The sequence below is a fragment of the Nostoc sp. genome (assembly GCF_036917275.1).
GTDB lineage: Bacteria > Cyanobacteriota > Cyanobacteriia > Cyanobacteriales > Nostocaceae > Nostoc.
The window spans coordinates 1-48,487 of record NZ_JBALDF010000071.1 but is presented as its reverse complement, the minus strand read 5'-3'; the positions used below and the strand labels follow the sequence as shown (position 1 = coordinate 48,487).

48 protein-coding genes and 1 pseudogene are annotated in these 48,487 nt (G+C 41.1%); 20 read left to right on the top strand and 29 right to left on the bottom strand.

The features are described 5' to 3' along the window. The 3 genes from V7K35_RS28455 to V7K35_RS28445 form a co-directional block, all read right to left on the bottom strand. Positions 1-484, bottom strand: a 484-nt coding sequence (locus tag V7K35_RS28455) for a HEAT repeat domain-containing protein (protein WP_335083692.1), incomplete at its 3' end; no start/stop codon positions are given. Positions 485-664: 180 nt separating this feature from the next. After that, positions 665-868 (bottom strand): hypothetical protein, encoded by a 204-nt coding sequence (locus tag V7K35_RS28450; protein ID WP_335083690.1) that lies wholly within the window; start codon positions 866-868, stop codon positions 665-667. 201 nt (positions 869-1,069) lie between these two features. After that, positions 1,070-1,546 (bottom strand): hypothetical protein, encoded by a 477-nt coding sequence (locus V7K35_RS28445; RefSeq protein ID WP_335083688.1) that lies wholly within the window; start codon positions 1,544-1,546, stop codon positions 1,070-1,072. 598 nt (positions 1,547-2,144) lie between these two features. On the opposite strand from V7K35_RS28445, the gene chlP reads away from it, so the two are divergent. After that, positions 2,145-3,365, top strand: a complete 1,221-nt coding sequence (chlP, locus tag V7K35_RS28440; RefSeq protein WP_335083686.1) for a geranylgeranyl reductase — start codon at positions 2,145-2,147, stop codon at positions 3,363-3,365. A 203-nt stretch (positions 3,366-3,568) separates the two neighbouring features. Here the strand turns inward: chlP and V7K35_RS28435 are convergent, their stop codons facing one another. Then, positions 3,569-5,581 (bottom strand): S9 family peptidase, encoded by a 2,013-nt coding sequence (locus V7K35_RS28435; protein WP_335083684.1) that lies wholly within the window; start codon positions 5,579-5,581, stop codon positions 3,569-3,571. A gap of 193 nt (positions 5,582-5,774) precedes the next feature. Here V7K35_RS28435 and V7K35_RS28430 point away from each other — a divergent pair, with 193 nt between their 5' ends. Together V7K35_RS28430 and V7K35_RS28425 are read left to right on the top strand one after the other, a co-directional pair. After that, positions 5,775-7,139: a DUF3370 domain-containing protein gene (locus tag V7K35_RS28430; RefSeq protein WP_335083682.1), complete on the top strand. Its 1,365-nt coding sequence runs from the start codon at positions 5,775-5,777 to the stop codon at positions 7,137-7,139. A 370-nt stretch (positions 7,140-7,509) separates the two neighbouring features. Beyond that, positions 7,510-8,862, top strand: a complete 1,353-nt coding sequence (locus tag V7K35_RS28425; RefSeq protein ID WP_335083679.1) for a pentapeptide repeat-containing protein — start codon at positions 7,510-7,512, stop codon at positions 8,860-8,862. Positions 8,863-8,872: 10 nt separating this feature from the next. Here V7K35_RS28425 and V7K35_RS28420 read toward each other — a convergent pair whose 3' ends face one another. The 4 genes from V7K35_RS28420 to V7K35_RS28405 all read right to left on the bottom strand — a co-directional run bounded on the left by V7K35_RS28420 (position 8,873) and on the right by V7K35_RS28405 (position 13,654). Further along, complete coding sequence (locus V7K35_RS28420; protein ID WP_335083677.1) at positions 8,873-9,487, bottom strand: Uma2 family endonuclease; 615 nt, start codon at positions 9,485-9,487, stop codon at positions 8,873-8,875. Between the two features lie 144 nt (positions 9,488-9,631). Continuing rightward, positions 9,632-10,417, bottom strand: a complete 786-nt coding sequence (gene map, locus V7K35_RS28415) for a type I methionyl aminopeptidase (RefSeq protein ID WP_335083675.1) — start codon at positions 10,415-10,417, stop codon at positions 9,632-9,634. Positions 10,418-10,538: 121 nt separating this feature from the next. After that, positions 10,539-12,113, bottom strand: coding sequence for a group II intron reverse transcriptase/maturase (locus tag V7K35_RS28410; RefSeq protein WP_335083673.1), 1,575 nt, complete (start codon positions 12,111-12,113; stop codon positions 10,539-10,541). Between the two features lie 542 nt (positions 12,114-12,655). After that, entirely contained in the window at positions 12,656-13,654 is a 999-nt protein-coding gene (locus V7K35_RS28405; protein ID WP_335083671.1) for a Gfo/Idh/MocA family protein, read from the bottom strand. A 558-nt stretch (positions 13,655-14,212) separates the two neighbouring features. Here V7K35_RS28405 and V7K35_RS28400 point away from each other — a divergent pair. After that, positions 14,213-14,512: a ferredoxin gene (locus V7K35_RS28400; RefSeq protein WP_273763405.1), complete on the top strand. Its 300-nt coding sequence runs from the start codon at positions 14,213-14,215 to the stop codon at positions 14,510-14,512. Between the two features lie 224 nt (positions 14,513-14,736). On the opposite strand, the gene V7K35_RS28395 is transcribed toward V7K35_RS28400, so the two are convergent. Then, positions 14,737-16,491 (bottom strand): SpoIID/LytB domain-containing protein, encoded by a 1,755-nt coding sequence (locus V7K35_RS28395; RefSeq protein WP_442939775.1) that lies wholly within the window; start codon positions 16,489-16,491, stop codon positions 14,737-14,739. A 115-nt stretch (positions 16,492-16,606) separates the two neighbouring features. On the opposite strand from V7K35_RS28395, the gene V7K35_RS28390 reads away from it, so the two are divergent. The 3 genes from V7K35_RS28390 (at position 16,607) to grpE (ending at position 18,264) form a co-directional block, all read left to right on the top strand. Continuing rightward, the gene (locus V7K35_RS28390) at positions 16,607-16,870 is read left to right on the top strand and encodes a sulfiredoxin (protein WP_334795150.1); all 264 of its coding nucleotides are present in this window, start codon (positions 16,607-16,609) and stop codon (positions 16,868-16,870) included. A gap of 103 nt (positions 16,871-16,973) precedes the next feature. Then, positions 16,974-17,465 (top strand): Dps family protein, encoded by a 492-nt coding sequence (locus tag V7K35_RS28385; protein ID WP_298916505.1) that lies wholly within the window; start codon positions 16,974-16,976, stop codon positions 17,463-17,465. 133 nt (positions 17,466-17,598) lie between these two features. Continuing rightward, positions 17,599-18,264 carry a nucleotide exchange factor GrpE gene (gene grpE / locus V7K35_RS28380; protein WP_335083669.1) on the top strand — a complete coding sequence of 222 codons (666 nt, stop codon included), beginning with the start codon at positions 17,599-17,601 and terminating at the stop codon, positions 18,262-18,264. Between the two features lie 13 nt (positions 18,265-18,277). On the opposite strand, the gene V7K35_RS28375 is transcribed toward grpE, so the two are convergent. Further along, positions 18,278-18,445, bottom strand: coding sequence for a hypothetical protein (locus V7K35_RS28375; RefSeq protein ID WP_335083668.1), 168 nt, complete (start codon positions 18,443-18,445; stop codon positions 18,278-18,280). A 127-nt stretch (positions 18,446-18,572) separates the two neighbouring features. On the opposite strand from V7K35_RS28375, the gene V7K35_RS28370 reads away from it, so the two are divergent. After that, positions 18,573-18,827 carry a hypothetical protein gene (locus tag V7K35_RS28370; protein ID WP_335083666.1) on the top strand — a complete coding sequence of 85 codons (255 nt, stop codon included), beginning with the start codon at positions 18,573-18,575 and terminating at the stop codon, positions 18,825-18,827. A 424-nt stretch (positions 18,828-19,251) separates the two neighbouring features. Further along, entirely contained in the window at positions 19,252-19,578 is a 327-nt protein-coding gene (locus V7K35_RS28365; RefSeq protein ID WP_335083664.1) for an STAS domain-containing protein, read from the top strand. Here the strand turns inward: V7K35_RS28365 and V7K35_RS28360 are convergent, their stop codons facing one another. Both V7K35_RS28360 and V7K35_RS28355 read right to left on the bottom strand, forming a co-directional pair. Next, positions 19,579-20,715, bottom strand: a complete 1,137-nt coding sequence (locus tag V7K35_RS28360) for a PP2C family protein-serine/threonine phosphatase (RefSeq protein WP_335083662.1) — start codon at positions 20,713-20,715, stop codon at positions 19,579-19,581. A 153-nt stretch (positions 20,716-20,868) separates the two neighbouring features. After that, a complete protein-coding gene (locus V7K35_RS28355) occupies positions 20,869-21,636 on the bottom strand; it encodes a DUF1350 family protein (RefSeq protein WP_335083660.1) in 768 nt (255 codons plus the stop codon). 32 nt (positions 21,637-21,668) lie between these two features. On the opposite strand from V7K35_RS28355, the gene V7K35_RS28350 reads away from it, so the two are divergent. Beyond that, complete coding sequence (locus tag V7K35_RS28350; protein ID WP_335083658.1) at positions 21,669-21,809, top strand: hypothetical protein; 141 nt, start codon at positions 21,669-21,671, stop codon at positions 21,807-21,809. A 9-nt stretch (positions 21,810-21,818) separates the two neighbouring features. On the opposite strand, the gene V7K35_RS28345 is transcribed toward V7K35_RS28350, so the two are convergent. The 7 genes from V7K35_RS28345 to V7K35_RS28315 form a co-directional block, all read right to left on the bottom strand. Then, on the bottom strand, positions 21,819-22,538 hold the full coding sequence (locus V7K35_RS28345; protein ID WP_335083656.1) for a hypothetical protein: 720 nt from the start codon (positions 22,536-22,538) through the stop codon (positions 21,819-21,821). 338 nt (positions 22,539-22,876) lie between these two features. Then, on the bottom strand, positions 22,877-23,437 hold the full coding sequence (locus V7K35_RS28340) for a LemA family protein (protein ID WP_335083654.1): 561 nt from the start codon (positions 23,435-23,437) through the stop codon (positions 22,877-22,879). A gap of 251 nt (positions 23,438-23,688) precedes the next feature. Continuing rightward, positions 23,689-23,940, bottom strand: coding sequence for a hypothetical protein (locus V7K35_RS28335; protein ID WP_335083652.1), 252 nt, complete (start codon positions 23,938-23,940; stop codon positions 23,689-23,691). 5 nt (positions 23,941-23,945) lie between these two features. Then, complete coding sequence (locus tag V7K35_RS28330; protein ID WP_335083650.1) at positions 23,946-24,173, bottom strand: DNA-binding protein; 228 nt, start codon at positions 24,171-24,173, stop codon at positions 23,946-23,948. Positions 24,174-24,193: 20 nt separating this feature from the next. Then, positions 24,194-24,595, bottom strand: a complete 402-nt coding sequence (locus V7K35_RS28325; RefSeq protein WP_335083648.1) for a type II toxin-antitoxin system VapC family toxin — start codon at positions 24,593-24,595, stop codon at positions 24,194-24,196. After that, positions 24,592-24,951, bottom strand: coding sequence for a ribbon-helix-helix protein, CopG family (locus tag V7K35_RS28320; protein ID WP_335083646.1), 360 nt, complete (start codon positions 24,949-24,951; stop codon positions 24,592-24,594). The genes V7K35_RS28325 and V7K35_RS28320 overlap by 4 nt, the downstream gene beginning before the upstream one ends. 96 nt (positions 24,952-25,047) lie before the next feature. Continuing rightward, entirely contained in the window at positions 25,048-25,266 is a 219-nt protein-coding gene (locus tag V7K35_RS28315) for a type II toxin-antitoxin system HicB family antitoxin (RefSeq protein WP_335083644.1), read from the bottom strand. Between the two features lie 109 nt (positions 25,267-25,375). Here V7K35_RS28315 and V7K35_RS28310 point away from each other — a divergent pair, with 109 nt between their 5' ends. After that, a complete protein-coding gene (locus tag V7K35_RS28310; RefSeq protein WP_335083642.1) occupies positions 25,376-25,648 on the top strand; it encodes a DUF4926 domain-containing protein in 273 nt (90 codons plus the stop codon). A 5-nt stretch (positions 25,649-25,653) separates the two neighbouring features. Here the strand turns inward: V7K35_RS28310 and V7K35_RS28305 are convergent, their stop codons facing one another. The 3 genes from V7K35_RS28305 to V7K35_RS28295 are packed head-to-tail and all read right to left on the bottom strand — an operon-like array spanning position 25,654 to position 26,314. Beyond that, positions 25,654-25,812: a hypothetical protein gene (locus V7K35_RS28305; protein WP_335083640.1), complete on the bottom strand. Its 159-nt coding sequence runs from the start codon at positions 25,810-25,812 to the stop codon at positions 25,654-25,656. Between the two features lie 57 nt (positions 25,813-25,869). Further along, positions 25,870-26,067: a type II toxin-antitoxin system VapC family toxin gene (locus V7K35_RS28300; RefSeq protein WP_335083638.1), complete on the bottom strand. Its 198-nt coding sequence runs from the start codon at positions 26,065-26,067 to the stop codon at positions 25,870-25,872. Further along, a complete protein-coding gene (locus V7K35_RS28295; RefSeq protein ID WP_335083636.1) occupies positions 26,054-26,314 on the bottom strand; it encodes a DUF2281 domain-containing protein in 261 nt (86 codons plus the stop codon). The genes V7K35_RS28300 and V7K35_RS28295 overlap by 14 nt, the downstream gene beginning before the upstream one ends. A gap of 182 nt (positions 26,315-26,496) precedes the next feature. Here V7K35_RS28295 and V7K35_RS28290 point away from each other — a divergent pair, with 182 nt between their 5' ends. After that, a complete protein-coding gene (locus V7K35_RS28290; RefSeq protein ID WP_335083694.1) occupies positions 26,497-26,718 on the top strand; it encodes a DUF2281 domain-containing protein in 222 nt (73 codons plus the stop codon). A gap of 118 nt (positions 26,719-26,836) precedes the next feature. On the opposite strand, the gene V7K35_RS28285 is transcribed toward V7K35_RS28290, so the two are convergent. Together V7K35_RS28285 and V7K35_RS28280 are read right to left on the bottom strand one after the other, a co-directional pair. After that, entirely contained in the window at positions 26,837-28,165 is a 1,329-nt protein-coding gene (locus V7K35_RS28285) for a GIY-YIG nuclease family protein (protein ID WP_335083635.1), read from the bottom strand. Positions 28,166-28,776: 611 nt separating this feature from the next. Further along, entirely contained in the window at positions 28,777-30,990 is a 2,214-nt protein-coding gene (locus tag V7K35_RS28280; RefSeq protein WP_335083633.1) for a phosphoketolase, read from the bottom strand. A gap of 187 nt (positions 30,991-31,177) precedes the next feature. On the opposite strand from V7K35_RS28280, the gene V7K35_RS28275 reads away from it, so the two are divergent. From V7K35_RS28275 to V7K35_RS28245, 7 genes are all read left to right on the top strand, one after another. Beyond that, a complete protein-coding gene (locus V7K35_RS28275) occupies positions 31,178-32,560 on the top strand; it encodes a cytochrome P450 (RefSeq protein WP_335083631.1) in 1,383 nt (460 codons plus the stop codon). A 578-nt stretch (positions 32,561-33,138) separates the two neighbouring features. Further along, the gene (locus V7K35_RS28270; RefSeq protein ID WP_335083629.1) at positions 33,139-34,515 is read left to right on the top strand and encodes a cytochrome P450; all 1,377 of its coding nucleotides are present in this window, start codon (positions 33,139-33,141) and stop codon (positions 34,513-34,515) included. Between the two features lie 100 nt (positions 34,516-34,615). After that, positions 34,616-35,374 carry an LmeA family phospholipid-binding protein gene (locus V7K35_RS28265; RefSeq protein ID WP_335083627.1) on the top strand — a complete coding sequence of 253 codons (759 nt, stop codon included), beginning with the start codon at positions 34,616-34,618 and terminating at the stop codon, positions 35,372-35,374. 105 nt (positions 35,375-35,479) lie between these two features. Then, positions 35,480-37,174 (top strand): beta-carotene ketolase CrtO, encoded by a 1,695-nt coding sequence (crtO, locus tag V7K35_RS28260; RefSeq protein ID WP_335083626.1) that lies wholly within the window; start codon positions 35,480-35,482, stop codon positions 37,172-37,174. 201 nt (positions 37,175-37,375) lie between these two features. Next, entirely contained in the window at positions 37,376-38,230 is an 855-nt protein-coding gene (locus V7K35_RS28255; RefSeq protein WP_335083624.1) for a sulfurtransferase, read from the top strand. A gap of 278 nt (positions 38,231-38,508) precedes the next feature. Further along, positions 38,509-39,252: a tetratricopeptide repeat protein gene (locus V7K35_RS28250; RefSeq protein ID WP_335083622.1), complete on the top strand. Its 744-nt coding sequence runs from the start codon at positions 38,509-38,511 to the stop codon at positions 39,250-39,252. 72 nt (positions 39,253-39,324) lie between these two features. After that, positions 39,325-40,293, top strand: coding sequence for an SDR family oxidoreductase (locus V7K35_RS28245; protein ID WP_335083620.1), 969 nt, complete (start codon positions 39,325-39,327; stop codon positions 40,291-40,293). A 139-nt stretch (positions 40,294-40,432) separates the two neighbouring features. On the opposite strand, the gene gcvP is transcribed toward V7K35_RS28245, so the two are convergent. From gcvP to gcvT, 3 genes are all read right to left on the bottom strand, one after another. Beyond that, positions 40,433-43,378: an aminomethyl-transferring glycine dehydrogenase gene (gcvP, locus tag V7K35_RS28240; RefSeq protein WP_335083618.1), complete on the bottom strand. Its 2,946-nt coding sequence runs from the start codon at positions 43,376-43,378 to the stop codon at positions 40,433-40,435. A gap of 182 nt (positions 43,379-43,560) precedes the next feature. Next, positions 43,561-43,950 (bottom strand): glycine cleavage system protein GcvH, encoded by a 390-nt coding sequence (gene gcvH / locus V7K35_RS28235; RefSeq protein ID WP_334795179.1) that lies wholly within the window; start codon positions 43,948-43,950, stop codon positions 43,561-43,563. A gap of 122 nt (positions 43,951-44,072) precedes the next feature. Next, on the bottom strand, positions 44,073-45,209 hold the full coding sequence (gene gcvT, locus V7K35_RS28230; RefSeq protein ID WP_335083617.1) for a glycine cleavage system aminomethyltransferase GcvT: 1,137 nt from the start codon (positions 45,207-45,209) through the stop codon (positions 44,073-44,075). A gap of 180 nt (positions 45,210-45,389) precedes the next feature. Between gcvT and V7K35_RS28225 the strand changes: the two genes are divergently transcribed. Continuing rightward, a complete protein-coding gene (locus V7K35_RS28225) occupies positions 45,390-45,884 on the top strand; it encodes a pentapeptide repeat-containing protein (RefSeq protein WP_335083615.1) in 495 nt (164 codons plus the stop codon). 427 nt (positions 45,885-46,311) lie between these two features. Here the strand turns inward: V7K35_RS28225 and V7K35_RS28220 are convergent, their stop codons facing one another. After that, on the bottom strand, positions 46,312-48,204 hold the full coding sequence (locus V7K35_RS28220; RefSeq protein ID WP_335083613.1) for a tetratricopeptide repeat protein: 1,893 nt from the start codon (positions 48,202-48,204) through the stop codon (positions 46,312-46,314). A 92-nt stretch (positions 48,205-48,296) separates the two neighbouring features. Next, a pseudogene (locus tag V7K35_RS28215) lies at positions 48,297-48,487 on the bottom strand (hypothetical protein); the annotation flags it as partial.

Here is a 48,487-nt window from a genome sequence, read left to right as displayed (position 1 = left end):
CAAAGTTAGAATCTGTAAGCAGTTTTGCAACTTGTGGAGCTTGTTCCTTGGCTTGCATCTGCCCTAATGCCTGTGCTGCTGCATTACGGACATCAGAGTCAGGATCTTTGAGCATGAGGGTAAGTTGTGGAGCTTGTTCCTTGGCTTGCATCTGCCCTAATGCCTGTGCTGCTGCTTTACGGGAAACTGGTGGATCTTTATCCTGCAACTGTTTGGCAAACTGTTTTACAAGCTCATCATAGTTTTTTATCTGAGATTTAGGGTTATCTAGCTGATATTGCTGAAAGTGTTCTGCTGCTTTAGCCCTAACTTTAGGTATTGGGTCTTTTAGGGCTGCTACGATACCGTTAATCTGCCATGCTTCTGGCTGAAGCTTTTCTTCAGCGTTTACCCAAGGTAGAGAGAGGAAGAAAGTCAGGAGTAGGGTGAAACAGAAAAGGAAAAAGAGTGATCGCTTGCTGGTGTGGCAGAGTATGGTGAGCATAATAGAGAGCAAGGCAGCAGATTACATGCGGTTATGGGTATAACAACAACCTTACAGTTCCTAATTCCTGATTTAAAAAGTTAGATATTGTGGGGTAAGCTCTCTCACTTTCACAATTCATAGGACGGGTAAGATGCCCATCCCAAAAAAATAGTTAAATATTTTTTATTTGAAAATGCCTTAATTTTGATTGACGAGTATCAAAGACTCGTCCACGAGTATCAAAGACTCGCCGATGAGTATCAAAGACTCGCCGATGAGTATCAAAGACTCTCCCGCGAGTATAAAAGACTCTCCCGCGAGTATAAAAGACTCGTCCACGAGTATAAAAGACTCTCCCGCGAGTATAAAAGACTCGCTCACGAGTATAAAAGACTCGCTCACGAGTATAAAAGACTCTCCCGCGAGTATTAAAGACTCATTAATGAGGTTTAACTACTCATTCACGGAGTTCAGAGACTACAGCACTTATTGTTTGAATGCAGTACACTAGATACGCGGTAGGGGCACAGCATTGCTGTGCCCCTACGAATGGTTGTATTTGACGCAAGCGAGAACGGCTATAAACCGAATAGCAATATTTGCCTATAAATCAGAGTTAGTTTTAGCAGGTTTACTTTTAATAGCTTTAAACCGTTCCCCTAACTGTTCGGCAATCGTTTTTAACCCTGGAGTTTTCTTTGCAGCAGTCTTGACGTAATCATAAACTGTCAAACTGCTGCCCATTGCTTCGCTGCCGACTGCCATTAAGGTATCATCTACTTGTTCTGTCAATTGTCGCAATCCAATCAAAAGCTCAGTAAGTGTGATTGCTAATTGATAATCCCGCACAAAATCATTTACATCAAAGCTGGCTGGGAGAATTTCTCGGTTAGATTGGGCAGCAGTCAGGCTAGTGTTGACAAAAGCTAGGCTTTTATCGCCCATCTTAAATAACTTGCGTCGTTCTTCTACACTCAGAGTCACGAGAAAAGGCATCTTTGCTTGGATAGTCGCAAAGGCTGCTTTAATTTCTTGGATATCTGCTGGGGAAAGGGAGCCTGTAATGTTTTGGTAAGCCATTGGATATTTACTGTGGTGAATCTATTTGTTATGATTCCCACTGAATAAATGCGATCGCACAAATTTGGGCATGGGGAGTAAGGAAATTAACCTCTCTGGTTGTACACACAAGTCGAATTACCCCCCTAAGTCCCCCCTTATAAAGGGGGGAAAAAAGAAAATCTAGTTCCCTCCCCAATATATCGGGGAGGGTTAGGGTGGGGTAAAACTTACGCTTCAAGCTAAATGAATTGTTATGATTCCCACTAGTAAATGCGATCGCACAAATTTGGGCATGGAGAGTAAGGAAATTAACCTCTCTGGTTGTACCAAGTCGAATTACCCCCCTTAGTCCCCCCTTATAAAGGGGGGAAAAAAGAAAATCTAGTTCCCTCCCCGATATATTGGGGAGGGTTAGGGTGGGGTAAAACTTACGCTTCAAGCTAAATGAATTGTTATGATTCCCACTAGTAAATGCGATCCATCCGCCATCTCGCTTTTCGTATCGAAACATTAAGGAATATTGCATTTCAGTCGAAACCTGGAGGTAAAGCGCCAAATCAGCCAAAAGACCGTGGTAGTATGCTCTCGGTAAATGTGAAGATTGGGAGAAAGACCTTTGACACTACGGGTTGCTGTTATTGGGTCAGGCCCTGCTGGTTCATCTGCCGCAGAAACACTGGCAGCCTCTGGGATTGAAACCTACCTGTTTGAGCGGAAGCTAGACAATGCGAAGCCTTGTGGGGGCGCAATTCCCCTATGTATGGTGAGTGAATTTGACTTACCACCGGAGATTATCGATCGCCGGGTACGGAAGATGAAAATGATTTCGCCTTCCAATCGTGAAGTCGATATCAATCTGATAAATGAAGATGAATATATAGGAATGTGCCGCCGGGAAGTGTTAGATGGCTTTTTGCGCGATCGCGCGGCAAAAGTCGGCGCAAATTTAATTAATGCCACTGTTCATAAACTTGATATACCAGGAAACAATACCGACCCCTATACCATTCATTACATTGACCATACAGAAGGGATATCACAGGGTATTGCCAAAACTCTGAAGGTGGATGTAATCATTGGGGCCGATGGGGCTAATTCTCGCGTTGCTAAAGAGATGGACGCTGGGGATTACAATTATGCGATCGCTTTCCAAGAGCGAATTCGCTTACCCGAAGACAAAATGGCCTACTACAACGACCTCGCCGAAATGTATGTCGGTGATGACGTTTCTACCGATTTCTACGCTTGGGTTTTCCCCAAACATGACCACGTAGCTGTCGGTACTGGCACAATGCAGGTTAATAAAGCCAGCATCAAACAGTTACAAGCAGGTATCCGCGCCCGTGCTTCCGAGAAATTGGCAGGCGGTAAAATCATCAAAGTAGAAGCCCACCCCATTCCCGAACATCCCCGTCCCCGCCGTGTTGTTGGTCGCATCGCTTTGGTGGGAGATGCTGCTGGTTACGTTACCAAGTCTTCTGGTGAAGGTATTTATTTTGCCGCTAAATCTGGGCGGATGTGTGCCGAAACTATTGTAGAAACATCTAATAGTGGTAGTCGTATTCCTACAGAAGGCGACCTCAAGGTTTACCTGAAGCGTTGGGATAAAAGATACGGACTCACTTACAAAGTGTTGGACATTCTGCAAACTGTGTTTTATCGTTCCAACGCCACCCGCGAGGCGTTTGTGGAAATGTGCGATGACCTCGATGTACAACGGCTAACATTCGATAGCTATTTGTATAAGACGGTTGTCCCAGCTAATCCGATCACCCAACTGAAAATTACTGCTAAAACAATTGGTAGTCTAATTCGGGGTAATGCCCTTGCACCTTAATTAAGTGGGACTTCCAACAAATAAATTACCCGATTTTGCTGATTGGAAAGAATGTCAAGTTGAAATTGATGGGTAAACAAGTTCGTAGTAAGGACTTTAGTCCTAGATTTTTAAGCACTGAAGTGCTTACTACAAACTCATCATATTTAATGAGACATACCACTTGGTAATTTGTGAAGTTCGTCAAAAGTATTTATTTATACTCACAATCCATGCTTGCTATACCAATTAAGATAGCGTTGTAGGCGATCGCGCTGGTAAGTTGGCTTGCTAATATCGTGGGATTGCTCAGGATAAATAATCAATTGAGTATCAACCCCTAAACTTTTGAGTGCTTCATACATCTGCTCAGAGTTATGCAACGGAACCTCAGCATCGCGATCGCCACCCAGAAATAGTGTTGGTGTCACAATTCGGTCGGCGTGCAGGAAGGGAAAAGAAACTCGTAGCCAAGTCTTGAGGTTTTTCCACGGCACGCCCAGTTCCTGTTCGTAGTCATAAACATACTCGTCAGTACCGTATCCTGCCAAAATATTGGAAATGCTAGCTCCACTTACCGCAGCTTTGAAACGGGTATCTTGGGCGATAGTATAGTTTGTTAACATACCACCGTAGCTCCATCCACCTATTCCCAACCGAGATGGATCGGCTATTCCTTGTGCTTCAACGTAGTCAACAGCAGCAAGGACATCTTGAACATCTTTATTTCCCCAGTCAGCGTAAATAGCCTTCGAGAACGCTTCACCCCGTCCCGAACTACCCCGTGGATTAACTGCAACGACAACATAACCTTTTGCAGCAAACAGTTGCCAGTTAAACATAAACTGGTTTGTGTACTGCCCGACTGGGCCACCATGAAGTTGAAGGAGTGTTGGGTATTTCTTTCCTGGTTGAAAATTTGGTGGTTTGACTAAAAAACCGTGGATTTTGGTGCCATCTTTACTCTTGAAACTAATTTCTTCCGTCGTTCCTAATAGAAGTTGGACAAGCAATTCCTGGTTTTGGTGCGATATTGAACGCAGTTCAGTGCCTTTGAGGGCAAAAACCTCACTTGGCTGCTGCGGTATTGAGGATAACAAGGCAATCTTGTCGTCACCCCCTAAGTCAAAAGCGCTGATATTTCTGCGTCCAGCTAGCAATCGCTCTATTTTACCGCCTGTTACTGGTACTTTTGCTAAGTGAACATTGCCATCGTCTTCCAGCAAAAACAGAATTGATTTGCCATCAGATGTAAAGCGTGGCTTAACAACATTGCGATCAAGTTTTGCTGTTAACAGGCGTGGACTACCTCCTTCCGATGGAATAACGGCAAGATGGTAAACAGCGTACTCAATTAGCTTTTGAGGGCCTCCTTGCAGATAGGCTATTAACTTCCCATCTGGACTCCAAACAGGTCGGCTACCCCAGGAGGGATCGCAATCGGGGACTTCATTGGTAGTTATTTGATGTACTTTTGCTCCTGGTTGGGCGTTGATTGTGTAGACATCCCAATTGTTATGCCGATCAAAATCAGCACCGCGCTTGCTGACAAAAGCAATCTCCTTTCCATCTGGAGACCAGCTGGGCAAATACTCATTAAACTCACCTGGCGTTAGAATATCTGCTTTATGGGTTGCTAAGTCAAACACGTAGAGGTGTTCACGACTTTTTCCGAGATATCCAACACCGTCTTCCTGAAATTGAAACCGATCAATGACAATTGGCTGTGCCGTCTTTTGTTCGTTATAAGTTTTTTGGGGTGGATCGTCGGCGATTACAGCCAGTTGTTTGCCATCGGGCGACCAAACGAAATCAGAAACGCCTCCTGGAAAATCTGAAATCTTTTCTGCTTCTCCACCGGCAAGATTCAGCAGCCAAATTTGATTGCCTTCACTGCCGGACTGACGACTGGAGAGAAAGGTCAGATACTTTCCATCGGGACTGAAACGAGGAGAACTTTCGCTATCTTTGCTGTTAGTTAATTTTAGGGTGCGGGAGCCATCCCACGAAGTCATATAAATATGGTTGTTGACAGAATCATTATTGATATCGGTACTCTTGACCGTATAGGCTATCCAGGCTCCATCGCTAGAAATTTGCGGTTCGCTGACTTGGTGGAGAGCAGACAGATCGTCTAGGTTAATCAGCCGCTTGGACGTTGCCTGAACTTTGAGACTCGTACTGATCAAAGCAGCGATCGCACCACAAGCTAATGCGAGTTCTCTGAACCTTTTCATTTTTGTTGTAAAAATTAGCAGGGACGCTTATCTTACATCTGTTAGTCACTTTGGTGCCTGTTACTTGCAACTATATTTTACAAACAGTTAGTAAGGGTTTTGGCAAACATCCTCTAACTTGTCACGGATTGCAGGAGGTATAGATTAGGAATGCTGTATTCTTAACTTCAGCGATAAATTGCTTTTTGAATAAATGCTTAATCTTATTTCCTATTTGTTTTTGGCTCAAGCATTGCCTTCTCCTCCACCGCAGGAAATCTTCGTTCCCCAACAAACAAGACCTTTAACAGGACATCTTGACGAAGTACCAGTATTTAACAGTAATAACCCAGAAGTAGTTAAGAGTGAAGGAATTCTGCTGTCTACATTTCCTCCTCAAGGCAAAAAAGTGCCCAGCGCCCACCTGAACTTTCCATTTCAGGGACGATTTGATTTATTTTCTCACCATATTGCTAGAGCGATTGAGACTCCAAATGATTTGCGGACTCTTTATTTGGGGGTAATTGTTTACAATCCCAGCGATCGCCCTGCAACTGTCAATATATTGCAAGCAGCTAGTTATCTTAGTCAACCTGATGCACCTTTTATCAAACTTCCCGCTATGCAGTCAAATAATTCGGGAAACATTTATGCAGGGCCAGGCGATCGCGCCATGAATGATCTGCTGCGAGTCAGACGGCAGTCAGGATGGCCAGCGCAGTTGGTAATTCCACCAAAACAAAGCCGGATGTTAATGAATCATCCAATTCCAGTGCGGACTTTAACCCCGCCATTGAATGGACGTTCTACTTTGTTGCATTTATATAGTGATAGTCCAGTTTATCTGGCGAACTTGGCCATGTTTGCCAAACCCAATCCCGATGGTAGCGAACGAGCGCCCACTTTAGAAGAATGGGAGAACTTGTTAGAAAATGGTGATTTTGCAGGGCCCCGCGAACCTGCCCCCAGTCCTCCAAATCATCTTGCAGGGGCAACAGAAATTTACGGACGGGTAGCGGGGGTAGCTATTGGCTCTCGTTGGCAAGCACAAGTTACCGACTCGAATAGTTCATACCTGACAATTCCTGAATCGGGACAAGCTTTTTCCTACGGTTTAAGTACCCTTTTGGCAGGCAAAATGGGTACTGGACAAAACCAAACTGCTAAACTAGTGGCGCGTTATCCTGGTACTGCTTACGAAGCTCATGGCAACTACGGCATTGAATACAACATCTCTCTACCATTAATCAACAATACGGATAAGCCGCAAACTATAAATGTGCTTTTCCAAACACCTATCAAAGAAGATCAGTTAAGTAAACCAGGGCTTCGCTTTTCTTCACCACCCCAACCATCTGTCTTTTTTCGAGGTACAGTTCGTGTTCGCTACAATGACGATAATGGCTTACCCAGAACCCAATACTGGCATTTAGTTCAACAAGAGGGACAGATGGGAGAACCGCTTGCTCAATTAAAAATATCTCCTGGCCAGCGGCGAATGGTAGAAGTGGATTTTCTCTACCCACCTGATGCTGCCCCCCCTCAAATGCTGACAATTCAAACGGTAGACCAAACTTAACAATTCAAAATTAAAGACATTACATAAGGGGATTTAAACCCTGACTGAAACTGCCATATGTAGCAATACGCTTGGGTTAAGCTAGGACTTACGCAAAAATCGCCCGAAAGCTTAATTTGTCGAACCGCCAAGAACGCCAAGAATTCGTAGAGTGTGCGTAAGTCCTATAAGCATTTCTTTCTTCTCTCTGCGTCCTCTGCGCCTTGGCGGTTCGTTAAAAACATTGACTTGGATAACAGAGTTTTAGCCTTAACCCAAGCGTATTACTATATGTAGCGCTTCTCAGTTTTATGGAATACAAGTCTTTGGTTTAGTGCAATTTCTGATAAAACAGATGTTGAACTGAATCTGCTGGGGCAAAATAGAAAACATGACAATTGAATCCAATTCCTCTAATCTACCAACCCCAGAACCAGCACCCGAAAATGACTTGCAACCGGATGACTTTGACGGGAGTGCAACTGAGAAAAACCTCAGTTCAGAAGTACTAGCTACACAACAAGCTCTAGCGGCGATCGCATCTTTGAAATCTCCGCAATATACAACTGCTCTCCAACAAGTCCGTTCCGATCTCAACCAACCTATTACTAAGGAATTTATAGTTAAGCCGAGAGCATTGTTAATTACTTTAATCGCGATCGCCATTACCTTCACTGGAGTTATCCTCAATAACTGGATTATCGGCATTATCGGAACGCTGATAACTTTGCTCTTATCCCTAGCGATATTATTACCTTGGTTGCAAGAAGTTTTAGACAAGTGGTTTTCACCCCAAGAACGCACGCTGTTTGTGGCATTTTTAGGATTACTAGTAGCTATTGTCGGCTTGATCGAGTTTACAGGTGTGGGCGATCGCTTGCTTGTTTTAGGACACCAGATTAACTGGGACATTGCTGGAACTCTAGCAGATTGGTTTGGCGCTTTGGGGCAAATTTTGATCGCCGTCATCGCCGTTTACGTAGCGTGGCGACAATATGTCATTTCCAAAGACTTGACAATTCAGCAAAACCTGCTCACAGTTCAACAAAATATTATCACCCAGCAGCAGACAATTGATTCCTATTTTCAAGGCGTTTCAGACTTAGTATTAGATCAAGAAGGATTATTAGAAGATTGGCCCCAAGAAAGAGCGATCGCCGAAGGACGCACTGCGGCAATTTTAAGTAGTGTAGATGGCAGTGGTAAAGCGAAAATTCTCCGCTTTCTCTCACGTTCCAAGTTACTCTCACCCTTACAACGCGATCGGCTATTAGGCCGAGCCATTCTCGACGGTAGTGGCGGATATGCAGAAGACCGCCTAGAAGGTGTGCGTGTCATCGATTTAGGCGTAACCCTAGCCGCAGCAGACCTTTCTGGTACTGATTTACGTTGGACTGATCTGAGCGAAGCTAATCTTGTCCGCGCTAATCTGGCTGGTTGTGATTTAGTAAAAGCCAACCTCTCGCGCACAATTTTATATAATGCTAATCTCAATGGTGCCGACATCAACGGGATTCGCCTATTCTACGGTGTAGTAGATAAAGCATCACCCCGCAGTCGCACTGAACCACCGGATTATCAAACCGGCGAACAAACTGGCGCTGTGGTGGAAAATGCCGATTTCACGAATGTGCAACGGATGTCTGAGTCTGCACGTAACTACTGTTGCACTTGGGGTGGCGAAAAAACCAGAGGTACTATTCCCGGTGGTTGTGAAGGTATTCCTAATAAGTTGGGAAAATAGTGATAAAAAATTAGTTAGCCGCATTAAAAATCTGCTGTGCAGTCAAATTTAATTGGGGAAAGGTAGGTGATGAAATCGCGGTGTTACTTTGAAACGATGTCATTTGATATTCACCATCAACTAATTCGCATACAAAAATAGTGGGTTGTTTGGGATTGCCGATGAACTTTCTTGCACCCAATGCAGCATAATCAGCAATCCAATATTCGGGAATTCCCATTTCTTCATAATCTCTAAATTTATTGTAGTAATCATCTCGCCAGTTGGTTGAAACAACTTCGATGACTATTGGAACCGATGCTGCTTGGCTTACTGTTGACTGTTTTTGAAAAAGCGGTTCATTGTCGAGATTATCAAGATTTAGCAGCAACACATCAGGCGAATAAGCGGATTCGGCAGAAGGAGTTTGGATCAATGCAGTTTTAGGAATTCCGTAGGGTAAATTAAGACGATCAAACTCCACAGTTAATTTCCGCGACAAAAACGCAATAACTTTTTCATGTGTTCCGGTTGGAGGCGGCATTTCAATAATTACTCCTTTGTGCAATTCATAGCGTTTTCCATCGTTAGGATACCACTCAATAAACTCATTAAAGGTGAGTAATTTAGGCAACGCTTGGGTCATAATCCTACCTCCATAACAGAGAGTACTGAGAAAAAAATCAGAGATTTTACGACATCCTTGAGCGAAAAAAATATAAGTCTTTCAGGAATTAGAACTACTGGCTTTAGTTCATCTCAAACAAAAGGATTTTTTTGTAGGATGTTGTCATACAGCCCAGTAATTCTCGCCTTCAGGTAGGGTGAGGATTTCAACACCATCTTCAGTTACAGCTAAGGTATGCTCACATTGAGCAGAAAGCTTGCGATCGCGCGTTACCGCAGTCCATTTATCGCCCAGAACCTCGACTTCGTAAGTGCCTTCGTTAATCATTGGCTCAATAGTAAAAACCATCCCTGGTCTGAGGCGCTTGCCCTTACCTCGTGTGCCATAGTGGGGAATATCCGGCGCAGTGTGGAAAATGTTACTGATGCCGTGTCCAACGAAATCTCGCACCACAGAAAAGCCTTGTCCTTCAGCATACTCTTGAATAGCTGCACCAATGTCGCCAATGCGTCCCTCAGGTTTAACTTCAGCAATACCCAGGCGGAGACACTCCTCTGTCACTTCAACTAGCTTTCTCGTTTTTGGGGAAGGAGTGCCGACGAAGAATGTCTTGGATGTATCGCCATGATAACCCTCAACAATCGGCGTCACATCAATATTAATGATGTCACCATCCTTGAGAATTTGCTTGGCGTTGGGAATGCCGTGACAGATTACCTCATTTACACTGGTGCAAATCGATTTAGGATAACCTTTATAGCCAAGGGGTGCGCTTTTTGCTCCATGCGCTTGCGTCCAACGTTCGGCTTCATCATTTAGTTCGAGAGTACTAACCCCTGGCTTCACGAACGGTTCAAGATGCCGAAGAAGTTTGGCTGCTAAACGGCCAGCTTGACGCATTTTGTCTAATTCTCGCTGGGATAAAATAACAATTAGTTCGGTTTTCATTAAGTTTTATCTAGATATCTTTACATAAACATAGTGGTTGAGTCGATGGGGGGTATTATTCCCCGCACCTCTCAGTTAAATCTGGGCGTGCGACTTTCACCGCACCCAGCTTCCGATGTTCTCAGCTTGCGCTTTTGCTCATGTGTTTGTAATCGTGGCAACTCTCATGAATTGCTTCAGAATTATTTTTCTTCCAGTTGGCGTGATTTCCGTCGATGTGATGCAGGTGAACCCGTTCCTCATCGATGAATTTTAAGCCGCAGAATGCACATTTATGGTTTTGCTTCTTAAGGGCAATAGAAGTTTCGCCGTCATACAGCTTACTGTTACGTTCGCTCCAATAGGCTGTATTTCCGTCATAGGGGGACTTCTTACCTGCCACCATGACGTGTTTATTTTCGGAATAAGGAACCTTTGGAAATGCTTTGTCTAGTAATTTCTTGCTAGAGTTGCGGTTTTGATTGGTTTCCTTGTTAAATACCGTGTAAGCTCTTTTTTGGATGTGGTATAGCGAGTTTCTAGACCCGTCCATCTTGCAGAACTTATGGTAATTTCTCCAACCTCTAACTACCGGGGCTAATTTCTTAGCTTTTATGATAGCGCCATAATTCGAGTTGTTGACGATGTGTTTTCTTTTCTTACGGAACGCTTTGCAGTTATCCACTGAAGGGATACTTCTAAACTTTCCGTTTTTCTGGACTTTAAAATGCCAGCCGAGGAAATCAAACCCATCTGTCGCGGCGGTAACTTTGGTTTTCTTTTGGCTTACATTCATTCCGCGTTTACGGAGAAACTCGCTGATTCTTTCAAGTATCTCTGTCGCATCATCTTCGGGTCGGAGTATAATAACCATATCGTCTGCGTATCGGATTGATGGCTCGACGATATTACTGGCTGAGGTTTTAGCAGTTATTCTGAATCCTCGTTTGTCGTGATGTCTATGTATACTCTCAATCCCGTTGAGTGCAATGTTAGCTAGTAGAGGACTGACTACTCCCCCTTGGGGTGTTCCTTGTTCGGGAAATTCTGGGTTGACTCCAGCCTTAAGGCATCGGAAGATACCGAGTTTTAAGCCTTTAGGGGCGATGAGTTCGTCCATTATTGCTGAGTGATTAATCCTGTCGAAGCACTTCTCGATATCGAGTTCTATGACTCGTTTATCTATTCCATTCGCTACGGATCTAAGGTTATTAAAGATGTACTTTTGTGCATCATGGGCAGAGCGCCCAGTTCTAAACCCATAACTCCTGGAGTGGAAAGTGGCTTCGTGTGCTGCTTCTAGTGCGTATTTTGCTAGGCATTGCCAAGCTCTATCCGCGACGGTAGGTATCTTAAGCATTCTGGTAGTCCCGTCCTTCTTAGGGATGGGGATTTCCCGTAGTCCTTGATGCTTCCAATTTCCACTATTCATTTTTAATGATTCTTCAAGGTTGAAGCGTTCTTGAAATGATAGGGATTTCTTCCCATCAATACCAGCCGTCTTTTTGCCAGCGTTTAGCTGAGATACTTGTCTTATTGCAAGAAATCGAGCCGAGGTTGATTTTAGAATAAGCTTTTGGAGTAACCGTGCTTTCCGCTTGTCTCCAACTTGAACAGCTTTAAATACGCGCTTTTGAAGGCGGAAAAGATTTCGGCGGAATTTCTTCCACGGTAATGCTCTCCAAGATTCACTAGTATGTTTACTGTGTCTAATCATTTTCTCTTCTAGAGTTTGTATTTTCTGAACACCTCAGACCAATTACGGTCTGTCCTACCCGAATTGTGGGGATTCCTCCGCTCGTCTGGGCTACTTGGGGTTCGACTGCCCCTAGACCCACAACTCGTTTTTGTTCGTTCCCTCGGAGAGATTGATTGTTCCGTTAGATGTAGCCAATTCGACTACTGGATTCCCTAGACTCTTTGCCGTTTCTGGGTTAATTACGGCGGGAATGGACTCCAGTAAAGTCAGGGGGTTTTTTTGTTGCGCCCTGCTTCAGACTTAAGTCGCTTTCTTAGGCTCGGTTTCATCGTAGGAACTCCCTGTTAGCACCAGTGTCAACCCGCAACGGTCGTCTGATTGCACCCTGTTCCCAGCTTCACTCTACAAGAACCGAGCTTGTTCGGTGTGGGCAGATAAGGAGTCAATTCTGAGTCTGAATGGCAAGACTTTCACTTGCATCTGACCGAGAGTTCAGCCTTTATGACAGTAATCTGCTGTCGGGCTGGCTTAGTTATGTACGGGCTGTTTACCGTGATTCACTAAACAACGAATCGCACTAACCCTGTCTGTGCAGCTCTTTGGGCAGCATCAGCAACCTTTAGGGTATACAAGCTCTCCTCTGGGGTAACATACAAAGGAGTGCCATCAAAAAGATGGTCTAATACCATACTCGTGTCTTTGGCGAACAAACCCCGGCGAGAACCAACCTCTATAGGTGTTGTTTCCCCTGGCTGGATAAACAATCCTGTGTCGCCATCAAAAATTAAACCACCTTTTTCACCGTGAACTTCAAATTTGCGTTCTGATTGCCAGATACTTTCGCCTTTGCCATAAACTACTTGGGCTAAAAGTCCACTGTTGAAGGACAGTTCACTAGTGCAAAAACAGGTTTGGTAGTATTCTGGTTCTATTTCCCAATATCGTTGGTGACAGTTAATAGTAAATACTTTACCAAATAAATCGATGAGACGATGTAGGCGAGACAGCGCCCCAATTAAGGGGAAACCAAAAAGCTCGTGATTATAAGTCCATTTGCGGGGTGCAGGATTCTGGGGATTGATGGTGCTGTAGCGAACATAAAACACCTCACCAATTTTGGCTAAGTTTTGCTTTAAGGCTTGATGCAAACCACCCAAAAGTTCTAGGTGTTCAACGTGCAGGAGTTTTTGTTGTGCTTTGGCTAAAGCGATCAGCTCCTCAGCTTCAACCACATCCAATGAAAGGGGATACTCTACAATTACGTGTTTGCCGTTGGTAAGGGCTGCACGAGCGATCACCCCATGATCTCGATTAATAGTGGAGATCACTACTAGGTCTATATCTTCACGCTCTACTACTTCTTGCCAAGAACTCAACGCTTCAATCTGGTACTCTTTGGCAAAGGTTTCTGCTTTTTCTTTTGTATGACCAACAACTGCGACTAAATGCGATCGCTCATCATGGAGCAATGCCTCAGCGCGAAACTTTGCCACATACCCATTACCTACCAAACCTACACGCACTTTTGCTTTTTCCAAAGCTGCTTCTGAATTATACATGATCCTCCTAGTTCTATTTTCGATCCTCCCACACTTCTAGTGGTGGGATTCTTTTTTCATTCCCTAAAACGAAGGCACTCTTTCCAAGCGCCTAAGGCAAAAAAATCAGGTGATTAAAAAATCTGATTGGGCAATTCTCAGGGCGATAGCGTCTCGTACAAAAGCGCAGAACGCACTTAAATTTTCGGAGTTGTTGGAGGAACTTTTTGATTATTAACTTACCCAAATTTCTTAGTCATTGTCTTGACAAAACTTATTTATTATGGTAGAAAATTTAAACTTTTAGATGCCATCAATTGTAATAATATTTTCTTACTTATTAAGATAGTTTTTTCTTATCACAGCCTGACTAGGGCAATAAACATATAAATAAAACTTATCTTGATTAAGCAACTAAATTTCATTACTAATCGGGTTCAATTTCCAGTTACATAGTTTAATTTTTCTCTTAGTATCAGAATTGAAGCAAATTTAAACTAGCGGCTAATCCCACAGAACAGCCGTGACCTTTGCCTTAGAATAACTTATACTGCCGTTTCCAAAAGAGAGGATTATTCAATGGCTACTTTTAAAGTGACACTAATCAACGAGTCCGAAGGGCTGAACAAAACACTTGATGTTGAGGACGACACCTATATTTTAGACGCTGCTGAAGAAGCTGGTCTTGACCTGCCCTACTCTTGCCGCGCTGGTGCTTGCTCGACCTGTGCAGGTAAACTCTTAAAGGGTACCGTTGATCAGGGTGACCAGTCATTCTTAGATGACGATCAAATAGAAGCTGGATATGTACTGACCTGTGTCGCTTATCCAACCTCTGACGTGACAATCGAAACTCACAAAGAAGAAGAACTCTATTAAGAGTTGGACACCTCAACAATAAAGCTCTTGCAAGAGTTAATGATGTTGACAAAATAGAAGCAGGGCATCTAGGGTCAACACCCTTCCAATGCCGTGTGTACCTCTTAAAACGACTTTGACAAAAAGCCTAATTTCGTGTTAAGTAGGAACACAAAATTTCCTGTGTTCCTGCTTAATTTTTCAGTATGGAGTTTCCCCTCTGCGATTGCCTCTGGCCTCTTTTGTTAAAGCTTAATTTTTTTACTAAGAATTTTAATCTGAGTACCAGGATAATAGAATTGGAGAATTTTTGGACTCGACCAACCTAGTTTTGCTAAATTTTGAGCGCCAGTTTGACTTAAGCCGACTCCATGTCCTAATCCACCACCAATAAAAGCGTATCCCCACAGTTCTGGTTTGCCTTTATTCAGAGGCTCTATATAAAATAGCGTACTCATAGGAGCAGCAAAGGCACTGCGAACTTCGTCTTTGTGGAGAATAAAGGTGCTGTTATCGGTTTTAACCGCCAGTTCAAGGATGCGTCCACTCTGGCTTCGCTTCACTACTGCCATAGCCTGAATTGTCTTAAATTTGGCATAGGGACTGTTTTTCACCTGCAAAAATTTCTGCAAGTCCTTGATAATATCCTTTAAAGGGGTTTCCTTGTGCCAACGAAACATATCCCACTTGCTTTCATTAAATCCTTGTTGGATATTAATAAATTTCTGGAAGTTATTTTCATCTGCCAAACTTTGCTTAGACAAGTTCCAGAAATTAGTCGCAGCATCTAGTACAGGGCGCAGATAGGGACGATCATCGCCATTCCAGACATCGCTGAAGGAGGCGGTAACACCACCAGTGGTGGAAGAATACAGGGCATCTACTAGTTCGTTTTTATAAGTTACTACTTTACCTCTGGTGGAAGCGATCGCTCGGTCTGTTTTGGCAGCAGATCCATTTAGCCCATAATAAACTTGGCAATGAGTATCAGCACACAACTGATAGTTATCTGCAACAAACCTGCGTAAATTTCTCAAGGCATAAGTCCGGGCGATAATTGCTTGGGCTTCTAGCGCCGCTATTGGTGCATCTGTACCTATTTCGTAAGGCAGAACCCCACGCAAATAAGTTTCTAAAGGTACTTGGTTAACTAGAGTGTATGTGCCGTATGCATTTGGCTGCAAATTCAGTCGTCCAGCATAAAGACGAGCAAACTCTTGTTTTTCGCTTTTATTCACCCGAATCAAGTTTTTATCAGTGCTGATTTCCAAATCATTTGGGCTATAGCGTTTACCATCCACCACCCAACTAACTCGCGGCACTTGTTTAACAATCTTAGTATCAAGATATACTTTTTGTTTGGTAGAAGCTTGGATGTTCTGCAATAACAAGCGTCGCAGTAAAGGAGTGCTATAAACATCTCGTTTCGCCCAAACCTGCCAGCGTTCTGGCTGGGCTATTTCTACTTCCATTCCCTGAGAACGCCATTTATTAGCACTGTCTTCGGCAGTTTCAAAGGTGCGATATGTGCCCAAAACTACCACTTCTTCAACTGCTGAATGCGGTAAAGCTTGCATGACTGTTTCCAGCTTTACAGGTTTATTGGTAACCAGCACTTGCTGCTTGTTGTCCGCAATAAATTTTAGCTTTAAGCGATCGCCTTTTGTGGGTTCCAGTTGCAGCTTGGCTGTGGGTTGTGAGCCAAATCGCTGCACAATCCCTATTTTCAGTTCCATATCCTGGATATTACTCTCAGGGCCTGATGCAGCAGTCAGTCCCAATAGACAAAATGTTGTCAGCACAGTGTGGGAAAAACGCCAAAACGAAAATTTCATGGCTACCTGATAGCGAAGCGATAGCGAGTCTTCTCCCAAAGGGAGACGCCAAAGGCGATAGCGCAGCTTTAGCGAGTCACCGAGCGTCACGAGTATCTTCTGCCCCTTAATACGGCGTTGGAGCTGATTTTCCAATTGCTTTGTAGCACGGTCTTTTTGTCGCATGAGTGCTCCAATGATACCATTACTAGTTTTGCCCCAAATACTAGTTGCAAAATAAAGTCATAATGACTATGATTTATTTAGATACACAAAACAGAACCAGTTGGATAAACTTTTTATGGTTAAAGTCCAAGAAATCCCATTGAATCAGATAAAACGGCCATTGCCCCGTGCAAACGATCCAAATAAAGTGCAAGCTTTAATGGAATCGATTGCGGAGATTGGGCAGCAAGAACCTATTGATGTCCTAGAAGTAGATGGACAATATTATGGCTTCTCTGGTTGCCATCGGTATGAAGCTTGCCAGCGTTTAGGCAAAGAAACCGTTTTAGCCAGAGTCCGTAAAGCACCCCGCAGCGTTTTGAAGATGCACTTGGCATAGAGACTTGAGTTTGGGGCAGGGGCATGGGGCATGGAGACTTAATTTTCTTGCCAATGCCCAATATCCAATCCCCAATTACATATAACCTAATTAGGAAAAAATTATGTCATCGAAAGTAACAGTCAAAAATGTAAATATCGGCATTGACGAGCCAAGTAGGGCTAAAATTGCCGAGGGTTTATCTCGCCTGTTGGCTGACACTTATACACTCTATCTGAAAACTCATAACTTCCATTGGAATGTAACCGGGCCGATGTTCCAAACATTGCATTTGATGTTTGAAACCCAGTATACAGAATTAGCCTTAGCAGTTGATTTAATAGCCGAGAGAATTAGAGCGCTTGGTTATCCCGCACCAGGAACCTACAGCGAATATGCCAAGCTGAGTTCAATTCCAGAAACTCCCGGAGTTCCTAAAGCTGTGGAGATGATTCGCTTATTAGTGGAAGGACAAGAGGCCGTAGTCAGAACTGCACGGTCTATTTTCCCTGTGGTAGAGGAAGTTAACGACGAACCTACTGCCGATTTATTGACTCAGCGGATGCAAGTACATGAAAAGACAGCTTGGATGTTGAGAAGTTTACTGGAAGAATAGGAATGGGGCATAGGGTATAGGGAATAGGAAATAGAGAAAAAACTTAATCGCCAATACTCGATGACGCCAGTTGCTTCAACGAAGGGAACCTCCGCAACGCACTGGCTCCCCAATGCTCAATACCCAATACCCAATGCCTAATACCCAATACCCAATACCCAATACCCAAAAATTGCAAGATTTAATGCAACAGGTGGGTATTTCTAGTTTTAAAGCGCTGAGTCGCGCTGCTGGTGTCTCAGAGCGTCAACTTTTGCGGTTACGCCAAGGAAAGCTAGAGCAGATGCGGGTAGAAGTGCTGCTCAAGCTGTCGCCAGTGCTACAGATGCCATTGAGTGAATTAGTCACAACTTTTTCAACCGTAGAGTTATTACAAGAGAAAACAGCGCCCACTCAGGAATTGTTACAACAGATTGCAGATTTAAGAACAGAGTACGATCGCTCGCAGCAACAAATAAAACAACAGCAAGAGATATTACTACAAGAACTCCAGCAGTCGAGTTTGCAACTGCTGGAGTCTTTATTATTGCAATGGCCAACGGCAGCACAGAAAGCGCAAGAAAATCCCCAGCTAGCAGCAGTCAAAATAGTACCGTTGGTGCAGAAACCCCTGGAAAAGCTTTTACAGGCGTGGGGAGTGGAAGCGATCGCACCCGTGGGAGCAGAATTACCTTATGACCCCCAACTCCACCAATTGATGGAGGGTAAAGCACAACCTGGTGAAAAAGTCAAGGTGCGCTACACTGGCTACCTTCAAGGTGAAAAGCTGCTTTACAGAGCCAAAGTCAGTGCTGTTTGAGGGACTTAGAAATTCATAACTCTTTACTTGTTGTGTTATCTGTTGATAAATAAGAGATATTGGGGATACTAAAATAGCCGAGGCGATCGCCTCTGAGAACTTCTGTTAGAGCGTTGGTGTGCGTTTGAGCTTGCTTGGTGCTGTTGAAAGCGAAATTTTTGGCTCTAGAGCGGTAGTCCAAAGGTAAATTATTTCAATTATGTAAGTAATTGGACATAAATAAATCTAGATCCTAGTTACTATCATAAATACTCAGTAGTCAAGAAATGGTTATATGTATTAATGATTCTGATGTGAAACCCCGATAGTTGAGTAATTTTCATAGTATTTTTGCTTATAGTGCTGAATTGGAAGCTAGAGACTGGGAAAATTTAGTGGGTGATGCAGAGCAGCCGCCAAATTGGAGAATAATCTATACCTACCACCCAGTATCCAGGCAGAGGAACGCCGCTGCTAGACTCGGTTTAGCTGCACGCTGCAACCCCTTGAATTTTGAATTGTTTAATTACGGCTATCATCATGAGGTTTATAGCGGTTCTCAGTTTTGCAAAAATATTTGGTAAATAATCTGAAAAGCAGTAACTTCAGGTTGTAGATCAGTATATATTTACATTAATCAGATGCAAGTAAGTTGGCGTTAAAAATCAACATCTATGACAAAACATCAAAGCAGCAAGCAGCTTATAAATCGGTCATTGCAACATTTTTATAAAACTAAACATATATAATTTTTATCGTGCCAACTCACTTACCTGGTTTATTTATAATTGGTCTCTTACTAGTAGGAAAGGTATACTTAGTTAATAATATGCTTTTTGAAATTACAAAAAACTCAGATTAAAATATTGATAATTAATCTATATCTATGATGATTAATTATCAATGATTAATAAATATGTAATCTTAGCTTTTATTTTGCAAGCATTTTTGAATGTTATATAATGGCGAAATAAGAGCATCATTTACACAAATCAGCGTGACATAATTATGAGAGAACAAGTAAAAGTTATTAAGCTCACTGGTAATTTAAACGCCACAACTTCACAAGAATTTCGACAAAATATTACTAATATTCTAGAAACTGGTGCGAAAATTGTGTTAGTTGATTTTAAAGATGTAACATTTATGGATAGTTCAGGTTTAGGAGCTTTAGTCTTAGCTTTCAAAACACTGCGAGCAGCAGATAGTAAGCTTGTTCTTTGCTCAATTAGTGAGCAAGTCAGGATATTATTTGAACTGACTAATATGGATAAAGTATTTGAAATATTTCCTAATCAAGACGCATTTAATCAAGTTTTAGTCTCCAAGACATAATTAATCAAACTTCATTTGTAAAATAGATAAATCATCATCAAAAACATCTTTGGAGTTCAGAGCGATTAAATAACTCAGTACGTGATCAAGTTGGCCATCAACAGGATGTTGTAAGCTAACTAGTAGCTGAATAAAAGCATCCAAACTCCAAAGTATGCCATCTGATTTAGTTATTTCATAAGCGCCATCACTAAAAATATAAAGGGTACTGAATTTTTCAATATCGCAAAACCCATCAACATATTTTGCCTCTGGAAACATGCCAACTGGCATACCGGGGGTTTTTAAAAGTTTAACTTCAGACTTCCTGGGAGATGTACCGGTTACTAAAACTGCTGGTGGATGACCTGCACTAGCATAAATTAACTGGCGGTTGATTCGGTTGTAAACTCCATACCAAATCGTAAAGTATTTGTCATTTTGATAATTCATCTGAAAGGTATCATTCAAAGCCTTTAATACATCACTAGGTTGATGGTAATTCAGACTTTTGAGCGCACGGGAACGCAGCAGATTTAGGACTGAAACAGAGGGAAGAGTAGCTTTGAGTCCATGTCCGGCAGTATCGAGTAAGTAAATTGCCAAATAATCAGCATCGAGCCAATAGTAATCGAAGCAATCACCGCCGAGTTGCCGCGAGGGAATGAATCGGAAATTTATATTGAAGGGTTCCGTCATGGAAAGAGGCAGTAGCGATCGCACATATTCTGCGGCTTCTGACATTTCTGATTCTAAAAGCAACTTTTGAGCCTGCAAATCTCTACTCAACTGATGCAGGCGTAATCCCGCTCTTACCCGTGCTTGTAATTCATTATGCTCAATAGGTTTGGAGATAAAATCATCAGCACCAGCATCTAGACCTTTGACGCAATCGGCAACGGAATCTAAGGATGTTAATAAAATAAAGAATGTAGTATAAAATTTGGGGTCTGCCTTAATGCGCTGGCAAACTTCTAGTCCAGTCAATCCTGGCATGATCCAATCACAAATAATTAGTGCTGGACGGTAAGACAGTGCCTTTTCTATTCCTTCCTCGCCGCTACTGGCAGTGACTACCTCATAACCCTGTTTTTCCAACATCCTTTTTAGGAGTATTTTTATTGAATAGTCGTCATCAATTATTAGTATTTGAAACATAGAAAGTTATAGGGAACACCATTAATAACTTGCTGTTAAAATAGAAAATAAAAATATGGCATGGGCTAATAACTTAGTAGTATCTATATAGAGATACTACTAACTCATTTATATTTTTCCGTCGAAATCATGACTTTTTAACGTCATAAAACATTATGGGGGTGCAAGAGGATTCACCCACAAGAGGATGGCACTTTTTAGCTGGTTCAAATCGCGGTATGCTTCTTGCTTGAACCATTGCCCTAAGGCATCAAAGGGGGTAAAAGATGTTCCAGTTTGCCATTTAATGTCTTGACCTAAAGGTGTTGTGTGAGTTCCTGGTAAGGTCTGCGCTGTCACCATCTCATCAAAACGTTCTTGTAGGATTTTGGTTAAAGCTACTGATTGATCAATGGTGTCATTGCTAAATTTTATTAATAAATTGCGCCGGATATTGTAACGCTCTTGGACAAGGTTATTGGTTTCCAACGGTGAGGGGGTAAACTCGATTTTCAAAGTAGAATTGAATTGTTCTACTAAGGGAATAGCTTCTTTAGCGGCGTAGTTGTTGAAGGATATTAAAATATTGCCTGCACGTTCTACTTGAAAGAGGCTACCAATCAGTAAGTGAAGTTTGCAGCCCATACTGTGTCCAACGCCGTAGATGGGGAAGTAAAGCTTGCGTAATGCCCCAGAATCATGTAAGCGTTCGAGAGTGCGGTCAAAGTTTAACAGCACGGATTTTGCGATCGCAGTATGATCCAATGTATTGACAAAAGGCGTAGCAATTACAACATAACCTTTACTTGCAAGTTGTTCGAGTAACCAGCGATAAGTGATGTGCGGTGCAGTGGCGACAAATGCACCTCCTAAAAAATGGATGATCCCTATGGGATTTCGGGGAATGATTACCCAGTTACCTCTGACTTCTTTCCAGTCCATGCCAATGAGCGATCGCTTTAGGAATATTCTTTATGTTAGACCGGGGATCGCAACCGTGGGAAGGATTATCTAAAAAGCCATTGAGGATTATCTGGCAAAGAGATTGGAAACCAACCCACCCAGCAGCATCTACGCGCTTTCCAACTCACTTCGGTTACGCAGGTTCGCCCTGAGTATTGGTTTTAACGCTGAGTCTGTAATCTTTTCATTTCGTGTTGCACATCTAATGCAATTTGTAATGCTTCATTGAGTAACCTTCCATGCTCAGTAGCCTGTTCACTTACTTGCATGGCTGTTAAAGTTGCTAAATTGTTGACGAATAGCTCTGTATTACTAAGGATAAAGCTCTTATTTTCTCTCAAAATCTTTTCTGTTTTCAAAGCGCGAACTAAATCGGCTTTGGTAAGCTTAAGCGCTGCCACAACATTCTCTCTTTCTTTTATAAGTACTTCTGGATTACCAGCTTCTTCTATTTGGTCATTAATATCTATTGCTCTAATAACACTATTATATCTTTCAACATCGGTTAACAAGATTTGCAGAGATTTTGTCATGTTTAGTTTGACAAATTTGCTTTTTCTTCTCCATATCAAATATAAGATAGTTTGCGTCAAACCACCAACCCAAAGACCTAAGATAATTAATACTATCCAAGATGGAATTGTTATCCATGATAAGAAAACTTTTATAAGTATATCAAATAAAAGATAGCCAAACACAAATGTAGCAAATCCAATAAAAATTACAGTTGCTCCTTCCGAACTTTTAATTTTTTGGATGTATAGTTTTGCTAATTTTTGGAGAGGATTTGTAATGATTAAAAGTTGATCATTGACAGGTAAATTAGTCAGTTTTTGCAGTTCGTCCTGACTAATTTCCAAGCCCTGTAAATCATCCCGCACAGCTTTTTAATCCTTGCCAGAATAGTTATTTAATCTAATATAGCAATCAAATTTCTGGAATGCTGGCATTTTGTCTAAAGTTTTTTAAGCAAGTTAATATTTCTAGGCAATGTCAAACATTTTTGTACAATATGATACTCTTTTGCTAAGACAACTATTTGTACTACAGCAATTCTATTCGAGTTGTGAAAACTATCGTAGACGCGCAGCGTTAGCGAGGAACGAGCGTCACCCGGAGGGCTTGCCGCAGACTTCCGCCAAATCTTGGAGACACTACGTGAACGCGTTATGTTCAAATAAATTCATAGATACCTAAAAAGAGACGCGGGGAGCAGTTTTCATTTGAGGATGGCTTCTGGCAGTAATTCGGCAGCAGTAAAGTTAAAAGTATTGGTTACTAAATTGGTAGGGAAAGATTCACTTTTGGTGTTGTAAAGTATCACCGCATCATTAAAAGCCTGACGTGCAAAAGCGATCCGGTTTTCGATGAAAGATAATTCCTCCATTACTTGGCTCATGGCGCGATCGCCTTTGAATTCTGGATAAGATTCTGAAAGTACCATCAAGCGACTTAACGCACCCGTCAGCGTCCCTTCAGCATTACCCAACTGCTGCATCGCTTGGGGATCACCGGGATTTTGCACGGCATGACTGCTAGCATTCATTGCAGAATTCCGGGCGGTAATGACTGCTTCTAAGGTTTCTCGCTCATGTTTCATGTACTCTTTGGCAGTTTCCACAAAGTTGGGAATTAAGTCATAGCGGCGCTGTAATTGAACATCGATTTGATAGTAAGTATTTTTGTAACGGTTGCGATAGTTGACTAAATCGTTGTAGCCATCAATGATAATTACAGCAATCATGGTAACTAAAACAACAGAAAATATTAAAAGCCCCATATTTTTAGATTATTCGCATCAGGTACTTACTTTTTTGCAGATTTACCAATCACGGTAATCTTTATATCCAGCAAAATTTGTCTGGATATAAAGATGAGTCTACTTTTAGCAAGTTGCCTTCGTCGTCTGTAAAATTAGTTACGCAAATTTACTGATACTGCACTAGATACCCGATAACTTTTACAAAGTCGGGGATCTAAACCTTGCGATTTTCACGGCTCAGATAAAATTGCTACATATTATTAGACAACTTACCTATAAATCTGGGTGAATAGGGAATAACCGCTGACAGCAAAAATGAAAAGGATGGCAGCGGGAAAAATTACCACATCCCTGACAATAAATAAAATCCAATCTTTTCTTAGTTCTTGTTTAAATTTTAATTCTCGCAGTTTTCGCTCCGGTTCGGAGTCTTCTGGTGACTGTAAGTTTACAGTTGAGATAATTAGTGGGTTGTCGCCTTTACTGGCAATTATTTTTGATAAATCTATTATATCTATCATGTTATTTAGATACCAATAATTTCAGTTTCAATATTTTGGTTATCATCTACAATCCAAATATGCTTGCCTTTTTCCTTGGCTTCTACCGCTACTTCTAAGAGTGCGATCGCTTTTAGTAGCACCTCAGCATTATCTCCATTAATCTGTTGTGCCAGATTGTTTAGTGTCTCATAAACTTCTGGTGATAAATCTAAGTTTATTTTAATTCGTTGGGTTTTGCCTTGTGCAGTCATTTCTATTTTATTTAATATTTTTAAGGTGAAATCCAGTTTTCCAACTGTAAATTATAAATCCGGCTGTAGTGACGAGTATTGTTTGTGACTAAAGTGTAATTTTCTGCAACTGCAACATTAGCAATTAGTAAATCAAACTCAGCAACTGTTTGTCCTATTTTACGGAGTTCTGCCTTTAATTCACCATACTTTTTGAGAGCAGGCTCAGTTAAAGGTACAACGGGTAAATTTTGAATAAAGTCTTCTGCACGAGTTAAATTTTCCACTACTCGTTGAGAGTTATAAGCACCAAAATATAACTCAGCAACCGTGATACTGCAAATACAAATTTGCTCCCATCCTATTTCTCTAACTTTATTCCTGACTGAATTAATATCTTTAATCCAATAAATGCAAGTATCAGTATCAAGTAAATAAGTCATAGACTAATGTCATTGTTAGAAATAGTACGGCTATCATAAATATCTTTGACTATTTCCTCAGCACTACGTTCATCTTCCCAAGGGCCAAGCCTTTCCATAAACGTGTCTAGTGGATGCTGTCTTGGCTGCTGCTCAGATGAGAGAATAATTTCATTCACTATCAATTGATTTGCTTCTGGAACTCCTAATTTTTTGGTTTCCTCTTTAGCTGTAACCATAATTTGCATCAAGGTTATAGCTTGACGCAGAACATCACTTTTACTTTTGCCTATTTTCTCTGCTAGTTCGTCTAGTATCTGATTTAGTTCAGGTGACAAATCTAAATTTAAGCGAACCATCTTTTGAGTGTTAGTCATGGTTCCATCCTTGTGTAAAATCTTAAGTACATTATAGTTGGCTGAGGCTGTGAGATTGACAGCCTCCTTACCGAAGATATTTGAGAAACGTTCAATTTATACTACAACTTCCCCGATAAAAACTTGCAATTCTTTAGCAATATAAGGTTTGCCATTTTTAGCTTGAACGTGAAGATATCCCGTAATCGCATCTTTAATATTTTCAATTGCTTCATCTAATGTTTTCCCTTGACTCACACAGCCTGGAAGTTCAGGAACCTCAGCAACATAACCTGCATATTCTAAATCAAAGGTAAAAATTACTTGAAATTTCATAATAAATTAATCTTGTATATAGTACCTAGAATAAATATAACGCTCAAAAAGGCGATAAATTAAGAGACAACTGGCGATAAACTAAAGATAAGAATCTAGGAGAGGCGGATTGAAACTGCCGAATTATGAACTGGCAGTTGTGCCACAGCGAAAAATGATTCAAGAACTTGATAGGGTTATTCTGACTAGTGATATACCAGAATATAGTTTAGAAGAGGGTGATATAGGTACAGTTGTTTTAGTACATCAGGGTGGCAAAGGATATGAGGTTGAATTTGTCACATTAGATGGGGAAACTGTGGCAATTGTTTCACTCTACAGCATACAAGTACGTCCCATTGGTAGGAGAGAAATTGCGCGATCGCGGCTGATAAATTTATAATTACTTCAAAATAGGAGATTTTCAAAAGGATAACTTTGCTTCCAGCGATAGGTATTAAAGTCACGCTGATCTACTGAAAAAATGCGTCCATGCCCTAAATGTTCTGCTAAAATTACCAGGGAAGCATCAGCCAAATCCATTGGAAGATCAGCATATTTTTTCATTAATTCAATAATTCGAGCAGTATGGTGAAGTTCTAAATTAAAAATCGTAAATAATTCTTATTGCAGACTATTTATAAAAATAATTTCAGCGTCAATTCCCTTGCGAGTTAGCAAAAGATAACAGGTTTCTGTGACAACACACCATGTTGTAATTAAAGGTTCATTATATTGTTTTAAAGCTTGTTTTGCTCTTTCGTGGTGAGTGTCTTTTTTATCAATAAGAGCTAACCAAAATCCTGTATCAACGATGATCATATTTATTATCTAATGTATTAGATAATGCGTCTTTATATGTGGCTGATAAATTTTCTTCCACAGAGCAACAACCAATTAATCCAATTTCATCAAACTTTTCATAGAGACTTCTTTCCTGACTATTATTTTCTGATTCTGGTTGAGGATAACGCTTTTTGAGTAACTGAATAAAATCAAGCAGTAAGATTTGAGCTTCTTCTGGTAAAGTATCAATATCTCTAGATATTTCTTCAAATTTTATAAGCATAATTAACTTTTAAATTGAGTATTTTCAGTTTTATCTTATTATAGACTAATTTTAAACTGATCGCGGCTGATAATCTAATTTATAATGGCATACAGTCAAATAATATTTCAAATTTTAAAATACATCACTTGAATTTACAAAGATATTGATACCAGAGGCTAGATAAAATGAGCATTGAGTAAATTATTATAAACAAGGTAAGAATATTACCTCCTGATAAGCAACAAGAGGCGTTAGATTTTGTAGAATTTTTACTTGCGAAAATCCAAAAGCAAGAGTTATTATCTCAAGAAAAAAAATTAGGGGTTTCGGCTTTGACTCTTGCTCAAGAATACATTGGTTGTGTGGAAGCAGCAAGTGATTTATCTACGAATAAAAATTATATGGATGGTTACGGTTCGTGATGAGGCGATGTGTATTGCTAGATACTAGATCATTTGTTGCTGTAATTAATCGCCTAATATATCAATCTTATAAATTGGGTATATAAATCATTATATTGTTGGGTTTTTTCAACTAAACCTACTTATTGTTATTGGTTTGAACCAGCGGAGATATAGAATTAGATTGTAGCCATACAAATAGTTTTATACTTCCTCTATCATAGTCAGTTGATTTATACTCACCCTTTAAAATTTGTTCTAGAACTTGACTATTAAACCTTGACTTGTTTTTCATTAGGTCTTCAAACATAGCTAGTGGAAATAGTATACTTTCAACTTCTACATCATCTTCACTAAACCTAATCATCTCAAATCTAAATTTATAACCAGACCATCTGATAGTAGGTAGTCTATCAACTGAATTTTTGGTATTTTCTATTATGTTGTTATACTCAGGACTAGGATTTTTCTGATTGTGCATTATCCACCAGTAAACATTGTGTCTAACAAAATACTTTCCATTGTCGTTAGTACATACTTCTATTTCTATATCATCCACATAAAAAAACTGACGAGTCATTACTCTAACTTCACCTTCAGCCATTGGTTCTAATTCCTCCCAAGGTTCAACTTCAACTTTATTTTTATAATTACTATTTAAAAGTTGATTTTTATAAATATTTTCTACTGGAATAGGATCATCTTCTAATGCTTCTAAACCTGATGTATTCTCATCGTTTTCTTCTTTTTTATCTAAAATTAATTCTAGCTGTTCCTTACTAAATGCCATAAGTTCTATTCCAGCTAAAGTCTGATGGTTTGAATGTTCCATGAAGTAAACTAAACTATCAAATGGAGATAAATCTATTCTTAAACCGTTGTATTCAGTCTCCCACAAACCGAATTTACCTGAAAATTTAGGATAAGTTTTGTATTCTTTCCACTTTAGCGAACTAACCTTTTTATTAATGTTTTTTAATGCAGTTCTAATACTTCCAGATAAGCCTTTCATCCCATAAACAGGATATACTAAATATATTGTTGGTGGTTCTCCATCTGATATTGGATCAAAGCCAACTATCATAACATTGAGCTTGGCTAGCTGCTGAAGACTTTGCTGTAAAGCAGTTTCATCTGGAGTTATTTTTTTAATTGGTACTACTACTTTAGACCAATTAAGGGGTGGTTTGTATAACTTTATAAACTCATTTTCGAGATTTGATAGATTTTCTATATCACTACTACAAGTCAACCAACTAATACTCAGAGGATTTTTGCGATTAAATCTTTTTAGCTGATTAAATCTATGATGTGCTTTCCATCTTTCAACTAAATTAATAGTTCTACCTATATAAATAATCTGATCTTTACTGTCAAATACAAAGTAAATAGCTGCACAATTAGGAAGACGATCTTTATCCAATAAATAAACTGATGGTAATTCAGATATTTTAATTTTTTCTAGCAAAATTAGACACCCATAAATAAAAGATATATATTTTGATTTATACTTTATAGAAACTTCAAAACCTATAAAATAAAAACCGCAAATCTACGCAACTAAACGCCAAATTATCCGCGTTTAACTGCGTACATCTGCGGTTTGAAATCCTTAATGCACTAACACGATCGCACCTTTCCTCAACCCTCCACAGTCAATCCATTAAACGCCATATTTTCCATAAAATGTATCGCGCTTTGTCCTGGCTTGTAAATAAATCAAGTTTTGAACTCGTAAACTAACTTTTGCGACTCGTAAAGCAGCTTTTGCGACTCGTAAACTAACTTTTGTGACTCGTAAAGCAGCTTTTGCGACTCGTAAACTAACTTTTGAACTCGTAAACTAACTTTTGCGACTTGTAAACTAAGTTTCTGACTCGTAAACTAACTTTTGCGACTTGTAAACCAGCTTTTGTGACTCGTAAACCTTTTATTGTCAAAGAATTTCAGTAAATTTACCTCTACTTCTCCTGTCTGCTAAGTTCTTTGAAATAAAAAAACGCAAATACACGCATTGCAACGCAATTTTTCAGCGTTTATATACGTATATTTGCGAGAAGAGGAGAAACAATTCCAGCTTTAATGCACTAATGCGATCGCACGTTTTGTTAACGCTTCAGCAGTCAATCCATTAAACGCCATCAACTCGCCAGCACTGGCTGTAGTTTCCCCACGCTTCCAAGCGAAGGTGTCGCGCTTGGCCGTACTCCGCAACAGAATTGGTTCTAGCATCGCCGCAGCGCCACCAGTGACAGCAATTAGCGCATCACCATCAAATAATTCCGCAAATTTGGCATCATCTAAGAAACCGCCTTCAGGTTCAGAACATGTATCCCAAGCGGTATCATGGCTACGGTACAATTGCCGAGGATTGATCACAGAAACTATCTTCGCACCAATACCTTCAGTTTCCAAGAAAGCCGCAGCTTCAAATACTGGCATTAATGTCATATCGCCAATTACAGCAAATACAACTTGCTTATCACCAGCGACTTCATGCAATAGCACCGCACCATCGCGCAACCCTTGACGAGTTTGTTCAAAAGTGGTGCGAATTTGCAATGGTGACTTACTTGCAGTAATTACAATTCCCTTATTTTTACTTTTCAATGCCCAGTCATAACAGACTTGAATACTATTAGCATCGGGGGGAAATAATGGGAAAATATTGCCATTTCGCATCAACGAAGCAAAGTAAGCTTCAATTTCTGGACGTTGGTGAGTCCAACCGTTGCGCCCTTGCTCTAATGCACCTGCTGTGAATAAAGTAATAGTCGAGGGAGTTTGACGACGCAATTCTGCCATTGATTGAGTCACAGTTTGCCAAATTGGTAATCCGTTGATGGCAAAAGATTCGTAGGAACACCACAAAGTTCTCGCACCCATTAACGCCAAACCCGCAGCTAAACCGGCACAAGCATCTTCACTCAATGGTTCATAAACTTGTCCATTTGGTGCTTGGTAATATAAATCGTCGGTTGTGGGGTGGATAATTTTTAATGCTTGGTTGATGTTGGCAATTCCAGATGCTTCGTTACCATCGGCGTTGGTGACGAGGAAATTCTGATCTTTATTTCCAACTATTCCTACCAATCGTCCCATCGCTGTTGTCGAAACTTTAGGTTCAACACCGACTGCATATTCTTCTAAAGGTAATTCACCTAAATCTGGTAATGGAAATTCAAATTCTGTCACCACAGTTTTCGCCGCCGGGCCACCGCCAGCGCGTTCTGCATTTGTCCGCACTAATTGCCAAGCTTCCGCAGACAAAGCACGGCTTTGCAATGCACTGATAATATGGGGAGCATTTAGCGTATCTTTGGGATAGAGGTTGTGAGATTTTGCCCCCCGCGCGTGGACTCCTGCACCTTTGAGTTGTTTAATTATGAAGACGGTAAGTTTACCGCCCAGCGCCGATCGCGCTGCTTTATCCACACCCGAAAGTACTGCCTGAGTGAATTCTAGGCGTTTTTCAAAAGAAAAAGCAGTACTATCAACGTAATCCCCTGGTTGGTCTTGATCGTCAAAGTCTTTAGCATTAACTAATATGACTTCATCAAAACCGTTACCTTGCCAATATGCTTGCATCTGTTCATTGGTTTTGAGGGAAACCATGCTGTGATGCTCTTGGCTGTAACCGTTCCACACCAACACGGGTAAGAAGTTGGTGACAGCAGGATAAGCAGTATGGAAGTGAGCGATCGCACTTACAATATATGGTTCACCCAATCCACCATCACCAACTGTAAAGGGGAATAACTTATCTTTGTGTAACAGTGCAGCCGCCATTGCAAAGTGTTGCCCTTGTCCCAAAGGCCCCGCAGGTGCAAGAATACCGGGAATGAAACCAGAAAGGTGTCCTAAAAGTCCGTGCTTTTCTCGGAAGCGATCGCGCAATTGTTGGACTGTAAAAATTCCCATGTCCTCTAGCGAACGATCCAAGAACATGGCACTATAAAATCCGGGGGCGTGGTGTCCGACTTCAGTGAGAATGTTCTTGTATCCCAGCATGACAAGAGATGCGTAAACTTCTGCTTGGCTGGCGAATCCGCCGGGATGCCCAGAGGCTTTACTAGCGGTAACTTGCAAAATCAGGTAGCGGAGGGCATCGGCAGCCAGTAAAGTTTGATATACAGCTGTTTTGTCTGTGGGATCTGCGATCGCTACTTTGCCCGACTCTATAGCAGGTGTTGCACCATGAGTTTCAAAATCTGGTAACGCTTCACCAAAATATTGAATACCTTCAAAAAAATCGGGAAGCGCTGAAGATGCCTTTGGGGTGATTGCGGTCATGCTGAGTACCTTACGACGAGGAAATGAAACTGTAGATGCTCGTTGAATTTAACAAAAATTTTACATCTTTGAGGTTGTAACAGTTTATTGGTTTTTTGCAACGTTAGAATAAGTAATTTAAATGGTCACGCAATCAAAATTTCAGTTAGTTTAAGTAGCAGAAAAATATTAAGTAGCAAAAAAATTTATGAAATTACCAAATGGGCCGCAAATCCCACGCGTTGCACAGATGGTGCGCTGGATTGCTAATCCGATGTCATTTATGGAGGCTTGTGCCAAAAGTTATGGCGATATTTTTACTATCAGGTTAGACAAAAATCTTCCTCCTTTGGTGATGGTCAGCAACCCTCAAGCGTTACAGCAAATTTTGACAAATGATACCAAGGAATTAGAAGCCCCTGGTGATTTGAATCAGGTGTTTGAATCTTTGGTGGGCAAGCATTCTGTAATTACTCTCAGCGGCGCAGAACACCAGCGCCAACGCCAGTTGTTAATGCCTCCCTTTCACGGCGAAAGAATGCGAAACTATAGCCAGGTGATTACCGATGTCACCCAGAAAGTTATCAGCCAATACCAGATAGGCAAACCCTTCAATATTCGGTCTGCTACTCAAGCCATTACCCTGCGGGTGATTATGCAAGCTGTGTTTGGGCTACATGAAGGGACTCGCGCCGAAAAACTACAGCAATTTTTGGGTGAGCTTTTAGAAAAGGCTAGTTCTCGGTTACTTGTGGCTTTGCTTTATTTCCCCGCTTTGCAAAGGGATTTTGGTCCGATTAACTTCTGGGGAAAACATATCCGCCGTCAGCAGGAAGCTGACCAACTCATGTATGAGGAAATTCGGGAACGTCGAGAACAACCAGATTCATCACGCACAGATATTCTCAGCTTACTCATGGCTGCTAGAGATGAAGCAGGTCAACCCATGACTGAGCAAGAGTTGCGCGATGAATTAATGACTCTGTTGGCTGCCGGTCATGAAACTACAGCTACAGCCCTAGCATGGGCATTATACTGGATTTACAAACTACCATCAGTGCGCCAAAAGCTACTGCAAGAATTAGATAGCTTGGGCGATGACCCAGATCCCAGCATCATTTTCAAGTTACCCTATCTCAACGCTGTTTGCTCCGAGACATTACGCATTTACCCAGTAGGTATGCTTACCTTTCCTAGAGTAGTAAAAACACCCCTATCGTTGGGTGGTTACGAACTAGAACCGGGTACAGTCCTACTTGGTTCCATTTATTTGACCCACCAGCGGGAAGATATTTACCCAGAACCTAAGCAGTTTAAGCCAGAACGCTTTTTAGAACGACAATTTTCTGCCTATGAATATTTGCCCTTTGGCGGTGGTGCAAGACGTTGTATTGGTCTAGCATTTGCCCAGTTGGAAATGAAGCTAGCACTTGCCAAAATCCTTTCCAGCCTTGAATTAGAATTAGTTGACAATGGGGAAGTGCGACCTAAACGCCGTGGTTTGGTGACAGGCCCAGATCGTCCTATCCAGATGGTTATCAAAAGTCAACGTCAGGTGAAGTCTTCCATCCTACAGACAACTACTGTTTAATACTGCGGTGGTTTATGGTTGCATTCAGCAAATTTTCAACTCCCATCTATATTAGGACTTACGCACACTCTACGAATTCTCCGCGCTCTTGGCGTCTTGGCGGTTCGATAAATTAAGCTTTTTGGCAATTTTTGCGTAATTCCTATATATATAGGACTTACGCACACTCTACGAATTCTCGGCGCTCTTGGCGTCTTGGCGGTTCGATAAATTAAGCTTTTTAGCAATTTTTGCGTAAGTCCTAATATATTTAGATAGATTTTCAATACTTCTATATAATCCCCCATAGTCTTTTTTTAAGGAGGTCTATAGGGGTATTTTAATTTACAGCTATTTTCAGGTAAATAGACCACGCGGTAGGGGCACAGCATTGCTGTGCCCCTACGATAGATGTGGTTCAAATACTTGAATTCTGCTGTAATATATTACAACGTTTATAAAAAAATGAATTATAAAACTGGTATTGTACACTAAAAAGTGTAATTTAAGTGGGTATATACCCAAAATATTTTTAATAAGTTTTTTTCTGTAAATGCTTCTAAAGATTCAAAAAAAATATTAAAAGGATCGAATAAAGAATGAAAGTACTTGAGAATATACGTACACCAGCGTTGCTACAAACTCTGCAATTAATTGCTCAACCCACAAAAACTTTAGAAAATTATGCTACCAAGTATGGTGATATTTTCACTGTGCGAGTAATGGGTTTAAAGTCGCCACCAATAGTCTTTTTTAGCCATCCCCAAGCAATTAGTGATTGTTTTGCCATACCTGCACACAAGTTAGATTTTAAGAAAGCAACCCATGTATTTAAACCTTTGTTTGGAGAGAATTCGCTAGTATTTCAAGAAGGGCGATCGCATCAAGAGCAGCGGCAGTTATTACTACCAGCATTTCATGGCGATAATTTAAAGTCTTATGGACAAGCAATTTGTCAAATTACTGAAGAAGTTACACAAAATTGGACATTAGGTACAAATATTTATATACACAACTTAATGTCAAATATCACTTTAGAAATTATCTTACAGGTGGTATTTGGTATTACTTACGGTGCGCGTTACCAACAATTAAAAGAAAAATTGAGTTCTTTGTTAGAAGACGTAACCAAACCTTGGTATTCCAGCTTATTTTTCTTTCCTTTGCTGCAACAAGATTTAGGTGCGTGGAGTCCTTGGGGAATTTTCCTAAAAAGACGAGAGGAAATTGACAAACTCATTTATGCAGAAATTTCTGAAAGACGTTTCCAAAATGATGCTGCGCGTACAGATATTCTCAGCCTGCTGATGTCAGCGCGTGACGTAAATGGAGAACAGATGACAGATAAGGAATTACGCGATCAACTAGTTTCATTATTGCTGTTGGGTTACGAAACTACATCTGGCGTATTAGCCTGGCTATTTCATTTAATTCACTCTCACCCAAAGGTTGAGCATCAGTTAATGCAAGAACTAAACACTTTGGATGATCTCACAAATCCAGAAGCAATTACACAATTACCTTATCTCACTGCTGTCTGTCAAGAAACACTGCGAATTCATCCAATTGCTTTAATTTGCACACCGCGAATGGTACAAGATAAAGTGGAAATTATGGGGCATAATTTTACATCAGAAACAGTTTTAGTTCCTTGTATTTATTTAGCCCATCGCCGAACCGAGACTTACCCAGAAGCAGAACAGTTCCGCCCAGAAAGATTTCTCAACCAAAAATTTTCCCCTTATGAATATTTACCCTTTGGCGGCGGTTATCGCGGTTGCATTGGTGGCGCATTTTCTATGTATGAATTAAAATTAGTAACAGCCATAATATTATCGCATTTTCAACTAACCCTTACTGATAAACGTCCAGTGCATCCAGTCCGTCGTGGCATTACCATTGTCCCTAGCGGCGGTGTAAAAATGGTTGTTACCAAAAAGGCAAAAGTTAAAAAACAAACAAGACTTTTTACTTGATACTCAATCCTCAGACTTAGATATACCGCAATGTAGATTCGCTCTTTAGTATCTAGCCTTTACAGTAAGTAGTAAGAAGATATTTAGGAGATACTAACTCATGCAAGACGAACATAACTTTGAAGAAAAAGTTCTATCTCAGAGCGCTGAAATGATGGTATCCCAAGCGTTAGATGAAGTAGAAAAAATAGACATAAATGTAGAAACTGATTTATTCAAAATAGTTCAGGGACAAGCGGATGGAGTTTCGTTTGCTGCTAAAGGATTAGTGATTAAAGAAGACATTCGCATACAGGAAATAAAACTGCAAACAGATAGCATTGACATCAATCCATTAACTGCTCTTTTTGGTAAAATAGAACTCAATGAGGCTGTAAATGCCATAGCTCGGATTGTCCTCACAGAAGTGGATATGAACCGCACTTTGGCATCAGACTATGTTAGCAGCCAGATGCAAAACTTTGATTTTGATGTAGATGGCGAGATTGTGAGTTTTAAGCCGCAAAAAATTCAAGTATTTTTACCTGGTGAAGGCAAAATTGAATGTAGAGGAAGATTGCTGTTAAAGGAAAAGGGAAATACTCGTCCTTTAGCTTACACTGCGGTGCTTCGCCCACGGACTAATTCACAACCCGCGATGCTGGAGAGTTTTAACTGCACTGAGGGAGGCGGGATTTCAGTAGAAGTAGTTACAGCATTAATGCAGAAAGCCAAAGAACTGATGAATCTACCATCTTTGAAATGGGAAGATATGGCGTTCAAGATTAAAGATGTAAAAGTAGAAAAGGGTAGTTTGACACTTTTGGTAGAAACTCAAGTGAAGCAAATACCATCATCAATAACTGAACTATCTCTTTAGTAGTATTGACACTAGTTAAGGATAATTTTTGTAACTAGCGAATGATGTAAATTTTTGAAAACTTTAATAAGCTTTTAAAAGCTACTTAATTTAAAAGTGATAACTATGCAAGAGTATGATGTTGTGCTAATCGGTGCTGGGCACAATGGTCTAGTTTGTGCAGCTTATTTGCTGAAAGCTGGTTATAGCGTCCTGTTACTAGAAAAGCGTTCTGTTATCGGTGGTGCAGCAACAACTGAAGAATGTTTACCTCAAGAGGCTCCTGGATTTAAATTTAACTTATGTGCTATTGACCATGAATTTATTCACTTAGGGCCAGTTGTTGAGGAATTAGAACTAGAAAAATATGGCTTGCATTATTTGGAGTGCGATCCGGTTGTTTTCTGTCCTCATCCTGATGGCAAGTATTTCTTAGCACATAAGTCACTGGAAAAGACTTGTGCAGAAATCGCCCGTTACAGTGAACGTGATGCTAAAAAATACGCAGAATTTGTAGACTTTTGGCAGCGAGCGCTAGGTGCAATGATTCCCATGTTTAATGCACCGCCAAAGTCAGTTATAGATATCCTTGGTAACTACGACATCACCAAACTGAAAGATTTATTTTCTGTCATTGGTTCCCCTAACAAAACGCTGGACTTTATTCGCACAATGTTGAACAGCGCTGAGGATTTACTTAATGAGTGGTTTGATGAGGAATTTCTGAAAGCGCCACTAGCCAGACTAGCAGCAGAACTTGGTGCGCCACCATCGCAAAAAACCCTTGCCATTGGTGCAATCATGATGGCAATGCGTCACAATCCCGGAATGGCAAGACCACGCGGCGGAACTGGCGCACTTGTGCAAGCTTTAGTGAATTTAGTCACAAGTAAAGGTGGAGTTATTCTCACAGATCAGCATGTTGAAAAAGTTTTAATTGATGATGGAAAAGCTGTGGGTGTGCGGGTTGCTGGTGGTAAAGAATATCGCGCTAAACACGGGGTTATTTCTAATATTGATGCCAAGCGGTTATTTTTGCAAATGACTGATAAAAGCGAAGTTGATGGAGCCGACCCAAATTTATGGGAAAGATTAGAACGCCGCATCGTTAACAATAACGAAACCATCCTCAAGATAGATTTGGCTTTAGACGAACCACTGCGCTTTCCATACCACGCCCACAAAGACGAATATCTCGTTGGTTCCATCTTGATTGCAGATTCTGTGGCTCATGTAGAACAGGCTCATAGCAAATGTACCTTGGGAGAGATTCCTGATGCTGACCCATCAATGTATTTGGTGATGCCTAGCTATTTAGACCCCACATTAGCACCACCAGGTAAGCACACTGCATGGATTGAGTTTTTTGCCCCTTATCAAATTGCGGGTGCAGAAGGCACTGGTTTGAAAGGTACAGGTTGGACAGATGAATTGAAAAACAAAGTTGCAGATAAGGTGATTGATAAATTGGCAGACTATGCACCTAATGTCAAGGATGCAACTATCGCCCGTCGTGTAGAAAGTCCAGCAGAATTAGGAGAAAGATTAGGTGCGTACAAAGGGAATTATTATCATGTTGACATGACTCTAGATCAGATGATATTTTTCCGTCCCTTGCCAGAAATAGCGAACTACAAAACACCAATTGATAATCTATTTTTGACTGGTGCAGGAACTCATCCAGGCGGTTCGATTTCGGGAATGCCAGGACGCAATTGTGCCCGCGCATTTTTGCAGGCAAAACATCCTATTAGCCAAACTTTGAAGGATGCACGCGAATCGATTAAGTCAACTGTTGAGTCAGTGTTTGGGATTAGTTAGGCATTACAAAGACAGAGTATATTATCAGCAAAACATACAATAGACTTCTTGCCCCTAACACCCTACCCCCAACCCTCCCTGCTTGCGGGTAGAGTGTTAGGGACTTTTGCAAGAGGTCTATTATTTTGTGATTTGCATTTCAAAACGCAAATCTACCAAGTGCGATAATGCTTAATGGTACGACAACAGAAGCATGAAAGCGTGAATACAAAACTCCTCATTTCTCCTCAAGAACTCACGTCTCTGTTAGCAGAAAAATCATCACAAGCTGTCATTATCGATACGCGAAGTCAAGAAGATTATGGTATTTCTCATATTCCTGAATCCATAAATATAAGAGATTTTTTTACTTATCTTTTAGAGAATTCTTACCCCGCAGGATTAAAGAAATTACAAGAGTATTTTGCAGAAATTATGAGCAGGGTAGGAATATCTGGTGCAGAACGGTTAATTGTTTATGAAGATACTTTAGATAAAGGTTATGGTCAATCTTGTCGAGCAGCTTTTTTACTCAAATATTTGGGTTGCGCTCAGGTATCTATCTTACACGGAGGATATAAAGCATGGCAGACAGGGGGATTACCTACTACCGATGAAGTCCCTAAACGTGAAAGCAGCATATTTAGATTGCATCTCAACGCTGACATGATGGTTACTACCACCGAGATGTTGCAAGCAATTGACAATTCAGCAATTATAAAATTAGATGTGCGCCATCGCAACGAATGGCTTGGGCTGAGTTCTTCTCCCTACACTGCTGATTTTTGTCCTCGCAAAGGTAGAATCCCTAATGCTGTATGGATAGAATGGCATCGGATGATGACATCTGAATCGGAAATTTCCATGTTCCGCTCAAAAACGGAAATCTTAGAAATTTGTCAATCTGTGGGTATTACTAAAGATTCTATTGTGTACGTTTACTGTTTTAAAGGTTCTAGGGCGGCGAATACTCTGATTGCTCTGCAATTAGCAGGAATTTCTGCCAGGAATTATTTTGGATCTTGGAATGAATGGTCTCGCGACTTTTCGTTACCCGTTGATAGCAGAGTAATGTGAAGAAGGCAGTTCTTGCTACGACAGGCACGCCTACGCTACCTGTATTGTAACACAAATAATCATTTTTTGAGTGAGATAAGCTATAAAATTGCTTTATGTGTATTTAATATGATAATTTAACATCCAGTTTATTTTTATAAGCTTCTATACATTGCCAAAAAAGTTATTTCTCAAAATATATATAAGTAAGTAAATTAATGGGTCAAAACTAGTGTATTTTAATAATACTCAAAAAAAACAACTTTTAAGATCATCTTTATCAGTTTTGTAGGTACAGCATGGTTTTTCGGCGCTGCTTCGTTGCATCTGGCTTAATAGTTTTCTTTACATTTGGCTGTAGTGGTGGGGCAAACTCATCAACAGAAAATACTACACAAGTTGTGCAAGAAAGTAATGTAACCCAACTTTTGATAGAAGCGAAGGCTACGCAAAAAGCAGAAGATTTCTTTCATCAAGGCAATCATTTATTAGATGGACAACGTTACGAAGATGCAATAAAAGCATACGATGAAGCGATCGCCATCAAAGTTGACAGTCCTGAAGCTTGGATTAACCGTGGCATAGCTTTAACATCGCTGGAACGCTACAAAGATGCTCTTGCATCTTACGATAGAGCGATCGCCATCAAACCCGACAAATATGAAGCTTGGTATAATCGTGGCATAGCCTTAACATCGTTGCAACGCTACAAAGACGCTCTTGCATCTTACGACAAAGCGATCGCCATTAAACCCGACAAATCTGAAGCCTTAATTAACCGAGGCATCGCTCTGACAAAGTTGCACCGCTACCAAGATGCTATTGTATCTTATGATAGAGCGATCGCTATCAAGCCAGATTTGCACCAAGTATATTACAACAAAGCTTGCTCTTATGCTTTAGAAAGTAATTTAGAATTAGCAATTGAGAATTTAGATAAAGCAATCAAGCTTGTTCCTGATAAATACAAAAACTTAGCAAAGACTGACCCAGACTTTAGCAAAGTGCGTAGTGAAAAGCAGTTTCAGAAATTACTTCAATAGTTTATTTTAATTATTTTGTAAAACACAATCAAAGCGGTCTTTTAAACCGAATTAATTTTTTAAAAATAAAATATGAAAAAATTGCTAATCACCGGAGCAAGTGGCTTTTTGGGATGGCATCTTTGCCAGCTTACAAAACAAGAATGGGAAGTTTATGCTACTTATTTTTCCCATTATCTAGATATCCCTGATATCAAAATGTTGAAAGTGAACTTAACAGATTTTCAGGAATTGCAGCGCATATTTAGTGATATTAAACCAACAGCAGTTATTCATACTGCTGCACATTCGCAACCAAATTTTTGTCAAACCCATCCCGAAGAATCGCACGCAATTAATGTTATAGCATCCGGCAATATTGCCGGGCTTTGTGCGGATAATTCTATACCTTGTGCTTTCACCTCAAGTGACTTAGTTTTTGATGGCTTAAATGCCCCCTATCGAGAAACAGACCCCGTGTGTCCTGTCAATCTTTATGGTGAGCAAAAAGCTATAGCTGAAGTAAGTATGCTAGAGCGATATCCCATGACCGCAGTGTGTAGAATGCCGTTGATGTTTGGCACAGCAACACCCATAGCTAAAAGCTTTATTCAGCCATTTATTCAAACTTTACAAGCCGAAGAAGAACTAAGTTTATTTATTGATGAATTTCGCACACCAGTAAGTGGAAAAACTGCCGCTAAAGGACTTTTATTAGCATTGGAAAAAGTTAACGGCATCATTCACTTAGGCGGCAAAGAACGAATTTCTCGCTATGATTTTGGGCGGTTATTAGTTGAAGTATTTCAACTTCCCGCTACCAAGCTCAAATCCTGCCGACAACAAGATGTGAAAATGGCAGCACCTAGACCAGCAGATGTTTCTTTAGATAGTTCCAAAGCTTTTGGATTGGGGTATCAACCTTTATCTTTACGAAAAGAATTGGAGGAGTTAATCAATAGACCTCTTGCAAAAATCCTTGAATCACCCCTCCCCAACCCTCCCCTTCATAAGGGGAGGGGGCAAGATTTAAAGTTTCCCCCCTTTATAAGGGGGGATTAAGGGGGGTCTATTCGACTTATGCAAGAGGTCTAATAGTCAATAATCAGCCTGAAAAGATAAGAAGGAACTATAAAAAAATCCCCCCAACTTTCTAAAAACGAGAGTTGGGGGGAGCAAGTTTTAACTAAACTGTATAGCTTTATGAGGAATAAGCATCCATTGGCAGACAAGAACAAACAAAATTCCTATCGCCAAAGGCTGAATCAATGCGACCGACAGCCGGCCAAAACTTATGTTCACGAGTCCAAGGCGCAGGGTAAGCAGCTTGTTCACGAGAATAGGAATGATGCCATTCTCCGGTGATGAGGCTTTCGGCAGTGTGCGGTGCATTCTTCAAAACATTATCTTGGATATCCACCCTACCTAATTCAATCTCAGCGATTTCTTGGCGAATAGAAATCAACGCATCACAGAAACGATCCAACTCTTGTTTAGATTCACTTTCTGTAGGTTCCACCATGATTGTACCCCCAACAGGCCAGGAGACAGTCGGCGCATGGAAACCATAATCCATTAGACGCTTGGCTACATCATCGATTTCGATCGCAGCCGATTTTTTGAGCGATCGCAAATCTAAAATACATTCATGGGCAACTAGACCATTTTTCCCTTGATACAAAACTGGATAGTACGATTCCAGTCTCTTGGCGATGTAGTTAGCACTGAGAATCGCCACTTTAGTTGCTTCGGTTAAACCAGCTGCACCCATCATAGCGATGTACATCCAAGAAATCACCAAGATACTAGCACTACCCCAAGGCGCAGCCGCCACAGCACCAATATGCTGGGTACTGGAAATTTCCTCTTTCCTAATCCCCAGTCCCCAGTCCCCAGTCCCTACCACAGCGTGTCCAGGGAGAAAGGGCACAAGATGAGAGGCTACCCCAATGGGTCCCATACCAGGCCCACCGCCACCATGAGGAATACAGAAGGTTTTGTGCAAGTTTAAATGGCAGACATCCGCACCAATATCTCCAGGACGACAAATTCCCACTTGGGCGTTCATATTTGCCCCATCCATGTAAACTTGTCCACCGTGGGTATGGACAACAGCGCAGATTTCCTGAATTGGCTCCTCAAAAACACCATGAGTTGAGGGATATGTCACCATTAAGGCGGCTAGTTCATTGCTGTATTTTTCTGCCTTAGCCTTCAGGTCATCAACGTTAATATTACCTTGTGAGTCACAGGCAACTGCCACTACTTTCATCCCGCACATTACCGCACTCGCTGGATTTGTCCCGTGTGCCGAAGTAGGAATCAAACAAACGTTGCGGTGTCCTTCTCCACGGCTTTGGTGATATTGGCGAATCACTAAAAGTCCGGCGTATTCGCCCTGAGAACCAGCATTTGGTTGCAGAGAAATTCCCGCAAAACCAGTAATTTCAGCTAACCATGCCTCAAGTTGCTTAAACAGGATTTGATAACCCTGCGTTTGCGACGCCGGGGCAAATGGATGAATCTTGCCAAATTCCTCCCAACTTACCGGAATCATCTCAGCTGTCGCATTCAACTTCATTGTGCATGACCCCAAAGGAATCATTGATGTTGTTAGCGACAAGTCCTTGCTTTCTAGCTTATGCAGATAGCGCAATAATTCAGTTTCTGAGTGATAGCGGTTAAAAACTGGGTGGGTGAGATATGTACTTGTACGGGAGAGGGAGAGATGGGGAAGAGAGGGAGAAGTTAATTCTTCTAAGGTAAAAGGTAAATCATCTGTACCAGCGAAAATCTGCCAAAGGTCGATTAAGTCTTCTGGTGTAGTTGTTTCATCCAGGGAAATACCAACAGCAGTTGCATCAAAAATCCGCAGGTTAATTTGAAGCTGTTCGCTAGCTGCCAGAATATCTTTTAAATTGTGTGTTCCCAGTTCTACTCGCAGCGTATCAAAGAAAGATTCTGAAACGACGTTGTAACCTAAACGTTTCAATCCTTGTGCCAGTAACACCGTCAAGGAGTGGATATTTTCAGCAATTTCCTTCAGTCCAGCAGGCCCATGATAGACGGCGTACATACTCGCCATTACTGCCAGCAGTACCTGTGCTGTACAGATATTACTAGTAGCTTTTTCGCGGCGGATATGTTGTTCGCGGGTTTGCAAGGCTAGACGTAATGCAGGCTTACCTTGAGCATCTTTTGATACTCCCACAATTCGACCTGGAACCAACCGCTTATACTCTTCCTTTGTAGCAAAGTATGCCGCATGAGGCCCCCCAAACCCCAACGGAATACCGAAGCGCTGGGTACTACCGACAGCAATATCAGCGCCAAATTCCCCAGGAGGGGTGAGCAAAGTTAGACTTAAAGGATCTGCTGCTACCGTCACCAATGCACCCTTAGCATGGGCTTTTTCTATAAAAGCGCGGTAGTCGTAAATAGTGCCATCACTTGCAGGATATTGCAGAACAGCCCCAAAAATTGGTTGATCAAAATCAAAGGTTTGATGATCGCCAACAATGATCTTAATTCCTAATGGTTGAGCACGTGTTTGTAACACGTCGATAGTTTGAGGATGGCACTCACCAGAGACAAAATAGGCATTTGCCTGATTTTTGGAGACACCATAGCTTAGGTTCATCGCTTCAGCTGCGGCTGTAGCTTCATCAAGTAACGAAGCATTGGCGATTTCCAAACCTGTTAAGTCGATAATTAGGGTTTGGAAATTTAGCAGTGCTTGAAGTCGCCCTTGGGCAATTTCTGGCTGATAAGGAGTGTAGGCAGTATACCAACCGGGATTTTCTAGGATATTGCGCCCAATCACAGGTGGGGTAATACTGTCGTAATATCCCATACCGATGTATGAGCGGAAAACCTGATTTTTGGCAGCAACTTTTTTTAACGATGCCAGTGCAGCGTACTCACTTTCTGGTTCTGGTAACTTTAGCGATCGCTTCAGCCGGATTGCCTGTGGAACTGTTTGGTTGATTAGCGCATCCAGGCTGGGAAACCCCAAAACCTTAAGCATTTGCTCGATGTCATCAGAGTTAGGGCCAATGTGTCTTGGCACAAAACTACTTAACTTTTGACTTTTTTCGTCCAGCACTTGCTGCTGATTAGACTTGAGAATAGGGGCGTTTAATACCACAAATTACTCTCCAGATATTACTATTTAATATTTTGCAATAAATACTCATTAGAAGTAATTATAACTTTTTACTTTATCTAAATTTCATGACTTATCTGCCGGTGGAGTGAGAAGAGGCTCTTGAGTAGAGGAGTAGGGGAGCAGAGGGTAAGTTGCTGCAAGTCTTTCCCTCTGCCTCTTTCCTACTCTCCTTCCACCAGAGCGCGATACTCATCCGCTGTCAAGGCATCCTCAACATCACCAGAATCATTGATACGCACTTTCAAAAACCACCCTTCCCCGTAGGGATCTTCTGACACTTCTTCGGGAGAATTAATTAAGGCTTCATTGCGTTCTATAACTGTGCCTGTGACGGGTGAATTTAGTTCTTCAACGGCTTTCACAGATTCAATTGTGCCAAAGTTTTCTCCTCTGGTAAGAGCGTCGCCAATTTCTGGCAGTTCCAAAAAGACGATATCACCCAATTCATGTACAGCAAACTCGGTAATGCCAACGGTGGCAATTTCACCATCTAGTCGCACGTATTCATGAGAATCCAGGTATCTGAAATCTTGAGGATATTCAAAAGACATATCACTTCCTCTCCCTTATCAAATAAATTATTGCCCCAATCATCCAAGCCATATCTGGTAATGAACCTGACTGTAAATTGAGTAACTCACAACACATTATTCCTCAAAAACCTCGGCACTTATCAGTTGGTAACACGATTTTTTGACCGATAAAAGGGACGTTTAACTACAACTGCTGGATAAGCTTTGCCGCGAATTTCGACTTCTAGCTGCTGATTGACAGTTGCTAACTGGGTGGAAACGTAGGCTAATGCAACGGGATAACCAAGTGTAAGTGACAGAGTGCCACTGGTAACTTCTCCCACAACTTTGCCTGCGGATAACACTTGATAACCGTGACGGGCAATGTTGCGTCCTTGGGTTTGCAAACCCACCAATCGGCGATGCACTCCAGTAGCTTTTTGCTGTTCCAAAACTTCCCGACCAATAAATTCGCCTTTGGTATCTAAGTGAACTAGCCACCCCAAACCTGCTTCTAAGGGTGTGGTGGTCTCATCAATATCTTGTCCGTAAAGTGCCATCGCCGCTTCTACCCGCAGGGTGTCTCTCGCACCAAGTCCACAGGGGATAACACCAGCATTATGGAGATTTCGCCACAATTCTATCCCCACATCTGGGTCTACCATCACCTCAAAGCCGTCTTCTCCGGTGTAACCTGTGCGGGCTAAGAAGGCAGGTTTCCCTAGTAGGGTTGCTTCTAAATGTCCGAAGGCTTTGACTGGTTGTAAGTCTTCTTGCACTAAGGGTTGAAGATATTTAATCGCTTCTGGCCCTTGCACAGCGATTAAGGCTTTTTCTGGTGAAAGGTCTTGGAATTGTACTTTATCCAAGTCAAGGTGTTGCAATAGCCATGCTTTATCTTTACTCGATGTTGCCGCATTGACGATGATCAATGCCTTCTCTATGCCACTGGTGTCTTCACCTTGGTAATAAACAATGATATCGTCAATAATTCCCGCTTGGAGATTTAACAATACGGTGTATTGAGCTTGACCAGCTTGTAAACGACTCAAGTCTGAAGGCACTAGAGACTGGAGTTGAGAAATCAGGTTTTTACCTTGGAGGGTAAATTTGCCCATGTGGGAAATATCGAACATTCCGGCTGTATTTCTTACAGCATCGTGTTCGCGGCTAATGCCACTAAATTGCACAGGCATTTCCCAGCCACCAAAGCTGGTAAGGCGGGCTTTGAGTTCTACACCCAGTTGATATAAAGGGGTTCGCGCCAGAGATTGGGCATTTTCTTCTTGATTAGCCACAGGTAATTATTATGCGATCGCACCTCAACATCTATCATCCTAAGAGATGCTTTCTAGGTTTTACAGTATTGTGTATTGAACTCGAGCATTGGGCATGGTTATTTTCCTTGTCCCCCTTGTCCCCTTCTGTGAGGTTTAATAGTTAATGGTGAAAGTGTTGAGATTTATTAAGAAGACATTATGAAATATTGGCAACTGTTAGCTAGCTTTGTCTTAGCTATGGTTCTTTTTTTGTTTCCCCTATCGGCGCAAGCTGCAAGTTCTTCCAGTATTACCCGTTCTGTGGCTAATGATCTTAAAGGCAAGGATTACTCTGGTCAAAGTTTAGTTGGCACTGAGTTTACCAATCTCAAATTAGAGAATGCTAATTTTAGCAATGCTGACTTACGTGGTGGCGTGTTTAACGGTACTCTATTGGAAGGAGTAAATCTGCGTGGTGCAGATTTTAGTGAAGGTATAGCCTATCTAACAAGGTTTAAGGACGCTGATTTAAGTGATGCTGTGTTGACCGATGCAATGATGCTGCGTTCTACTTTTGATAGCGTGGATATCACAGGTGCTGATTTTACGAATGCGATTTTAGATGGAACGCAAGTGAAAAAACTTTGTGTTAAGGCAAGTGGTGTTAATTCTAAAACTGGTGTAGATACTCGTAAGTCTTTAGGATGTAAGTAAACTTTCACCGAATTTATGATGTTTAAATTTTGGATAATGAAATTGTTGGCGGAGCCTCTGGTAGAGAAGATTCTCGCATTCAATTATTTAATGCATGTTTGAGACTTGCGAGTTTAAACGTGAAAATAATTCTATTTTTCCATTATCCAAACATTTTTTGACAAGCAAGTGACTTCAGGGATGAGTTAATCTCAATACGCTTGGGTTAAGGCTTAACCCAAGCGTATTAGCTTTTGAAGGTATAGCAATTATCGTTTACGTGAGGTACACCCGTAGGGGCACGGCATTGCCGTGCCCCTACACCTCGTGATGTAACGTTGTACTGCATCTGGATGGGAACCGCTATAGACGTTGAGCTTCTGAACCTCAAGTTTCAAGTTTGAAATTCAAAACGGTTATCCTATCGCCTCCTTTCACTACGCGATCGCTAATGATATGCTTCTCTTAAAAAGCTTGCATAATTTGCCCGAATCGTCATAGTCGTAGAATGACTCACACTTAAAGTTTGTTCACAAATTTTCAAAGCTTGCTCAAATAAAGGTTGGGCTTTCTTGTAGCGTCTTGTATGACAGTAGAGTGATGCTAGATTGTTCAGGCTAATGGCAACATCGGGATGAGCTTCTCCTAGCAGACGTTTACTCAGTTCTAAAGCTTGCTGATACAAAGGTTCGGCTTTGCTGTAGCGTTCTGTAGATTCGTAAAGTTGCGCTAAATTATTCAGGCTAGTGGTGACATCAAGATGGTTGTCTCCCAGCAGGCGTTTTCTCATTTCTAAAGCTTTCTTGAGCAAGGGTTCGGCTTTACTGTAACGTCCTGTATAACAGTACAAAGCTGCTAAATTGTTCAGGGTAGTGGCGACATGGGGATGTTCTTCTCCAACTAGGTGTTTCCACAGTTTCAAAGCTTGCTGATACAAAGGTTCAGCTTCGCTATAGCGTCCTGTAGATTCGTAGAGTAATGCTAAATAGCTCAGGGTAGTGGCGACATGGCGATGTTCCTCTCCCAGCAGGCGTTTCTGGAGTTCTAAAGCTTGTTTATAGAGCGGTTCGGCTTCGCTGTAACGTCCTCTAGAATCGTAAAGTTGTGCTAAATTATTCAAGCTAGTGGCGACATCGAGATGGTTGTCTCCTAGCAGGCGTTTCTGGAGTTCTAAAGCTTGTTTATAGAGCGGTTCGGCTTCGCTGTAACGTCCTGTAGATTCGTAGAGTCCTGCGAGATTGCTTAGGTTAGTCGCTACATCAGTATGTTCTAAACCAAGACGATTTCGAGTCAAGTCTACACACTGCTGCAACCAAAGTTCTGCTTGCTGATAAAGTCCTTGAGCTTGATAAAACCAGGCTAATTTGGTAAATAAAGTGATTAGATTTTCATCACTGAGATACTGTGATAGGTGGATTGCAACTTCTAAAATGTGCGGGATATGTGGAGTAAGGTTGAGAATATCTTCAGGATTAGGCTGTTGCGGAATTAGCTTTGCTACCTCTAGCATCATCACTGCAAATTTAGTTTTTGCTTCATCCGCCTCACCTGATTTATCCAACTTCATTTGAAAAAGTTGCCGAATCAGTGGATTTAGACGATAAATTCCTTTACTTTCCTGTTCTAGCAAATGCAATTCTAGTAAATCGGCTATGGCTTTTTCATTGAGTCGTTGTTTTTTGTCATCTCCTACCGTCTCAACAGATAAGGGAATAGCAGCTAAGGCACACAAACTTAGCAAACAGCCAAAGCTTTGTGCATTCTCATCCAATTCTTCCCAACTCAATTCAAAAACTTCAGCTACACCGTATTCATAATGCATCAATGAGTTAGCATTGACCACTGATTCATGTTCCACTCGTTTCTTCTCTAACCGCTTCAGCACTGTTTCTAGAGACAAATCTAGCATTTTATTCAGATATCGCCCCACTAACTCTAACGCTAAGGGCAAATATCTCAAAAATTTACAAATTCTTCTCGCAATCCAAGCTTCTTGTTGCAGTCGTTCCCGAACCACCAGCGATTTTAATAATTTCATCGCCGCCAATGGTTTAAGGACATCCAATTCGCTATTATATTTTGCTCTCAGGTAAGCTTGTAACTTTTCTAATTTGTTCTGACTGTTGAGAGTCGCTAACTCACGATAATTCTGGGCAAACTTGTCATATACCTCACCCATCCATTTTCTGAAAGCAGCAATATCAACGTTTAATTCGCTGGCAAGTTTAGCTTCACTTTTACCTAAGTTTTCAGTCTTAAAATCCTTCGCAAAAGCTGCCGTTTGTTCTGGAGATAAACCATTAATAGCAGCTTCTTTAGCTAGAAAATTAGCCCATTGCATAAATAGTTTGTTAAATATATTTTTGATTCTACTTTGTCTCCATTTGGAAATGTCCTCTCTTTGGAGTAAAAATTCGATTTGCATGGGAACATTTAAAAGCAGTGGCTTGCAGTTAGGCATTGCCAGTTAAGCTTTAAAGGTTGAGGATTAAGCCTTAAAGGTTGAGGATTAAGCCTTAAAGGTTGAACATTAAGCCTTAAAGGTTGAACATTAAGCCTTAAAGGTTGAACATTAAGCCTTAAAGGTTGAACATTAAGCCTTAAAGGTTGAACATTAAGCCTTA

What these genes read in the sequence shown, in the direction of transcription:
- V7K35_RS28445 (WP_335083688.1), bottom strand. Translation starts at nt 1,546, where the DNA reads ATGGCTTACCAAAACATTACAGGCTCCCTTTCCCCAGCAGATATCCAA.
- V7K35_RS28435 (WP_335083684.1), bottom strand. Translation starts at nt 5,581, where the DNA reads ATGAAAAGGTTCAGAGAACTCGCATTAGCTTGTGGTGCGATCGCTGCT.
- V7K35_RS28430 (WP_335083682.1), top strand. Translation starts at nt 5,775, where the DNA reads ATGCTTAATCTTATTTCCTATTTGTTTTTGGCTCAAGCATTGCCTTCT.
- V7K35_RS28425 (WP_335083679.1), top strand. Translation starts at nt 7,510, where the DNA reads ATGACAATTGAATCCAATTCCTCTAATCTACCAACCCCAGAACCAGCA.
- V7K35_RS28420 (WP_335083677.1), bottom strand. Translation starts at nt 9,487, where the DNA reads ATGACCCAAGCGTTGCCTAAATTACTCACCTTTAATGAGTTTATTGAG.
- map (WP_335083675.1), bottom strand. Translation starts at nt 10,417, where the DNA reads ATGAAAACCGAACTAATTGTTATTTTATCCCAGCGAGAATTAGACAAA.
- V7K35_RS28410 (WP_335083673.1), bottom strand. Translation starts at nt 12,113, where the DNA reads ATGATTAGACACAGTAAACATACTAGTGAATCTTGGAGAGCATTACCG.
- V7K35_RS28405 (WP_335083671.1), bottom strand. Translation starts at nt 13,654, where the DNA reads ATGTATAATTCAGAAGCAGCTTTGGAAAAAGCAAAAGTGCGTGTAGGT.
- V7K35_RS28400 (WP_273763405.1), top strand. Translation starts at nt 14,213, where the DNA reads ATGGCTACTTTTAAAGTGACACTAATCAACGAGTCCGAAGGGCTGAAC.
- V7K35_RS28395 (WP_442939775.1), bottom strand. Translation starts at nt 16,491, where the DNA reads ATGCGACAAAAAGACCGTGCTACAAAGCAATTGGAAAATCAGCTCCAA.
- V7K35_RS28390 (WP_334795150.1), top strand. Translation starts at nt 16,607, where the DNA reads ATGGTTAAAGTCCAAGAAATCCCATTGAATCAGATAAAACGGCCATTG.
- V7K35_RS28385 (WP_298916505.1), top strand. Translation starts at nt 16,974, where the DNA reads ATGTCATCGAAAGTAACAGTCAAAAATGTAAATATCGGCATTGACGAG.
- grpE (WP_335083669.1), top strand. Translation starts at nt 17,599, where the DNA reads ATGCCTAATACCCAATACCCAATACCCAATACCCAAAAATTGCAAGAT.
- V7K35_RS28365 (WP_335083664.1), top strand. Translation starts at nt 19,252, where the DNA reads ATGAGAGAACAAGTAAAAGTTATTAAGCTCACTGGTAATTTAAACGCC.
- V7K35_RS28360 (WP_335083662.1), bottom strand. Translation starts at nt 20,715, where the DNA reads ATGTTTCAAATACTAATAATTGATGACGACTATTCAATAAAAATACTC.
- V7K35_RS28355 (WP_335083660.1), bottom strand. Translation starts at nt 21,636, where the DNA reads ATGGACTGGAAAGAAGTCAGAGGTAACTGGGTAATCATTCCCCGAAAT.
- V7K35_RS28350 (WP_335083658.1), top strand. Translation starts at nt 21,669, where the DNA reads ATGTTAGACCGGGGATCGCAACCGTGGGAAGGATTATCTAAAAAGCCA.
- V7K35_RS28340 (WP_335083654.1), bottom strand. Translation starts at nt 23,437, where the DNA reads ATGGGGCTTTTAATATTTTCTGTTGTTTTAGTTACCATGATTGCTGTA.
- V7K35_RS28335 (WP_335083652.1), bottom strand. Translation starts at nt 23,940, where the DNA reads ATGATAGATATAATAGATTTATCAAAAATAATTGCCAGTAAAGGCGAC.
- V7K35_RS28330 (WP_335083650.1), bottom strand. Translation starts at nt 24,173, where the DNA reads ATGACTGCACAAGGCAAAACCCAACGAATTAAAATAAACTTAGATTTA.
- V7K35_RS28325 (WP_335083648.1), bottom strand. Translation starts at nt 24,595, where the DNA reads ATGACTTATTTACTTGATACTGATACTTGCATTTATTGGATTAAAGAT.
- V7K35_RS28320 (WP_335083646.1), bottom strand. Translation starts at nt 24,951, where the DNA reads ATGACTAACACTCAAAAGATGGTTCGCTTAAATTTAGATTTGTCACCT.
- V7K35_RS28315 (WP_335083644.1), bottom strand. Translation starts at nt 25,266, where the DNA reads ATGAAATTTCAAGTAATTTTTACCTTTGATTTAGAATATGCAGGTTAT.
- V7K35_RS28305 (WP_335083640.1), bottom strand. Translation starts at nt 25,812, where the DNA reads ATGAAAAAATATGCTGATCTTCCAATGGATTTGGCTGATGCTTCCCTG.
- V7K35_RS28300 (WP_335083638.1), bottom strand. Translation starts at nt 26,067, where the DNA reads ATGATCATCGTTGATACAGGATTTTGGTTAGCTCTTATTGATAAAAAA.
- V7K35_RS28295 (WP_335083636.1), bottom strand. Translation starts at nt 26,314, where the DNA reads ATGCTTATAAAATTTGAAGAAATATCTAGAGATATTGATACTTTACCA.
- V7K35_RS28280 (WP_335083633.1), bottom strand. Translation starts at nt 30,990, where the DNA reads ATGACCGCAATCACCCCAAAGGCATCTTCAGCGCTTCCCGATTTTTTT.
- V7K35_RS28275 (WP_335083631.1), top strand. Translation starts at nt 31,178, where the DNA reads ATGAAATTACCAAATGGGCCGCAAATCCCACGCGTTGCACAGATGGTG.
- V7K35_RS28270 (WP_335083629.1), top strand. Translation starts at nt 33,139, where the DNA reads ATGAAAGTACTTGAGAATATACGTACACCAGCGTTGCTACAAACTCTG.
- V7K35_RS28265 (WP_335083627.1), top strand. Translation starts at nt 34,616, where the DNA reads ATGCAAGACGAACATAACTTTGAAGAAAAAGTTCTATCTCAGAGCGCT.
- crtO (WP_335083626.1), top strand. Translation starts at nt 35,480, where the DNA reads ATGCAAGAGTATGATGTTGTGCTAATCGGTGCTGGGCACAATGGTCTA.
- V7K35_RS28250 (WP_335083622.1), top strand. Translation starts at nt 38,509, where the DNA reads ATGGTTTTTCGGCGCTGCTTCGTTGCATCTGGCTTAATAGTTTTCTTT.
- V7K35_RS28245 (WP_335083620.1), top strand. Translation starts at nt 39,325, where the DNA reads ATGAAAAAATTGCTAATCACCGGAGCAAGTGGCTTTTTGGGATGGCAT.
- gcvH (WP_334795179.1), bottom strand. Translation starts at nt 43,950, where the DNA reads ATGTCTTTTGAATATCCTCAAGATTTCAGATACCTGGATTCTCATGAA.
- V7K35_RS28225 (WP_335083615.1), top strand. Translation starts at nt 45,390, where the DNA reads ATGAAATATTGGCAACTGTTAGCTAGCTTTGTCTTAGCTATGGTTCTT.
- V7K35_RS28220 (WP_335083613.1), bottom strand. Translation starts at nt 48,204, where the DNA reads ATGCAATGGGCTAATTTTCTAGCTAAAGAAGCTGCTATTAATGGTTTA.